This window comes from Streptomyces sp. NPDC054883 (genome assembly GCF_053610645.1).
Window position 1 is genome coordinate 26925 of record NZ_JBSGYT010000027.1, and the last position, 53551, is coordinate 80475.

Annotated in this window: 65 protein-coding genes and 1 pseudogene (1 of these 66 running past the window's edge); 42 read left to right on the plus strand and 24 right to left on the minus strand. The window is 73.9% G+C overall.

Annotation, left to right across the window (positions count from 1 at the left end):
• Positions 1 to 278: 278 nt before the first annotated feature.
• The 6 genes from ACWGH1_RS20590 to ACWGH1_RS20615 all read right to left on the minus strand — a co-directional run bounded on the left by ACWGH1_RS20590 (position 279) and on the right by ACWGH1_RS20615 (position 3218).
• Positions 279 to 545: a GlsB/YeaQ/YmgE family stress response membrane protein gene (locus ACWGH1_RS20590; protein ID WP_190184415.1), complete on the minus strand. Its 267-nt coding sequence runs from the start codon at positions 543 to 545 to the stop codon at positions 279 to 281.
• Positions 546 to 561: 16 nt separating this feature from the next.
• A complete protein-coding gene (locus tag ACWGH1_RS20595) occupies positions 562 to 1095 on the minus strand; it encodes a type 1 glutamine amidotransferase domain-containing protein (RefSeq protein WP_453356055.1) in 534 nt (177 codons plus the stop codon).
• A 426-nt stretch (positions 1096 to 1521) separates the two neighbouring features.
• On the minus strand, positions 1522 to 1683 hold the full coding sequence (locus tag ACWGH1_RS20600; protein ID WP_453356056.1) for a hypothetical protein: 162 nt from the start codon (positions 1681 to 1683) through the stop codon (positions 1522 to 1524).
• Between the two features lie 69 nt (positions 1684 to 1752).
• Positions 1753 to 1971: a hypothetical protein gene (locus ACWGH1_RS20605; protein ID WP_453356057.1), complete on the minus strand. Its 219-nt coding sequence runs from the start codon at positions 1969 to 1971 to the stop codon at positions 1753 to 1755.
• A gap of 194 nt (positions 1972 to 2165) precedes the next feature.
• On the minus strand, positions 2166 to 2669 hold the full coding sequence (locus ACWGH1_RS20610) for a hypothetical protein (protein WP_453356062.1): 504 nt from the start codon (positions 2667 to 2669) through the stop codon (positions 2166 to 2168).
• A gap of 162 nt (positions 2670 to 2831) precedes the next feature.
• Positions 2832 to 3218, minus strand: coding sequence for a VOC family protein (locus tag ACWGH1_RS20615; RefSeq protein WP_453356058.1), 387 nt, complete (start codon positions 3216 to 3218; stop codon positions 2832 to 2834).
• Between the two features lie 106 nt (positions 3219 to 3324).
• On the opposite strand from ACWGH1_RS20615, the gene ACWGH1_RS20620 reads away from it, so the two are divergent.
• Positions 3325 to 4338 carry a DNA topoisomerase IB gene (locus ACWGH1_RS20620; RefSeq protein ID WP_453356059.1) on the plus strand — a complete coding sequence of 338 codons (1014 nt, stop codon included), beginning with the start codon at positions 3325 to 3327 and terminating at the stop codon, positions 4336 to 4338.
• Between the two features lie 48 nt (positions 4339 to 4386).
• Here the strand turns inward: ACWGH1_RS20620 and ACWGH1_RS20625 are convergent, their stop codons facing one another.
• Positions 4387 to 4662, minus strand: coding sequence for an isoamylase early set domain-containing protein (locus ACWGH1_RS20625; RefSeq protein WP_453356060.1), 276 nt, complete (start codon positions 4660 to 4662; stop codon positions 4387 to 4389).
• Between the two features lie 253 nt (positions 4663 to 4915).
• Here ACWGH1_RS20625 and ACWGH1_RS20630 point away from each other — a divergent pair, with 253 nt between their 5' ends.
• From ACWGH1_RS20630 to ACWGH1_RS20640, 3 genes are all read left to right on the plus strand, one after another.
• Positions 4916 to 5239 (plus strand): plasmid stabilization protein, encoded by a 324-nt coding sequence (locus tag ACWGH1_RS20630; protein WP_453356061.1) that lies wholly within the window; start codon positions 4916 to 4918, stop codon positions 5237 to 5239.
• A 198-nt stretch (positions 5240 to 5437) separates the two neighbouring features.
• Complete coding sequence (locus ACWGH1_RS20635; protein WP_453408884.1) at positions 5438 to 5815, plus strand: hypothetical protein; 378 nt, start codon at positions 5438 to 5440, stop codon at positions 5813 to 5815.
• Positions 5816 to 5910: 95 nt separating this feature from the next.
• Complete coding sequence (locus ACWGH1_RS20640; protein ID WP_453355936.1) at positions 5911 to 6285, plus strand: hypothetical protein; 375 nt, start codon at positions 5911 to 5913, stop codon at positions 6283 to 6285.
• A 47-nt stretch (positions 6286 to 6332) separates the two neighbouring features.
• On the opposite strand, the gene ACWGH1_RS20645 is transcribed toward ACWGH1_RS20640, so the two are convergent.
• A complete protein-coding gene (locus ACWGH1_RS20645) occupies positions 6333 to 6536 on the minus strand; it encodes a hypothetical protein (protein WP_453355935.1) in 204 nt (67 codons plus the stop codon).
• A 177-nt stretch (positions 6537 to 6713) separates the two neighbouring features.
• Here ACWGH1_RS20645 and ACWGH1_RS20650 point away from each other — a divergent pair, with 177 nt between their 5' ends.
• The 4 genes from ACWGH1_RS20650 to ACWGH1_RS20665 all read left to right on the plus strand — a co-directional run bounded on the left by ACWGH1_RS20650 (position 6714) and on the right by ACWGH1_RS20665 (position 8995).
• The gene (locus ACWGH1_RS20650; RefSeq protein WP_453355934.1) at positions 6714 to 7232 is read left to right on the plus strand and encodes a DUF5709 domain-containing protein; all 519 of its coding nucleotides are present in this window, start codon (positions 6714 to 6716) and stop codon (positions 7230 to 7232) included.
• Positions 7233 to 7260: 28 nt separating this feature from the next.
• Positions 7261 to 8181 carry a Rieske 2Fe-2S domain-containing protein gene (locus tag ACWGH1_RS20655; RefSeq protein WP_453355933.1) on the plus strand — a complete coding sequence of 307 codons (921 nt, stop codon included), beginning with the start codon at positions 7261 to 7263 and terminating at the stop codon, positions 8179 to 8181.
• A gap of 130 nt (positions 8182 to 8311) precedes the next feature.
• Positions 8312 to 8620, plus strand: coding sequence for a hypothetical protein (locus ACWGH1_RS20660; RefSeq protein WP_453355932.1), 309 nt, complete (start codon positions 8312 to 8314; stop codon positions 8618 to 8620).
• 33 nt (positions 8621 to 8653) lie between these two features.
• Complete coding sequence (locus ACWGH1_RS20665) at positions 8654 to 8995, plus strand: STAS domain-containing protein (protein ID WP_453355931.1); 342 nt, start codon at positions 8654 to 8656, stop codon at positions 8993 to 8995.
• A 20-nt stretch (positions 8996 to 9015) separates the two neighbouring features.
• Here ACWGH1_RS20665 and ACWGH1_RS20670 read toward each other — a convergent pair whose 3' ends face one another.
• Complete coding sequence (locus ACWGH1_RS20670) at positions 9016 to 9708, minus strand: UdgX family uracil-DNA binding protein (protein ID WP_453355930.1); 693 nt, start codon at positions 9706 to 9708, stop codon at positions 9016 to 9018.
• Between the two features lie 121 nt (positions 9709 to 9829).
• Positions 9830 to 10036: a hypothetical protein gene (locus ACWGH1_RS20675; protein ID WP_453355929.1), complete on the minus strand. Its 207-nt coding sequence runs from the start codon at positions 10034 to 10036 to the stop codon at positions 9830 to 9832.
• A gap of 172 nt (positions 10037 to 10208) precedes the next feature.
• Here ACWGH1_RS20675 and ACWGH1_RS20680 point away from each other — a divergent pair, with 172 nt between their 5' ends.
• Positions 10209 to 10502 (plus strand): hypothetical protein, encoded by a 294-nt coding sequence (locus ACWGH1_RS20680; protein WP_453355928.1) that lies wholly within the window; start codon positions 10209 to 10211, stop codon positions 10500 to 10502.
• 388 nt (positions 10503 to 10890) lie between these two features.
• Here ACWGH1_RS20680 and ACWGH1_RS20685 read toward each other — a convergent pair whose 3' ends face one another.
• The 4 genes from ACWGH1_RS20685 to ACWGH1_RS20700 all read right to left on the minus strand — a co-directional run bounded on the left by ACWGH1_RS20685 (position 10891) and on the right by ACWGH1_RS20700 (position 13542).
• Positions 10891 to 11250, minus strand: coding sequence for a hypothetical protein (locus tag ACWGH1_RS20685; RefSeq protein ID WP_453357771.1), 360 nt, complete (start codon positions 11248 to 11250; stop codon positions 10891 to 10893).
• Between the two features lie 16 nt (positions 11251 to 11266).
• Complete coding sequence (locus ACWGH1_RS20690) at positions 11267 to 11653, minus strand: DUF5133 domain-containing protein (RefSeq protein WP_453357772.1); 387 nt, start codon at positions 11651 to 11653, stop codon at positions 11267 to 11269.
• A gap of 572 nt (positions 11654 to 12225) precedes the next feature.
• Complete coding sequence (locus tag ACWGH1_RS20695) at positions 12226 to 12429, minus strand: cold-shock protein (protein WP_453355084.1); 204 nt, start codon at positions 12427 to 12429, stop codon at positions 12226 to 12228.
• Between the two features lie 165 nt (positions 12430 to 12594).
• Entirely contained in the window at positions 12595 to 13542 is a 948-nt protein-coding gene (locus ACWGH1_RS20700) for an NmrA/HSCARG family protein (protein WP_453355085.1), read from the minus strand.
• A gap of 55 nt (positions 13543 to 13597) precedes the next feature.
• On the opposite strand from ACWGH1_RS20700, the gene ACWGH1_RS20705 reads away from it, so the two are divergent.
• The 16 genes from ACWGH1_RS20705 to hypE all read left to right on the plus strand — a co-directional run bounded on the left by ACWGH1_RS20705 (position 13598) and on the right by hypE (position 29007).
• Positions 13598 to 13723 carry a hypothetical protein gene (locus tag ACWGH1_RS20705; protein WP_453355086.1) on the plus strand — a complete coding sequence of 42 codons (126 nt, stop codon included), beginning with the start codon at positions 13598 to 13600 and terminating at the stop codon, positions 13721 to 13723.
• Positions 13724 to 13831: 108 nt separating this feature from the next.
• Positions 13832 to 15601, plus strand: coding sequence for an enoyl-CoA hydratase-related protein (locus tag ACWGH1_RS20710; RefSeq protein ID WP_453355087.1), 1770 nt, complete (start codon positions 13832 to 13834; stop codon positions 15599 to 15601).
• A gap of 67 nt (positions 15602 to 15668) precedes the next feature.
• Positions 15669 to 16724 carry an NADH-quinone oxidoreductase subunit B family protein gene (locus tag ACWGH1_RS20715; RefSeq protein WP_453355088.1) on the plus strand — a complete coding sequence of 352 codons (1056 nt, stop codon included), beginning with the start codon at positions 15669 to 15671 and terminating at the stop codon, positions 16722 to 16724.
• 78 nt (positions 16725 to 16802) lie between these two features.
• The gene (locus ACWGH1_RS20720; protein WP_453355089.1) at positions 16803 to 18581 is read left to right on the plus strand and encodes a nickel-dependent hydrogenase large subunit; all 1779 of its coding nucleotides are present in this window, start codon (positions 16803 to 16805) and stop codon (positions 18579 to 18581) included.
• Entirely contained in the window at positions 18578 to 19099 is a 522-nt protein-coding gene (locus tag ACWGH1_RS20725) for a hypothetical protein (protein ID WP_453355090.1), read from the plus strand. The genes ACWGH1_RS20720 and ACWGH1_RS20725 overlap by 4 nt, the downstream gene beginning before the upstream one ends.
• A complete protein-coding gene (locus ACWGH1_RS20730) occupies positions 19096 to 19764 on the plus strand; it encodes a DUF5947 family protein (RefSeq protein WP_453408885.1) in 669 nt (222 codons plus the stop codon). The genes ACWGH1_RS20725 and ACWGH1_RS20730 overlap by 4 nt, the downstream gene beginning before the upstream one ends.
• On the plus strand, positions 19761 to 20510 hold the full coding sequence (locus ACWGH1_RS20735; protein ID WP_453355210.1) for a DUF6084 family protein: 750 nt from the start codon (positions 19761 to 19763) through the stop codon (positions 20508 to 20510). Before ACWGH1_RS20730 ends, ACWGH1_RS20735 begins: the two co-directional genes overlap by 4 nt.
• On the plus strand, positions 20507 to 21928 hold the full coding sequence (locus tag ACWGH1_RS20740) for a hypothetical protein (RefSeq protein WP_453355209.1): 1422 nt from the start codon (positions 20507 to 20509) through the stop codon (positions 21926 to 21928). Before ACWGH1_RS20735 ends, ACWGH1_RS20740 begins: the two co-directional genes overlap by 4 nt.
• Complete coding sequence (locus tag ACWGH1_RS20745; protein WP_453355208.1) at positions 21925 to 22443, plus strand: hydrogenase maturation protease; 519 nt, start codon at positions 21925 to 21927, stop codon at positions 22441 to 22443. The genes ACWGH1_RS20740 and ACWGH1_RS20745 overlap by 4 nt, the downstream gene beginning before the upstream one ends.
• Positions 22440 to 22544, plus strand: a complete 105-nt coding sequence (locus ACWGH1_RS20750; RefSeq protein ID WP_453355207.1) for a DUF6893 family small protein — start codon at positions 22440 to 22442, stop codon at positions 22542 to 22544. Before ACWGH1_RS20745 ends, ACWGH1_RS20750 begins: the two co-directional genes overlap by 4 nt.
• A gap of 139 nt (positions 22545 to 22683) precedes the next feature.
• Positions 22684 to 23097: a hydrogenase maturation nickel metallochaperone HypA/HybF gene (locus ACWGH1_RS20755; protein WP_453355206.1), complete on the plus strand. Its 414-nt coding sequence runs from the start codon at positions 22684 to 22686 to the stop codon at positions 23095 to 23097.
• Positions 23098 to 23100: 3 nt separating this feature from the next.
• Positions 23101 to 23943, plus strand: a complete 843-nt coding sequence (hypB, locus tag ACWGH1_RS20760; protein ID WP_453355205.1) for a hydrogenase nickel incorporation protein HypB — start codon at positions 23101 to 23103, stop codon at positions 23941 to 23943.
• Complete coding sequence (hypF, locus tag ACWGH1_RS20765; RefSeq protein WP_453408886.1) at positions 23943 to 26375, plus strand: carbamoyltransferase HypF; 2433 nt, start codon at positions 23943 to 23945, stop codon at positions 26373 to 26375. Before hypB ends, hypF begins: the two co-directional genes overlap by 1 nt.
• Complete coding sequence (locus tag ACWGH1_RS20770; protein ID WP_453352905.1) at positions 26344 to 26730, plus strand: HypC/HybG/HupF family hydrogenase formation chaperone; 387 nt, start codon at positions 26344 to 26346, stop codon at positions 26728 to 26730. Before hypF ends, ACWGH1_RS20770 begins: the two co-directional genes overlap by 32 nt.
• Positions 26727 to 27899, plus strand: coding sequence for a hydrogenase formation protein HypD (gene hypD, locus ACWGH1_RS20775; protein ID WP_453352906.1), 1173 nt, complete (start codon positions 26727 to 26729; stop codon positions 27897 to 27899). Before ACWGH1_RS20770 ends, hypD begins: the two co-directional genes overlap by 4 nt.
• Positions 27892 to 29007 (plus strand): hydrogenase expression/formation protein HypE, encoded by a 1116-nt coding sequence (hypE, locus tag ACWGH1_RS20780; protein ID WP_453352907.1) that lies wholly within the window; start codon positions 27892 to 27894, stop codon positions 29005 to 29007. Before hypD ends, hypE begins: the two co-directional genes overlap by 8 nt.
• Positions 29008 to 29072: 65 nt before the next feature.
• On the opposite strand, the gene ACWGH1_RS20785 is transcribed toward hypE, so the two are convergent.
• Positions 29073 to 29846 (minus strand): 3-hydroxybutyrate dehydrogenase, encoded by a 774-nt coding sequence (locus ACWGH1_RS20785; protein WP_453352908.1) that lies wholly within the window; start codon positions 29844 to 29846, stop codon positions 29073 to 29075.
• A gap of 293 nt (positions 29847 to 30139) precedes the next feature.
• On the opposite strand from ACWGH1_RS20785, the gene ACWGH1_RS20790 reads away from it, so the two are divergent.
• The 9 genes from ACWGH1_RS20790 (at position 30140) to ACWGH1_RS20830 (ending at position 37460) form a co-directional block, all read left to right on the plus strand.
• Positions 30140 to 30352, plus strand: coding sequence for a chaplin (locus ACWGH1_RS20790; protein ID WP_453352919.1), 213 nt, complete (start codon positions 30140 to 30142; stop codon positions 30350 to 30352).
• Between the two features lie 156 nt (positions 30353 to 30508).
• The gene (locus ACWGH1_RS20795; RefSeq protein ID WP_453352909.1) at positions 30509 to 31447 is read left to right on the plus strand and encodes an ABC transporter ATP-binding protein; all 939 of its coding nucleotides are present in this window, start codon (positions 30509 to 30511) and stop codon (positions 31445 to 31447) included.
• The gene (locus ACWGH1_RS20800) at positions 31444 to 32436 is read left to right on the plus strand and encodes an ABC transporter permease (protein ID WP_453352910.1); all 993 of its coding nucleotides are present in this window, start codon (positions 31444 to 31446) and stop codon (positions 32434 to 32436) included. The genes ACWGH1_RS20795 and ACWGH1_RS20800 overlap by 4 nt, the downstream gene beginning before the upstream one ends.
• 39 nt (positions 32437 to 32475) lie before the next feature.
• The gene (locus ACWGH1_RS20805) at positions 32476 to 32901 is read left to right on the plus strand and encodes a GntR family transcriptional regulator (RefSeq protein WP_453352911.1); all 426 of its coding nucleotides are present in this window, start codon (positions 32476 to 32478) and stop codon (positions 32899 to 32901) included.
• Positions 32898 to 33830, plus strand: coding sequence for an endonuclease/exonuclease/phosphatase family protein (locus tag ACWGH1_RS20810; RefSeq protein ID WP_453352912.1), 933 nt, complete (start codon positions 32898 to 32900; stop codon positions 33828 to 33830). The genes ACWGH1_RS20805 and ACWGH1_RS20810 overlap by 4 nt, the downstream gene beginning before the upstream one ends.
• A 73-nt stretch (positions 33831 to 33903) precedes the next feature.
• Positions 33904 to 35178, plus strand: a complete 1275-nt coding sequence (locus ACWGH1_RS20815; protein WP_453352913.1) for a VWA domain-containing protein — start codon at positions 33904 to 33906, stop codon at positions 35176 to 35178.
• The gene (locus tag ACWGH1_RS20820) at positions 35178 to 35957 is read left to right on the plus strand and encodes a hypothetical protein (protein ID WP_453352914.1); all 780 of its coding nucleotides are present in this window, start codon (positions 35178 to 35180) and stop codon (positions 35955 to 35957) included. Before ACWGH1_RS20815 ends, ACWGH1_RS20820 begins: the two co-directional genes overlap by 1 nt.
• Positions 35958 to 36093: 136 nt before the next feature.
• Positions 36094 to 36357 (plus strand): hypothetical protein, encoded by a 264-nt coding sequence (locus ACWGH1_RS20825; protein WP_453352915.1) that lies wholly within the window; start codon positions 36094 to 36096, stop codon positions 36355 to 36357.
• Positions 36358 to 36737: 380 nt separating this feature from the next.
• The gene (locus tag ACWGH1_RS20830; RefSeq protein ID WP_453352916.1) at positions 36738 to 37460 is read left to right on the plus strand and encodes a transcriptional regulator; all 723 of its coding nucleotides are present in this window, start codon (positions 36738 to 36740) and stop codon (positions 37458 to 37460) included.
• An 87-nt stretch (positions 37461 to 37547) separates the two neighbouring features.
• Here the strand turns inward: ACWGH1_RS20830 and ACWGH1_RS20835 are convergent, their stop codons facing one another.
• Positions 37548 to 38969 carry a nucleobase:cation symporter-2 family protein gene (locus ACWGH1_RS20835; RefSeq protein ID WP_453352917.1) on the minus strand — a complete coding sequence of 474 codons (1422 nt, stop codon included), beginning with the start codon at positions 38967 to 38969 and terminating at the stop codon, positions 37548 to 37550.
• Positions 38970 to 39292: 323 nt separating this feature from the next.
• On the minus strand, positions 39293 to 39859 hold the full coding sequence (locus ACWGH1_RS20840) for a helix-turn-helix domain-containing protein (protein WP_453408887.1): 567 nt from the start codon (positions 39857 to 39859) through the stop codon (positions 39293 to 39295).
• A gap of 145 nt (positions 39860 to 40004) precedes the next feature.
• Between ACWGH1_RS20840 and ACWGH1_RS20845 the strand changes: the two genes are divergently transcribed.
• The 6 genes and pseudogenes from ACWGH1_RS20845 to ACWGH1_RS20870 all read left to right on the plus strand — a co-directional run bounded on the left by ACWGH1_RS20845 (position 40005) and on the right by ACWGH1_RS20870 (position 46197).
• Entirely contained in the window at positions 40005 to 41132 is a 1128-nt protein-coding gene (locus tag ACWGH1_RS20845; RefSeq protein WP_453356077.1) for an aryl-sulfate sulfotransferase, read from the plus strand.
• Positions 41129 to 42499, plus strand: a complete 1371-nt coding sequence (locus ACWGH1_RS20850) for a solute carrier family 23 protein (RefSeq protein ID WP_453408888.1) — start codon at positions 41129 to 41131, stop codon at positions 42497 to 42499. The genes ACWGH1_RS20845 and ACWGH1_RS20850 overlap by 4 nt, the downstream gene beginning before the upstream one ends.
• A gap of 90 nt (positions 42500 to 42589) precedes the next feature.
• Entirely contained in the window at positions 42590 to 43795 is a 1206-nt protein-coding gene (locus ACWGH1_RS20855) for a serine hydrolase domain-containing protein (RefSeq protein WP_453356075.1), read from the plus strand.
• A 95-nt stretch (positions 43796 to 43890) separates the two neighbouring features.
• A pseudogene (locus ACWGH1_RS20860) lies at positions 43891 to 45110 on the plus strand (sensor histidine kinase).
• On the plus strand, positions 45107 to 45781 hold the full coding sequence (locus ACWGH1_RS20865) for a response regulator (RefSeq protein ID WP_453408889.1): 675 nt from the start codon (positions 45107 to 45109) through the stop codon (positions 45779 to 45781). The pseudogene ACWGH1_RS20860 and the gene ACWGH1_RS20865 overlap by 4 nt, the downstream one beginning before the upstream one ends.
• A 113-nt stretch (positions 45782 to 45894) precedes the next feature.
• Positions 45895 to 46197, plus strand: a complete 303-nt coding sequence (locus ACWGH1_RS20870; RefSeq protein ID WP_453357541.1) for an SHOCT domain-containing protein — start codon at positions 45895 to 45897, stop codon at positions 46195 to 46197.
• 2 nt (positions 46198 to 46199) lie between these two features.
• On the opposite strand, the gene ACWGH1_RS20875 is transcribed toward ACWGH1_RS20870, so the two are convergent.
• The 7 genes from ACWGH1_RS20875 to ACWGH1_RS20905 all read right to left on the minus strand — a co-directional run bounded on the left by ACWGH1_RS20875 (position 46200) and on the right by ACWGH1_RS20905 (position 51888).
• Complete coding sequence (locus ACWGH1_RS20875) at positions 46200 to 47231, minus strand: AI-2E family transporter (protein ID WP_453408890.1); 1032 nt, start codon at positions 47229 to 47231, stop codon at positions 46200 to 46202.
• A gap of 116 nt (positions 47232 to 47347) precedes the next feature.
• Complete coding sequence (locus ACWGH1_RS20880) at positions 47348 to 47887, minus strand: DoxX family protein (RefSeq protein ID WP_453408891.1); 540 nt, start codon at positions 47885 to 47887, stop codon at positions 47348 to 47350.
• Positions 47888 to 47989: 102 nt separating this feature from the next.
• Positions 47990 to 48196 (minus strand): hypothetical protein, encoded by a 207-nt coding sequence (locus tag ACWGH1_RS20885; protein WP_453353944.1) that lies wholly within the window; start codon positions 48194 to 48196, stop codon positions 47990 to 47992.
• Positions 48193 to 48600: a hypothetical protein gene (locus tag ACWGH1_RS20890; protein ID WP_453353943.1), complete on the minus strand. Its 408-nt coding sequence runs from the start codon at positions 48598 to 48600 to the stop codon at positions 48193 to 48195. Before ACWGH1_RS20890 ends, ACWGH1_RS20885 begins: the two co-directional genes overlap by 4 nt.
• Positions 48601 to 48731: 131 nt before the next feature.
• The gene (locus ACWGH1_RS20895; RefSeq protein ID WP_453353942.1) at positions 48732 to 50177 is read right to left on the minus strand and encodes a sensor histidine kinase; all 1446 of its coding nucleotides are present in this window, start codon (positions 50175 to 50177) and stop codon (positions 48732 to 48734) included.
• A complete protein-coding gene (locus ACWGH1_RS20900; protein ID WP_453353941.1) occupies positions 50174 to 50887 on the minus strand; it encodes a response regulator transcription factor in 714 nt (237 codons plus the stop codon). The genes ACWGH1_RS20895 and ACWGH1_RS20900 overlap by 4 nt, the downstream gene beginning before the upstream one ends.
• An 86-nt stretch (positions 50888 to 50973) precedes the next feature.
• On the minus strand, positions 50974 to 51888 hold the full coding sequence (locus tag ACWGH1_RS20905) for an NADP-dependent oxidoreductase (protein WP_453353940.1): 915 nt from the start codon (positions 51886 to 51888) through the stop codon (positions 50974 to 50976).
• A 141-nt stretch (positions 51889 to 52029) separates the two neighbouring features.
• Between ACWGH1_RS20905 and ACWGH1_RS20910 the strand changes: the two genes are divergently transcribed.
• Entirely contained in the window at positions 52030 to 53352 is a 1323-nt protein-coding gene (locus ACWGH1_RS20910) for a LuxR C-terminal-related transcriptional regulator (RefSeq protein ID WP_453353939.1), read from the plus strand.
• 20 nt (positions 53353 to 53372) lie between these two features.
• Positions 53373 to 53551, plus strand: partial view of a putative glycolipid-binding domain-containing protein gene (locus ACWGH1_RS20915; protein WP_453353938.1) — the 5' end (the start) only. Its footprint extends 406 nt past the window's final position; the window shows 179 of its 585 coding nt (coding positions 1–179); it begins with the start codon at positions 53373 to 53375; the stop codon falls past the right edge of the window.

Sequence of the window (53551 nt, forward strand, 5' to 3'; positions counted from 1 at the left end):
CCCGGGCCTGGTGTGGGCGTGCCCGCAGGGCCTGCCGCCGGGTCCACGGGGCGCACCCGCACCGGCGCGGGCGGATGAATGCCCGGCCTGCGCCGGGCCGTCCGCGCCGGCGACCGTAGCCGTGGGCACGGGGCCGGATTAAGTTCTGCCGTCCCCGGCGGGGCGTGGGCGTGCCCGCAGGGCCTGCCGCCGCGCCCACGGGGCGCACCCGCACCGGGGCGGGCAGACGGAAGCCGGCCTCCGCCGGGGTGGCGGGGCCGGCTCGGGAGGGGCGCCGGTCAGGCGCCCCGGCGCCCGGCGATCAGCCGGTAGACCAGGAGGACGATGACGGACCCGACGACGGCCGCGATCCACGTCGAAAGGTGGAAGAAGCCGTTGATCGAGTCCACCCCGAAGATCACCTTGCCGAGCCAGCCGCCGAGGAGACCGCCGACGATGCCGATCACCATCGTGATCAGGCAGCCTCCGGGGTCCCTCCCCGGGGTGATGGCCTTGGCGATGAGCCCGGCCAGCAGGCCGATCAGGATCCAGGCGATGATGCCCATGCGGAAGCGTGTCCTTTCAGCGGTTGAACTCGGTCAGGAAGGTCTTGCAGAACACCGGAAGGTCATCCGGTTTGCGGCTCGTGACGAGCGTGTTGGGGCCGGCCGTGCACACCTTCACCGTCTCGTCGACCCAGGTCCCGCCCGCGTTCTCGATGTCCGTGCGCAGGCTCGGCCACGAGGTCAGCGTCCGCCCGCGCACGCGGTCCGCCTCCACCAGCGTCCACGGCGCGTGGCAGATCGCCGCCACCGGCTTGCCGGCGTCGAAGAAGCTCCGTACGAAGCCCACCGCCTCGGTGTTCGTCCGCAGCGCGTCGGGGTTGGCCACGCCACCGGGAAGGACCAGTCCGTCGAAGTCCTCGGCGGTCGCCTGGGAGACCACGAGGTCGACGGGGAAGGTGTCCGCCTTGTCGAGGTGGTTGAACGCCTGGACGGTGCCCGGTTCGGTGGAGATGAGCTGCGGATTGCCGCCGGCGTCGATCACTGCTTGCCACGGCTCCGTGAGCTCCACTTGTTCGACGCCCTCCGTAGCCGTCAGAAACGCCACTCGCATCGGTCGGTCCTTCCTGTGCGAATCGGGATGAGTTCCGTGTTTCGGCTGTTCTCTCGTCTATCAGCCCCTTGCCGGGGACGGGCGTCTCAAACCAGCTCATTTCGTGCCGGAAACCGCGTGACCCTGCCCCCGGCCCGGTGGCGGGCGTGCGCGCCGGGCGGCCGGTGGGCCCGCGCGGGAGGGGGAGGGGGCACCGAGGGCCGGCGCGGAGCGGCCGCGGGCGCGGCCGGCGGGGCGCCCAGGAGGCGTTCTTCGTAGCGCCCGAGGGCCAGTACGGCGGCCAGCAGGGCGGGGGGAGTGAGCAGCGCGACGGCGAGCATGGTGGTCCTTTGCGTCGGGCGAACGTGTCCCTGTCGCGCGTGCCCCGTCACCGCGGCCGGAACCGGCCGGGGGCGGTGCCGCCCGGGACGGCTTCGACGGCGCGGTTCAGCTACGGCAGAGCCGCCGGTGGGCCAGGTAGGCCGCCGCGGCGGCGACGGTGCAGGCCGCCACCAGGACCGCGCGGCGGCTGTCCTGGAGGGAGAGGGCGAGCTGGGTCGCCTTCTCGCGGGCCGGCTGGGGCGGTACGTCTTCGGTCAGCTGTGCCACGGCGCGGGCTTCCTCTCGTACGTCGGCCGGAGCGCCGGCCGCAATGTCGGCGGGTCTCTCCAGCCGGGCTCACGGGGGCGACTCCGCCCAGGACTCCGGCCCGGGGCCGCGCCACTCGACGAGCTCGGGATCGCCGAGGTCCAGTTCGTCCGGGTCCTCCATCCCGGCCGCGCTGAGGAAGACGAGGATGTCGGACGGCTTGTGGGCCACGCCGATGGCGGTGCCGTCGTAGCGCACCCGGCGCCAGCCGTTCTCGTCGGGAGGGTAAATGACCAGTCGGGCGGACATGCCCCCATCCTCGGTCCGGTCGCCGCGTGCGGCGCCCGCTGTCGCGCGTACGGGTGGACGGGCCGGGCGCGGCCGGCCCCGGTGGTCCGGGCGGAGTGCGGCCTCCGTCGCGGCCGGGTCGGCCAAGACCGCACCCCGCACCGCGGCCCCTACCCCTTGCGGTTCCCGGGAAACGAGTCCGGGACGCGCCCCGCTCAGCCCGCCAGAGCGGTGTCCGCGCCGAGGCGGTCCAGCAGCCCCGGACGGTGCAGCTCCGCTATCGGCGCCAGCAGGTCCGGGTGGCGCAGCAGCGCAGCCGCGTCCCGGTCGTTCGCCGCGGGCTGGGTCAGGCGGCCGAAGGCCATCGGGACGGCGTCGGCGTGGTCCGTCCCGGCCAGGGCCGCCACCGCCGTCAGGGCGAGCGGGGGCGTGGTCAGCAGACACGCCGCCCAGCTGGCCACGACCTCGTCGACCCAGCTGCGCCACCCGTGCTCCGGCTCCTCCTCCGCGGAGGGGGCGTCCGCCCCGGTGATCCAGTCCAGTCGGGCCGAGCCGCCCGGCCCCGTGAGCGCGACCAGTTGCGCGTCGAGGTCCGTCGGGTACCGCAGCCACGCGGCGACCGTGACGGCCTGCCGGGCCTGGGCCTGTGCCAGACCGCGCTGGAGCGCGCCGGTGCCGGCCGGATAGGCGCGGGTCAGCCAGTGCGCCGTCGCCGCCATGAGCGGGGACAAGGAGGAGTCTGCGGGCACTGGTGACCGTCCGGGCGGAGAGGGAAGAGGGGGAATCGTCACGATAACGGCCGCATCGGCCCCATTGGAATGGCCCGGCCCGGATCGTGGCGTACGCCACGGACGCCGCGGCGGGCGGCTGCCGCCGGCCGTTCAGACGCGCAGCCGCAGCGGATGGTCCGCCGGGACCTCCACGACGGCGATCCGCACGCCGTCCGGGTCCTCGATCCACATCTCGATCAGCCCCCACGGCTCCCGCAGCGGCTCCCGCAGCACCGTGACCCCCTGTCCCGCCAGTTCCTCGTACGCCGCCCGCACGTCGGCGACCTGGAGCCACAGCCGCAGCCCCGGGGCGGGCGGGCCATCGGAACGGCCCGAAACCTCGAGGAACCCGCCGCCGAGGAAGTAGACCGTCCCGCGCTCCGGCCCCGTACCGAACTCGCGGTACACGGCGAGACCCAGCGCCCCGCCGTAGAACGCCCGTGACCGCCCGGGATCCGTGGGGCGCAGCAGGATCCTGCTGCCCAGTACGTGCACCATGCGGACGAACCTAGCCGCCGCCCGGGCCCCGCGGGGCGACGGCACGCGTACCAGGGAGTATCCGTGGCGGAACCGGGCAGACGCCCGGCAAACGCCGAGGAGGACCATGCGGCTGCGCACGAGTCACCCCGACCGGCCCGGCTACACCCGGGTACGCTACGGCCGGGGCTTTCGCTATCTGGACCTGACGGGGGCGCCGGTCACCGACCCGGCGGAGCGCGAGCGGCTGCGCTCCCTGGTGATCCCGCCCGCCTGGACCGACGTGTGGATCTGCCCGTGGCCCGGCGGTCACATCCAGGCCATGGGGACCGACGAGGCGGGCCGCAGGCAGTACCTGTACCACCCGGCGTTCCGTGAGCGGCAGGAAGCCGCCAAACACGCACACGTGCTGGACGTCGCGACGCGACTGCCGCTGCTGCGCAAGGGCATCGAACAGGACCTCGGGGCGCGCGGACTGGGCCGGGACCGCGTCCTGGCCTGCTCGGCGCGCCTCCTCGACCTGGGGTTCTTCCGCGTCGGCGGAGCCGCGTACCGGCGCGACCACCAGGCGTACGGGCTGACCACGCTGCTGCGGGAGCACGCCGTCTGCAGCCGGGGCGAGGTCTGTTTCTGCTACCCCGGCAAATCCGGGCAGGAGCAGACCCGTGCCCTGGTGGACCCCGCCGCCTACGCCGTCGTCAGGTCCCTGCTGCGCCGGCGCGACGGCCGGTCCCAGCTGTTCGTGTACCGCGAGGGGCGGGTCTGGCGCGACGTGCGCGCCGAAGACGTCAACGACTACCTGCGCGACAGGTCCGGTGCGGACATCACCGCGAAGGACTTCCGGACCTGGCACGCCACGGTCCTGGCCGCGGTCGCGCTCGCCGTCTCCGTCGACGTCGCGGGCGAGTCCCGGGCCCGGCGCGCGAAGGCGGTGGCGCGGGCGGTGCGCGAGGTGAGCGGCTACCTCGGCAACACGCCGGCGGTCTGCCGCTCCTCGTACATCAACCCGAGGCTCTTCGAGCTCTACGAGAACGGCGTCACGATCAAACCGGCACTGGACCTGCTCGGCGCCGACGTGACGTACGGGCACCCGGCCACCCACGGCGAGGTGGAGGCGGCGGTACTGGAGCTGCTCGGCTGAACCGGCGCTGCCCGCCGGACCTCCGCCGCGGGGCCGGGTGCCGCGTCCTCAGGTGCGCAGGTGGCTGTTCGTGCCGTCGTGGCCGTCGGCCTGGTCCTCGTTGAACCAGTAGTCCCCCGCGGCCAGGTACCGGAAGGTGTGCGTCTTCTTCCCGCTGAATTCGACGGTCACGGCGCGCAGCCCGTCCTCGCGGGGCGCCAGTACGTGGGTGCCGGGCTGCCAGCCGTTGAAGTCGCCCACCACGCTGACCGGCCCGGGCGGATTGTCGGCCGGAAGGACGAAGGTGACCTCGGTGCCGTTCTTGCGCCGCTTGCGTTCGAGCACGTGAAACTCCTTTGGCCGGAGGTGGGTGCGGCCACTGTGCCAGCGGGGTGACCGGCGACGGCCCTGGGCGCGTGGAACGGCGGAAGGTTTCACCCGTACGCCAACGCGTTGAAGAGGCCCTGGTCTTGCGGGCAGGGCCGGACGGGGCGCACCGGTGGCGCGGCGTACCTCCGGGTGGCCGATCCGGGGTGCGGGAGCCGGCGCCGGCCCGCAGCATGGCCCTGTCCACCCCCGATCGTTGAGGAGAACTGCGATGCCCCGAGGTTCCACCGGCAAGCGCGAGCGCCAGTACGAGCACATCAAGGAGTCCGGCGAGAAGCGCGGCATGTCCGAGGGCCGGGCCAAGGAGATGGCCGGCCGTACGGTGAACAAGGAAAGGACCAGGTCCGGCGAGACGAAATCCACGAGCCGCGGCTCCTCCCAGGGCTCGTCCGGTTCGTCCGGCGGCAGCCGCAGCTCAGGGAGCGGCTCGTCGGGACCCACCCGCGACGCGCTGTACGAAGAGGCGAAGAAGCGGGGCATCGAGGGCCGCTCCTCGATGAACAAGGACCAGCTGAAGAAAGCCCTCGGGCGCTGAGCGGTGGAGCGCCGCCGCCGTGGGGGCGCCGCCCGCGGCCCGGCCGCCCCCCCCCCGGGGGCCGCCCCCACCCCCCCCCCCGCGGGCGGGGGCCGCGCCCCCCGCGGGGGGGGGGCCCCCCCCCCGCGCGCGCCCCCCCACGCCGCGTGTGACCGGCCCCCGCGAGGGCCCCGGAGGACCCGAAGGAAAGGCGACGTGATGAACAGCGAAGCACGGCACGCGGACGACGCGGTGCTGGTGACGGCCACCGACTGCTCGCCGGAGTGCGCCCATGCCCTCATCGGGTTCCTGGAACGGGCCTTCCCCGATGACGAGGCGCGGGAGACGGCGCCGCAGGCCCGCCGGGAGCACGCGGGGGCGCCCACCGTCTGGAGCACGACCATCGACGCCGGCCGGCCGCCCGCGCCGACCGGACCCGTCGCGCTGGACGGGACGGTCCGGGTCGGGGTGCAGGGCGGCCCGCGCGCGGTGGACCGGGTCCTCTTCGCACTGACGGAAGCCTTCACCGTCGAGGCGAAGGGCACCGTCGCCGGGGACCAGGAGCGGGAGGTCGAGCTGCTGCTGCGCTCCCCGTGACGGCTCCTCGTGACGGGCCAACACCGGCGCGGACCGGGCCGGTTCCGCCACCGTGGGGTGGGGCCGCCGGGCGGGACCTTGTAGACTCCGTACCCATGTCGAAGCCTGACGACCTGCTCGTCGCCATCGCCGCCGCCGTGGAGTCGGAGCCGACCAATCAGATGGCCCTGACCGTCGTGGTGCACGGCGCCGTGATCACGGGCCGCCTCGCGCCGGAGAGCGTGTGGCGCCAGCGCGTGGCCGAGGTGCTCAAGGACTCGGACCAGCTCGGCGCCTTCGCGAACGTCTTCCTCGATTCGGGGACGATGGCCCCTTCCCCGCAGGTCGCCCCGCCCGCCTACCTCCACTTCCACGTGGCCCGGATCCTCCAGGGCACCGTGGGCATTCCGGAGACCGGCGGCATGTACCGGATCGCGGTCAAGGACGTCAGCGCATGGACGATGGGCGATTTCAGCTTCTCCGAGCGCTGAGGCCCGGCGCCCGGCGCGGCGCCGCCGCTCGGTCGGGACCCTCGGCGCTATTCGGGACCCTTGGCCGGGCCCTTCCCCTCGCGGGAGCGGTCCCGGTCCTGGCCGCCCTGCTCGGCACGCCGCCCCTGGGGCTCGCCGCCCTTCCCGCGCCCTTCGTCCTTCACCGGCTGGTCCACGTGGGGCTTGCGGCGCCTGGCCTCGGCCTCGTCGTGGTGCAGTGGCGCGCCGCCCGCGCCGCCCTGGTCGTCCATGACGCTCTCCTTCCGTGCGTTGCGGCGGATACGCGTCGGTCGCGTCCGTCGCCGGTGGGCGGCTACCCGCCCCCGCGCCGGCCATGCCGGAGCGTCGCCGGCTGCCGTGTGAGCCCCGCCGGAGGGGGTAGGCGCCCGGCGAGGGCCATTGCAGGAGAGCCGGGAAGGGCGTCGATCATGGCCGATGACAGCAACCTCCAGGGCGATGAGGTGTACCAGCCGCAGAACGGCGATCAGCGCGCCGAGTACCAGCCCGACATGGAGAACGCCCTGGACGAGCCGGACGCCGACCAGCGCCTCGACGAGGGCTACGACACCCCCGACCGGCCCCGCGCCGTCTCCCGCCACGGCACCACGGCGGCCGAGCAGCGCGAGGGCGAAACGCTGGATGAGCGCCTCGCCCAGGAGACCCCCGACGTCGGCGAAACCGGCCGGGACAGCGGCCCGCACCCCGAACCCTTCCCCGGCGAGAGCGTCGGCCGGCTCGCCCCCGTCGAGGACGAGTACCCCCGGCGCTCCATCGACGTACTGGCCCACGACGTCGGCGCCGACGGGGGAGCGGAGTCCGCGGAGGAGGCGGCGATGCACGTGGTGGGCCGGAACACCGCCCCTGAGCCCCACGAGGCCCCCCTGGGGCGACGGGACGACCCGCGCGAGCGGGAAGAGCGGAAGCCGTCCCACGACCGGACGCAATAGCGCGCCCCGCTCGGGGTAGGCGCCCGCCATGGACCTACGACGCACCGCACTCGGCACCGCCGGCAACGGCCCCGGCCCCGTACTGACCGCCATGGAGCGGCTTGAGCAGACGCCCGTGGCGGACGGTCTGATCGAGGCCGTCCGCCGCGTGGTGCGCGGGCTCCCGCTCGGGGCGGCCCGGGACGTCCTGCACGGCCGCCCGCTGGGCCACCCGGCGCACCCGCCGCTCGTCCAGGTGCCGCTCGGCGCCTGGTTCTCCTCGGCCGTCCTGGACCTGCTGCCCGGCCAGCGGCGGGCGGCCCACGCCCTCATCGGGGTGGGTGTGGTCACGGCGGTGCCCGCCGCCCTGGCCGGCTGGACCGACTGGGCGGAGCTGCCGCCCGAACAGGCCCGCGTGGGACTCGTCCACGCCCTCACGAACACCGTCGGCCTCTGCCTCTACACCGGTTCCTTCCTGGCCCGCGCCCGCGGCCGGACCTGGCGGGGCAGGGCCCTGTCCGCGGCAGGGCTGGCAGCCGTCTCGGCGGGCGGCGCCCTGGGCGGCCACCTGGCCTACCGCCAGGCCGCGGGCGCCAACCACGCCGAACACGTGGCCCACCTCGTCGGGGAGGGCTGGCACCGCGTCGGCCCGGTCGCGGACTTTCCCGTGGACCGGCCGTCCCGCGCCTCCGTCGACGGAGTGGACGTACTCGTCGTCCGCGCGTCGGACGGGGCCGTGCACATCCTCGCGGACCAGTGCGCGCACATGGCCGGACCGCTGTCCGAAGGCGAGATCAGCGACGGCTGCGTACGCTGCCCCTGGCACGGCAGCGTCTTCCGGCTCTCCGACGGCTGGAACGTCGAAGGCCCGGCCACCGCCCCGCAGCCGTCGTTCGAGACGCGCGTCGCCGACGGCCAGGTCGAGGCCCGGCTGCGCCCCTTCCACACCCCACGGTCGTCCTCCCCCTGAGAACGGGGCCCGGCCGCGCAAGACTCAGGAGGTGTAGTGCATGTCCAAGAACAGGAAGTCAGGACACCCGTCTCACGGTGAGGGTCCCAGTCGCCACGAGGGCACCGAACAGCACGGATGGTCTCCCGACGTGGACGCCACCCGTCAGCAGGACAACCCGAGCGCACACCGTTCCTTCCACGCCGACGAGTATGCGAACGAGGGCCCGGACCGGCGCTCCGGGACCAAGGCCTCGCCGACCAAGGCCGACGAGGGCACCCCGGTCAAGTCCGGCGGACGGCGCGGCGAGGACAAGAGCAAGGGCTCCGGCTCCGGTGACAAGGGCCACCACGACATGGGCGAGAAGGGCGCGTCACGACGCCCCAGCGGGACCAAGGACGCCTCCGCCTACACCGGCGTTGACCCCCAGGAGCCGCACGGCAAGCGCCGTGGCGGCTGACGCCTGCCGTCCCGCGGCACGACCGGCCGCGCCATGACGTACGACCACCCGAGGGTCCGGGTCCTCCTGGACGAGGACGGGGTCCGGGTGGTCGTGCTGTCGGGGGAGTTCGACATAGACAGCGTCGGCCCGCTGGCGGAGGTGCTCGCCGACGCCGCCCGGGAGGGCGTCCGGCGGGTGGTGGACATAGCCCGGGTCACCTTCGCCGACTCCTCGCTGCTGAACACCCTGCTCGCCGGGGACCGCGAGGACCACCTGGTCCTGGCCGGCCCCGTGCCGGAGCAGTTCGCGGGGCTCCTGCGGCTGCTCGACGCCGAATCCGCACTCGAGATCGCCCCCACCCTCGCCGAGGCCCGCGCCCGGTCGACGCCCTGACCGGTCCCGCGCCGGACGGTTCAGCCCAGCGCGGACGCGGCCACCGAGAGGTCGCCGACCAGTCCCCGGAACGCCGCTTCGCGGTCGTCCGAGCGCAGGACCGAGGAGGGGTGTACGGTCGCCAGCAGCTGCCCTTCCCACGCGTCGGCGGGATCGTCCGACAGGGCGGGCATCGGTCGCAGGACACCGCGCTGCTCGCCCACCTTGAAGGAGCTTCCGAGCAGGGCGCGGCCGGCTGTGGCGCCGAGCACGACCACGACCTCGGGCGTCACCAGGCGCAGTTCCGCCGCCAGCCACGGGCGGCAGGCGGACATCTCCCGCAGGCTGGGCGCCTTGTGGATCCGGCGCTTGCCCCGGGCGGCGGTCGTGAACTTGAAGTGCTTGACCGCGTTGGTCACGTACGTGTCCTCGTCGCCGAGGCCCGCCTCCTCCAGCGCCCGGTGCAGCAGCCGCCCCGCGGGGCCGACGAACGGCTCCCCCTGGCGGTCCTCCTGGTCCCCGGGCTGCTCACCGACCAGCAGCAGGCGGGCGTGCGCCGATCCGGCGCCGAACACCGTCTGGGTGGCGTTCTCGAACAGCGGGCACCCCTGGCAGTCGGCGGCGGCCCGGCGCAGGGCGGCGAGGCCACCGCGGCTCGGCAGGTAGGGACCGGCGTCGTACTGCCGTCCCGCTGCGGGCACGGTGCCGGTTCCGGCACCCGCGCCGTCGGCCATGGGGGCCACCTCCCTGCCGCGCCCTGAGGCCGGCTGTGGCGATTGGTCCGCCCTGCGTTCTTCACCGCAGGGCGGCACGCGGCTTCTGCCCGCCGACGCCGTCGGCAAACCCGGACACCCGTTAGTCGGCTACGGGTTCGGCCCGTTCCCGGACCGCGTGCATACAGGCGGCGCAGTAGTGGTCGGCGGCGGGTTCCGTTGCCGGGAGCGGGTGGCGGCCCGGGCTGAGGAGGGATCCGCAGAGGGTGCTGAGGGTGGTGTCCTTGGCTATCACGTGCCACAGCAGGTGGCCCCGCTCGGCGCCGGACTCGGCGCGCATCTCGTACATGGGCGTACCTCTTTCATGCTCGACGCGGCAGAGGGAACGGCCTGCTGTCCATGAGAGCGCGCCGTGCGCGAAGGGGCCAATGGGGGTAGACCAGTAGGAGGAAAACGAGGCGGGTGAGGTTTGGCGGGCGCTGGGATCCGCCGCCGGCATCGCCACGGGAGGAGGGTGCCCCATGGCCTGGGCGTCGTGGACGACGACGGGGATCTACCCGGGAGCCGGCGGTGTCCGTACGGAGGAAGCGGGCGTGATCGCGGGCAACCTGACGGTGCACACCACCTGGACGGGCGCCGCGGCCCAGGTGGCCGTCCAGTACAGCGGCTCGTCGGACTGGTTCACGCTGTCCGGGAGCCCCGTCGAGTGCGACTCGGAGCAGGAGAGCCGGGACCTGCACCAAGCGGTGGTCGAGGCGCTCCGCGACGGAGGCGGCGCCGGCGTCCCGGCCGAATGGGCCGGCCGCGTGGCATGAGGCGGGCCGCCTCCGCGCGGGCGGCGGTGCCTCAGGTCACGGGGTCCGGAGCGGGCACCGGGCCGGGCAGCGGGCCGGGCGCGGGCAACGGGTCGGGGCCCGGCGCGGGCGCCGGCTGCGGGTCGGGCTGCGGCTGCGGCGGCGCCGGCGGCACCGGGTCGGGGCCGCCCGGCCCCGGGACCGGACCCGGCAGGGGACCCGGCTGCGGTCCGGGGCCGGGACCGGGCGCGGGGGTCGGATTGGGAGGTACGGGATCGTTCGGAGGGGTGGCCATGGCGCCCTTCTCGGCTCGGGCCGGTCTCGGACGACCGGCTCTGACGGTGGACTCTCGTCAGGCGGTTACCCGGAGCACGCGCACTGACACGGCACTCCGTCGAGCCGGACGCTGTCAGTCGTCGGAGTCGGAGTCGGGGCCGGAATCGGGGCCGGGGCCGGAGTCGTCGGCGGCGGCGAGTTCGAGGGCGAGCGCCTGGAGGATCTCCTGCGCGGACATGTCGGGGTCCGCCTCGTCGTAGGCGTCCGCGACGGCCTCGAAAGCCAGTACGAAACCGGTGACGAGGGCGCTCCACGGGCCGGACAACTGGTCCAGCACGGCGAGCCCGATCTCCGCCGCATCGGCCTCGGCGGGTACCAGGAACTCCGCCGGCGTCACCTCGCTGAGCAGGGCGGAGACGTAGTCCCTGCCGATATCGCCGCGCACCCCGGTGAGCACCGCGATGGCCTTCAGCTTGATCTCGTTCTCGGTCATCCGGCGAGAGTAGGGGTTAACGGGCGCGCCGACCTGCTGGCATGCCGGGCACGGACACGGGCGAAGGAGGCCCGCCCCGGGGCCGGCCCCACCGGTACGGCGCCCGCAGGCGGGAGGGCCGGTCGGGGCGGTCGGCCGCCAGGAGTTCCTCGGCCGCCCGGAGCGCCAGACGGGTGCTGCGCCGGCCCATGAGCACGCAGAGGGTGTACGAGGCGTCGTCCAGCCGGCTGCGAGTCCGGCGTCGTCCGGCGTCGTCCGGCGCCGCGGAGGCGGCCCGGCGCAGCGTACGGAAGCGGTGCAGGTGCCCGCGCAGGAGGGCCGGGTCGGGCAGCGGCCCGGGGAAGACGGGATCCGGCGGCGGAACCGGCGCCGCCAGGGTGTGCTCGACCAGCGACCGCAGCACCTTTTCCACCAGCGGCGACCGGCCGGTCCGGAGGCCCGCTGCTCCCCGCCTGGCGGCACAGTGCGATCGCGGCGCGGGCGGCCACCGGCAGCCCCACCCCCGCCCGGCCGGCCGTGTCGGCCAGGATGCGGCGCGCGGTTTCGGCGCCGCACGGTACGAAGGCCATCAGTGCCCCGGTGGCGGAGCCGATGACGGCGGCGGCGCCCGCCGACGCCGGGTCCGGCCCCGTCCCGTCCGGCGGGGCGACGGTCGCCGGGGGCGGCCGGCCCGCTGGGGTGTCGTTCATCCGCCGACTCCTTCGATGCGTGCGCCCCGCCCGGCCGGTCCGCACCGTGACGCACGTGCGCGGCGGCGGGAGTGGCCGAAGGGGTGAGAATCGCCGCCGGCCGCCCCGCGGTACCGGCCGGGCGAACGCGAATGGCACATGATGACGCAGGGCGGGCCCCCGGACCCCGAGACCCGAGGGTCCGCTCCTGCGGGGAACCGGCCCCCGGCCTCCGGCCGGTGAAGGGGACCCGTCCGGGCGACCTGTACGGAAACCGGGCCCGTGGGCTGCCGGGGGAGGACCACGGTCAGGCGGGCACGATGTTCTCGGCCTGCGGCCCCTTCTGGCCCTGGGTGACCTCGAACGTCACCGCCTGCCCCTCCCACAGCTCCCGAAAACCGGTAGCGTTGATCGCTGAGTAGTGGGCGAAGACATCGGGGCCGCCCCCGTCCTGCGCGATGAAGCCGAAGCCCTTTTCCGCGCTGAACCACTTCACCGTTCCGGTAGCCACACAGGTCCCTCTCCTCGGCGGTCGGCCTTCCACAGCACGCGGAACGCCCGAACGACGGGAAGGTACAACGCGAGCGCACCGGTTCCGAACACAAAACGGCGGCACACGCGACCTCACCCGTACGGCCTACCCCCGCCGGACGCCGCGCCCCGGCCGGGCCGGCCGTCACAGGGACCGGAACGCCTCGCGGTGCGCGGCGAGCCAGGTGGCGAAGTCCTGGAGCGCGGGATTGAGCGCCCGGATGGCGGCCACGTCCCTCGCATGGGTGAACCGGTCCGCGCATTCGGCGTAGTACTGGAACATGTTGCCGACCTCGTCGGCCGCCGGGAAGCCGAGCGCGCGGTAGGCGTCGGGGTCCATCGGGGAGTACCGCACCGGCTCACCGACGGCGTCGGAGAGCGCCGCCGCGATGTCCGCGACCGGCAGGTGCTCACCCGCGATGCTCACCGTCGCGCCGATCAGGTCGGTGCCCCGTTCGAACACGGCCAGCGCGGTCCTGCCGATGTCGTCGGCGGCGATGCCCGACAGCCGGCTGCCGCCCATCGGGAGGACCAGCTCCAAAGTGCCGTCCTGGCCCCGGTGCGGGGCGAACATCGTGTACAGGTTCTCCCAGTAGAACGTCGTGCGCAGGAAGGTGGTCGGCGCACCGGCCTCGGGGAAGTAGCGGTCGGCCTCCGCCTTCGCGTCGAAGTGCGGCACCTTGTACGAGCCCTGGAGCGTGGGCATGCGGTCGTCGTCCAGCGGGATGCACTCCCGGGTGTCCTCCAGTGTCGACCAGACGGCGTGCTGCACCCCGGCGTGTCCGGTCGCCCGGGCGAGGGAGGCGGCCTGCCGCTTCTCCCGCTCCGCCGACATGTGCTCCCAGAAGTTGGTCACCAGGTAGGCCCCGTACGCCCCTTCGAGGACGGGCCCGAGGGTGGCCTCGTCGTCCATGTCGGCCCGGACCACGTCCGCGCCGAGCCGCGCCAGTTCCCGCGCCCGGTCCGAATCCGGGTCGCGGGTGACCGCGCGTGCCGAGAACCCGCTGCCGGGGGCCGCGAGGATCGCCCGTACCAGTCCTCCGCCTTGCGCGCCCGTCGCGCCGAACACCGTGATGACGCGCTTCCCTGCCATCGCCGACCTCCCTCTCGTAACCATCCGTCCGAGCGGACGGATGGTTACGGACTGTATGCGCGCGGGCCCGCCGGTCCGGGAGCGGGCGCGCCCGGCGCACGAGTACGCCACTCCGTCGCGCGGCCCCGCCGAGCACCGCCGCACCGCCGAGTGGCAGCGCCCGCCGACCGCTTTCGAGTGACGCCCGCGCTCGGCCTCGCAGCGCACCGCCCGGCGGTCCCCGAGCATCGCAGGCGGCCGGAGAACCCGGCCTACGGTGCGCGAAGGCGCCTGGCCGCTGGGAGACCGAGTGCACATCCTGCTCGTCGCGAGCGCGTTCAACAGCCTGACGCAGCGCGTCCACGCCGAACTGCGCGACCACGGCCACCGCGTCGCCGTCGAACTCGCGCTGCCCGGTGACTCCTTGACCGACGCCGCGCGCCGCCACCGGCCCGACCTGATCATCGCGCCGATGCTGAAGACGGCCGTGCCCCGCGAGGTCTGGTCCACCCGCACGTGTCTGATCGTCCACCCGGGGCCGGTCGGAGACCGCGGCCCCTCCTCGCTCGACCGGGCCGTCCAGGAGGGCGTCACGCACTGGGGCGTCACCGTCCTGCAAGCGGATGCCGAGATGGACGCCGGCGACGTCTGGGCCTTCGCCGAGTGCCCCGTGCCCGAACTGGCCAAGAGCGACCTCTACCGCGGGGAGATCGCCGACGCGGCGCTGCGGGCCGTCCTGCTCGCCGTCGACCGCTTCGCCTCGGGGACGTACACCCCCACCCCGCAGACCACCCACCGCACCCGGCCCTACCTGCGCCAGGACGAGCGCCGCATCGACTGGGCCGCCGACCCCACCGACCGGGTCCTGCGCGTCCTGCGGGCCGCCGACTCCCAGCCCGGCGTACGGGACGAACTGCTCGGCGGTGTGTGGTTCCTGCACGGGGGCCACCCCGAGGACCGGCTGCGCGGCCGCCCCGGCGAACTGCTGGCCACCCGGGCGGGCGCGATCTGCCGGGCGACCGCCGACGGCGCGGTGTGGATCCCCGAGCTGCGGGCCCGCCGGGAGCCGGGGGAGCCCGTCCCGGTCAAGCTGCCCGCCACGCTGGCACTGGGCGACCGGCTGCCCCCGCTGCCCGAGGACCCCGCACCGCCCTGGGCCGGTCCCCGGCGGCGTACCTGGTCCGACATCGGCTACCGGGAGGAGGGTCCGGCCGGTTTCCTGTCGTTCTCCTTCCCCGGCGGGGCGATGAGCACCGACCGGTGCCGCCGCCTGCTGGACGCCTACCGGGCCGCCTGTGCCCGGCCCACCTCCGTCCTGGTCCTCGGCGGCGGCCGCGACTTCTTCTCCAACGGCATCCACCTCGGCGTCATCGAGGCGGCCGCCGACCCCGCCGCGGAGTCCTGGGCGAACATCACGGCGATGGACGACCTGGTCGAGGCCGTCCTGACCACCACCGACCGGGTCGTCGTCGCGACCCTCGGCGGCAACGCCGCCGCCGGAGGCGCGATGCTCGCGCTGGCGGCCGACGAGGTCTGGTGCCGCTCCGGTGTCGTCCTCAACCCGCACTACCGGCTGATGGGCCTCTACGGCTCCGAGTACTGGACGTACACGCTGCCCCGCCGCGTCGGCCCCGCCGTCGCCGAGCGGCTCACCACCGACGCGCTGCCGCTGAGCGCCGCCGCGGCGGCCGGGCTCGGGCTGGTCGACCGTACGGTGCCGTGCGCGCCGGCGGAGTTCGCCGCCGAAACCGCCCGGCTGGCCGGGCTGCTGGCCGAGTCCCCCGCGGTCCATTCCCGGATCGCGGCGAAGAAGGAGCTGCGCGAGCGGGACGAGGCGAAGAACCCGCTGGCCGCCTACCGGGAGGCGGAGCTGGCCCGGATGCGCGCCACCTTCCTCGACCCGCAGGCCCCCTACCACGCGCTGCGCCGTGCCTTCGTCCGCAAGGAGCCCGCCGCCGCCACCCCGCCGCACCTGGTCCGTACGGTGCCGGCCGGGCGGCGGCCCCCGGCGGACCCGGTCACCGCACTGGCCGTACAAGACAGCACACCGACCGCCGGTCCCTGTTACGAAGAAGGGTGAGCGGAGTGCCCGTCCCCGGCTCCCCCTCACTCCACCTCCCCGAATTCCTGCCCAAGGAGGCATCCTCATGGATGCAGCAACGCCGAGCACGGTAGAGGATCCCCCCATCCACATCCTCTGGATCAACGCGGGGCTGAGCTGCGACGGCGACTCGGTGTCCCTGACCGCGGCGATGCAGCCCAGCATCGAAGAAATCGTGATGGGCGTGCTGCCGGGTCTCCCCAAGATCGCGGTGCACTGGCCCCTGATCGACTTCGAGTGCGGCCCCGTCGGCGGCGCGGACACGTTCATCGAGTGGTTCTTCAAGGGCGAGCGCGGGGAGATCGACCCCTTCGTCCTCGTGATCGAGGGGTCCGTCCCGAACGAGAAGATCAAGGCGGACGGCTACTGGTGCGGCTTCGGGGACGACCCCGAGACGGGCCAGCCCATCACGACCAGCGAGTGGATCGACCGGCTGGCGCCCAAGGCCCTCGCCGTCGTGGCCATCGGCACCTGCGCCACGTACGGCGGCATCCACGCGATGGAGGGCAACCCCACCGGTGCCATGGGCGTACCGGACTACCTGGGCTGGGACTGGACTTCGAAGGCCGGCATCCCGATCGTGTGCGTACCGGGCTGTCCCATCCAGCCGGACAACTTCTCCGAGACGCTCACCTACCTGCTCTACCAGGCGGCCGGCTCCGCGCCGATGATCCCGCTCGACGACAAGCTGCGCCCGACCTGGCTGTTCGGCGCCACCGTCCACGAGGGCTGCGACCGGGCCGGCTACTACGAGCAGGGCCAGTTCGCGCACACCTACGACTCGCCGCAGTGCCTGGTCAAGCTGGGCTGCTGGGGCCCCGTAGTCAAGTGCAACGTGCCCAAGCGCGGCTGGATGAACGGCATCGGCGGCTGTCCGAACGTCGGCGGCATCTGCATCGCCTGCACCATGCCCGGCTTCCCGGACAAGTTCATGCCGTTCATGGACGAGCCGCCCGGCGCCAAGGTGTCCAGCAAGGCCAGCGGCGCGTACGGCGCCGTCGTGCGCAAGCTGCGCTCGATGACGGCGCACACCGTGGACCAGGAACCGAAGTGGCGGCACACCGGGGAGCGGCTCACCACCGGCTACCGGCCGCCCTGGTGACCGGTACGTCCCCGCCCCCACCGCACACCCCCGCAGTTCCCGCAGAGCCCGCTCCGAAGAAGGGTCACGGCAGACACGATGGCACCGAAGACGAAGGCGTCCGGCGACGGCTTGGTGGAGATGGCCTGGGATCCGATCACCCGGATCGTGGGCAGTCTCGGTATCCATACGAAGATCGACTTCAAGCAGAAGCGGGTGGCGGAGTGCTACAGCACCTCGTCGGTCTTCCGCGGCTACAGCGTCTTCATGCGCGGCAAGGACCCCCGCGACGCGCACTTCATCACCAGCCGCATCTGCGGGATCTGCGGCGACAACCACGCCACCTGTTCCGTCTACACGCAGAACATGGCCTACGGGGTGAAGCCGCCCCACCTCGCCGAGTGGATCATCAACCTCGGTGAGTCGGCGGAGTACATGTTCGACCACAACATCTTCCAGGAGAACCTGGTCGGGGTCGACTACTGCGAGAAGATGGTCCGGGAGACCAACCCCGGCGTCCTGGAGCTGGCCGAGCGCACCGAGGCCCCGCACGCCGGTGACCACGGCTACCGCACGATCGCCGACATCATGCGCTCCCTCAACCCCATCGAGGGCGAGTTCTACCGCGAGGCCCTCCAGGTCAGTCGCTACACGCGTGAGATGTTCTGCCTGATGGAGGGCCGCCACGTACACCCCTCCACGCTGTACCCGGGCGGCGTCGGCACCATCGCCTCGGTCCAGCTCTTCACGGACTACATGAGCCGCCTCATGCGGTACGTCGAGTTCATGAAGCGCGTCGTCCCCCTCCACGACGACCTGTTCGACTTCTTCTACGAGGCGCTGCCCGGTTACGAGGAGGTCGGCCGGCGCCGCGTCCTGCTCGGCTGCTGGGGTGCCCTCAACGACCCCGAGTACTGCGACTTCACGTACGCCAACATGTCCGACTGGGGACGGAAGATGTTCGTCACCCCGGGCGTGGTGGTGGACGGCAAACTCGTCACCAACGACCTCACCGAGATCAACCTCGGCATCCGCATCCTGCTGGGCAGCTCGTACTACGACGACTGGGCGGGCCAGGAGAAGTTCGTCACCCACGACCCGCTCGGCAACCCGGTCGACTCCCGCCACCCCTGGAACCAGCACACCATCCCCGCCCCGCAGAAGCGCGACTTCGACGGCAAGTACAGCTGGGTGATGTCACCGCGCTGGTTCGACGGCAAGGACCACCTGGCCCTCGACACCGGCGGCGGCCCGATCGCCCGCCTGTGGTCCACGGCCCTGTCCGGGCTGGTAGACGTCGGCTACGTCAAGGCCACCGGCCACAGCGTCGTCATCAACCTGCCCCGGACGATGACCAAGCCGGAGACCACCTTCGAGTGGAAGATCCCGAAGTGGAGCAACGCGCTGGAGCGCAACCGCGCCCGCACGTACTTCCAGGCCTACGCCGCCGCCATCGCCCTGCACTGCGCCGAGAAGGGCCTGGAGGAGGTCCGTGCCGGCCGTACCCAGACCTGGGAGAAGTTCGAAGTGCCGGACGAGTCCATCGGAGTCGGTTTCACCGAGGCCGTCCGGGGCGTGCTCTCGCACCACATGGTGATCCGCGACGGCAAGATCGCCAACTACCACCCCTATCCGCCCACCCCGTGGAACGCCAGCACCCGCGACACCTTCGGGACGCCCGGCCCCTACGAGGACGCGGTGCAGAACACCCCGATCTTCGAGGAGAACACCCCGGAGAACTTCAAGGGCATCGACATCATGCGCGCCGTGCGCAGCTTCGACCCCTGTCTGCCCTGCGGCGTCCACATGTACGTCGGCAACGGGCAGACCGTGAAGCAGATGCACGTGCCCACCGGCCTGAGCGGACTGGGCGGATGAGCGCCCCGGCCGACTCCCTCCAGACCGGCCGCCGGGTCGAGGAGGTCCTCGACCGGCTGGCCGACACCGGCGACCGGGAGGTCTGCGCCGCCGCCGAGGAACTGGTGCGCGTCCTCATGGACTTCTACGGCTCCGGGCTCGCCCGCATCACCTCGCGGCTCGCCCCCGCCGCCCTCGCCCCGCTGCTGGACGACGAACTCGTCTCCAGCCTGCTGGCCCTGCACGACCTGCACCCCGAGGACGTGCACACCCGGATCGCCCGCGCCCTGGACGCCCTCGGCGACCCGGTCGAACTGCTCGGCTACGACGAGACCTCGGGCACGCTGCGCCTGCGGCCCGCCGCGAGCGGCGGCTGCGGCTGCGGCAGCACCGGCGACGGCGTACGGCAGGCCGCCGAGGCCGCGCTGGCCGCCTTCGCACCCGAGGTGACCACCGTCGAACTGGAGCCGGCCGGCGCACCGCCACAGCCGCTGCTCCAGATCGGCACCCGCCCGCAGGCCCCGGTCCGGGTGCCGTGAGCGCGCCCCGCACTTGGGCCCCGCCGTCCGCGCGGACGGCGGGGCCGCCCGGTCTGCGCCGGTTCACCCGGCCGCGTGAACCCCGGCCCGAGAGCTGCGAACTGTGCGGGGCGGCGATCGCCGAGGACGGCCACCGCCACCTGGTCGAGACCGAGAAGCGGGCGCTCGTCTGCGCCTGTACCGCCTGCGCCCTGCTGTTCGACCGGCCGGGCGCCGCCACCGGCCGCTACCGGGCCGTCCCCGACCGCTACCTCCACGACCCCGGCCACCGGCTCGACGACGGCGCCTGGGAACTCCTGCAGATCCCGGTGGGCGTCGCGTTCTTCTTCCGCAACGCGGCCCTGGACCGGCTCGTCGCGCTCTACCCGAGCCCGGCCGGGGCCACCGAGAGCGAACTGGACCCCGCCACCTGGCAGTCGGCACTCGGCGACAGCGCCCTGGCCGCCCTGCTGCGGCCGGACGTCGAGGCGCTGCTGCTGCGCCGCCGCGAGGGCCGTACCGACTGCTACCTCGTCCCGATCGACGTCTGCTACGAGCTGGTCGGCCGGATGCGGCTGCTCTGGCAGGGTTTCGACGGCGGTGCCGAGGCGCGGGCCGCACTCGACGGCTTCTTCGACGGGGTAGAACGCCGCGCCAAGGTCCCGGCGGGGGAGGTCGCGCCGTGACGGAGTTCGGCTTCACCTGCACCGGAGTGCGCGCGGACCCGTACGCCGCCGGGCCCACGCTCGTCTTCCGCCTCGCCGTCACCGCCTCCGGGGACACCCGGGTGCACGCGCTGGCCCTGCGCTGCCAGATCCGGATCGAACCGGCCCGGCGGAGCTACGGGGACGCGGAGGCGCAGGGCCTGGTCGACCTGTTCGGCGAGCGCTCCCGCTGGGGCAACACCCTCCAGCCCGTGCAGTTCGCGCAGGTCACGCTGATGGTGCCGAGCTTCACCGGGTCCACCGAGGTGGACCTGGCCGTGCCCTGCACCTACGACATGGACATCGCCGCGACCCGGTACTTCACCGCCCTGGACGACGGTGAGGCACCCCTGCTCATGCTGTTCTCCGGCACCGCCTTCACCGGGGCCGGCGGCTTCCACGTCGAGCCGGTCCCCTGGGACCGCGAAGCGGCGTACCGGATGCCGGTGACGGTGTGGCAGGAGATGATCGAGCAGCACTTCCCCGGCTGTGGCTGGCTGCGGCTGCCCCGCGACGCCATGGACGAGCTGCTCGCCTACCGCTCCCGGCACGCGCTCGCCTCCTGGGAGGCGACCGTACGCGCCCTCCTCGCCGGAGCCGGAGCCGGGGCCGGGACCGCGGCCACCGCCACCACAGCCGCGACGGCCGCCACAGCCGCCCGGCCGACCCCGCCCGAGCGGCTGCGCGCGGGACTGCTGCCCCGTGTCGGCGAGCGGACGGCGCCATGACCGCCACCGCGCTCGACGCGCGCTTCGAGACCGCCCGGCAGGTGGCCGACGCCGTCCTCTTCGAGGGGTACGTGCTCTACCCCTACCGGGCCTCGGCCGCCAAGAACCGGCTGCGCTGGCAGTTCGGCGTGCTCGTGCCCCCCGCCTGGGCGCCCGTGCACGGCGAGCACTGCCTCCAGCAGACCGAGCTCCTGATGGAACCCAAGGGGGGCGCCACCCTCGCCGTGGAACTCAGGTTCCTGCACGCGCAGCGACGTACCGTCCAACAGGCGGCGGCCGACGGCACTTTCACCGACGTCGCAGAACTGCACCTCCCCGACCGCGTCCTCGTCCCCTGGGACGAGGGCACCGAGGAACGCGTCGAGCTCACCGTCGACGTGACGGAACTGGCGGGCGACGGCGTCAGCCTGCCCTTCACCCGCCCCGCCGGCGAGGAGACCGAGCCGGTCGTCGGCGCCGACGGCCGGACGGTCGGCCGCCTCGTGCGGCGCACCGAGGAGATCAGCGGCGTCCTGCGGCTGCGCGCGAGCGAACTCGACTGCGCCTACCGGGCGTCCAAACTCACCGCGGTCGTGGAGAACACCAGCGGCTGGCAGCCCGGGACCGAGGGCGCGGGCCGCGACGCGGCGCTGTCCCGCTCCCTGGTCGCCGCCCACCTCCTGCTCGGGCTCGACGCGGGCCGCTTCCTGTCGATGACCGACCCGCCCGAGTGGGCCAAGGGCGTCACCGCGGGCTGCGTCAACCGCCACACCTGGCCGGTCCTGGCCGGGGAAGCAGGCCGCGCCGACGTCGTCCTGTCCTCCCCGATCATCCTGGAGGACCACCCGGGCATCGCCCCCGAGAGCATCGGCGCGATGTACGACGCTACCGAGATCGACGAGATCCTCGCGCTGCGCACCGCGGCCCTGACCGACGAGGAGAAGCGCGAGGCACGCGGGACCGACCCCCGGGCCGCCGCCGTGATCGACCTCGCCGAGTCCATGCCGCCTGAGGTGCTCGAACGGCTGCACGGCGCGGTCCGGGCCCTGCGCGAGATCACCGGCCCCGACGCGGCGCCGGACGCCGCCACGGGACTCGAACCCCCGGGCGCGCAGCCGGTGTTCAGGCCCGAGACCCCCTGGTGGGACCCGGCCCGCGCGGACACCGCCGGGCCGGTCCCCGACCGGGTCCTCGTCGACGGCGTCCCGGTGGGCGTGGGCAGCCGGGTCCTGCTGCGGCCGGGCCTGCGGCGCACCGACGCCCAGGACCTGTTCGTACGGGGGCGGGCCGCCCGGGTGGAGGCCGTCCTGCACGACGTCGACGGCGGCGTGCACCTCGCGGTCACCGTCGAAGGCGACCCCGGCGCCGACATCCGGCGCGAGCAGGGCCGGTTCCTGTACTTCCAGCCCGACGAGGTCGCACCCCTGGAGGAGCGGTGACGGGCGGGACCCTGGTCGCCGGGATCGGCAACGTGTTCCTCGGCGACGACGGGTTCGGCGTCGAGACGGTGCGCCACCTGGCCGCGCGGCCGCTGCCCCGGCACGTCGAGGTGGTGGACTTCGGCGTCCGCGGCGTCCACCTCGCCTACCAGCTCCTCGACGGCTACGACACCCTCGTCCTGGTCGACGCCACCGCGCGCGGCGGCGCCCCCGGCACCCTCTACCTGATCGAGGCCGGGGAACCGGGGGCCGCCCCGGGCGGCGCCGTCCTGGACGGCCACCACATGTCCCCGGACGCCGTGCTGGCCCTGCTCGGCACCCTGTGCGCCGGTACGGGCGGCACCCCGCCCCGCCGCACGCTCGTCGTGGGCTGCGAACCGGAGTCCGTCGAAGAGGGCATCGGCCTGAGCGGACCGGTGGCCGCGGCGGTGCCGGAGGCCGTACGGATGGTCCTGGAACTGGTGCACAACGATCCGGCCGCAGCGCCGGCCCGAACCGAGGAGAGAACCAGATGAAGAAGGCCGTCCTCTGCGGCGCGACGATCGCCGCCCTGCTGGTGGTGGCCGTGCAGATCGCCCCCGACGTCAAACGCTACCTGCGCATCCGCAACATGTGAGCCCCCGCGTCCGCGCCGCACGACGCGTCACCGCCCGCCCCGGCGCCCGAACGGCGTACGGGGCGGGCCGCGTGTCGGCGTGCCCGACCGCTCCGCCGCCGCCGTGCCGCTCTAATGAGGCCCGGCAGAACGGAGCCCGATGCACGAGATGTCGATCGCCATGGCCGTGGTGAGCCAGGTGGAAGAAGCGGCCCGAGCCGCCGGTGCGCACACGGTGAGCGCCGTCCGGCTCCAGGTGGGGGAACTCGCCGGGGTGGTCCCCGACGCCCTCGCCTTCTGCTTCGAACTCGCCTGCGCCGGAACGCCCCTGGAGGGCGCCGCCCTCACCGCCGAGGCCGTCGCCGCCCGCGCCCGCTGCACCTCCTGTACGGGTGACTGGGCCGTCGGCATGCCGCCCGACCTGTGCTGCCCCGCGTGCGGCAGCGCCACCGGCACCGAACTGGTCTCGGGACGCGAGCTGCGGATCCTGGACGTCACCTGGGACGACGAGCCGGAGGACGCCACGGTCCCCGCCCCCGCGCACACCCGCCAACCGATCTCCGAGGAGCGCTGAACCATGTGCCGAGTGGTCGACCTGAAGCAGGCGGTACTGGCCAAGAACGAGGCGGCCGCGCAGACCCTGCGCACCGAACTCACCGCACGCGGCACGACCGTCGTCAACCTGCTCTCCAGCCCCGGCAGCGGGAAGACGGCCCTGCTGGAGCGCGAACTCGACCTCGCCCGCAGGCGCGGTGTGGGCGTCGCCGCCCTCACCGCCGACCTGGCCACCGAGAACGACGCACTGCGCCTGGGCCGTTCCGGCGTCCCGGTCAAGCAGGTGCTCACCGACGGCCTCTGCCATCTGGAGGCCGCGATGCTGGCCCGGCACCTGGACGGGTGGCTGCCCGACGGATCGCGGCTGCTGTTCGTGGAGAACGTCGGCAACCTGGTGTGCCCGGCCTCGTACGACCTCGGGGAATCCCTGCGGGTCGTCCTCGCCTCCGTCACCGAGGGCGAGGACAAGCCGTTGAAGTACCCGACCGCCTTCGGGCTCGCGCAGCTGGTGGTGGTCACCAAGACCGACATCGCCGAGGCCGTCGAGTTCGACGAGGCCGCCTTCCGGGCCAATGTCCAGCAGGTCAACCCCGGTGTGGAGGTGGTGCTCACCTCCGTCCGCACGGGGCAGGGCCTCGGCACCCTGCTGGAGCGGGCGCTCGCCGTCGGCGAGGGCTGCCCGGCGCACGAGCCCGTGATGGCGGGCCGGGACCACGGCCACCACCACGGCGCGGATCACGGTCACGGTGCCGGTCACGAGCACGGCGCGGATCACGGTCACGGTGCCGGTCACGGTCACGGTGCCGGTCACGAGCACGGCGCCGGCCACCACCACGCCCACCCGCCCGTGGTGCGGACCCGCTGATGGAGGCCGTCGAACGCCGCCGGGTCACGGTGCGGGGCGTGGTCCAGGGCGTCGGCTTCCGCCCGTACGTCTACGGCCGCGCCACCGCGCTCGGGCTGGCCGGCCACGTCACGAACACCCCGGACGGGGTGGTCGCGGAGGTGGAAGGCGCCCGGGCGGCGGTCACCGAATTCTGCGAGCGGCTCGCGACGGACGCCCCGCCCCTCGCGCTCATCGACGCCGTCGACCACTGCGCGGTCCCCCTCGCGGGCGGCGCGGGCTTCACCATCATCGCCTCCCGCAGCGGCGGGCCCGCCCGTACGCTGGTCTCCCCGGACGTCGCCACCTGCGCCGACTGCCTCGCCGAGCTGGCCGACCCGGCCGACCGGCGGTACCGCCACCCGTTCATCACCTGCACCCACTGCGGCCCGCGCTTCACCATCGTCACCGGACTGCCGTACGACCGGGCCCACACCACCATGGCGCCCTTCCCGATGTGCCCGGACTGCGCCCGCGAGTACGCCGACCCCGCCGACCGCCGCTTCCACGCCCAGCCCGTCGCCTGTCCCGCCTGCGGACCCCGGCTGCGGCTGCTGGCCGGGACACCGCCGCGGGAGGTGCCCGGCGTGGACCCGGTGGCCGAGGCGCGCCGGCTGCTGGCCGGTGGCGCGGTCCTCGCGGTCAAGGGCCTCGGCGGCTACCACCTGGCCTGCGACGCCGCCGACGAGGCGGCCGTGGCCACCCTGCGCCGCCGCAAGGCCCGCGGGAACAAGCCGTTCGCCCTGATGGCCCGGGACCTCGCAGACCTGGCGGCCCTCGTCTCGACCGGCCCCGAGGAGCACGCCCTGCTCACCGGCGGCCCGCGCCCCATCGTGCTGCTGCGCCGCCACCGCACGGCCGCGGACGGCCCGGTGATCGCCGAAGGCGTCGCCCCGGGCAGCCCCGACCTCGGCGTGATGCTCCCGTACACGCCCGTGCACCACCTGCTGCTCGGCCTGCCCGGCGACCCTCCCGGCCCCCGCCTGCTCGTCATGACCAGCGGCAACCTGGCGGGCGAACCGATCGTCACCGACGACGCCGAAGCCCTGGACCGGCTGGGCCCCTTGGCCGACGCCTGGCTCACCCACGACCGCCCCATCCACGTGCCCTGCGACGACTCGGTGGTGCGCGTCTGCGACGGAGAACCGCTGGTCCTGCGGCGCTCCCGCGGCTACGCGCCGCTGCCCCTCGCGCTCCCCGCGCCGGTACCGGCGACGCTGGCCGTCGGGGGAGACCTCAAGAACAGCTTCTGCCTCGGCGAAGGGCGCCGGGCCTGGCCGTCCGCCCACATCGGGGACATGGACGACCTCGCCACGCAGTACGCCTTCGAGCGCGCGGCCGGTCAGCTGCAGAGCATCACCGGGGTCAGCCCCGCCCTGCTCGCCGCCGACCGGCACCCCGGCTACCGCTCCGGACGGTGGGCCGTGCGCAACGCCGGCTCCCGCCCGCTGATCCGCGTCCAGCACCACCACGCGCACATCGCCTCCGCGATGGCCGAACACGGCCTGACCGGCGACCGGCGGGTCATCGGGGTCGCGTTCGACGGCACCGGCTACGGCGACGACGGCGCGGTGTGGGGCGGGGAGTTCCTCCTCGCGGACTACGCCGGATACACCCGCTTCGCGCACCTGGCCTACGTCCCGCTGCCCGGCGGGGACGCCGCGGTGCGCCGGCCGTACCGCATGGCGCTCTCCCACCTGCGCGCGGCGGGCATCGGCTGGACGGCCGGCCTGCCGTGCGTCGAGGCCTGTCCGGCGGACGAACTGCGGGTGCTACGGATCCAGTTGAGCCGCGACGTGAACTGTGCTCCCACGTCCAGCATGGGCCGGCTCTTCGACGCCGTCTCCTCGCTGGCCGGCATCTGCCACCACGCGGGTTACGAGGCCCAGGCCGCGATCGAGCTGGAGTCCGCGGCGCTGGACGCCCCCGGGGCGGCCCCCGGGTACGCCTTCGCCCTGCGGCCGTCGCGGTCCGCCGCCCCCGACGGCCCGCTCGTCGCCGACCCGGCGCCCGTCCTGCGGGCCGTCGTGGCCGACGTGCGGGCCGGGACCCCGCCGCCGCTGATCGCGGCCCGCTTCCACGCGTCGGTCGCCGCCCTCGTCAGTACCGTCTGCGCCGCGGCGCGTGAACGCCACGGGGCGGACACCGTCGCCCTCACCGGCGGGGTCTTCGGCAACACCCTGCTGGCCTCGGCCTGCGCCGCCGGGCTGCGCGGAACCGGCTTCACGGTCCTGCGCCACCGCCTGGTGCCGCCGAACGACGGGGGGCTGGCGCTCGGCCAGCTCATGGTGGCGGCGGCCCGCGGCCACACCGCGGACACCAGCGGCCACAGCGCCGACGCACGAGACCGCACCACGGAAAACCCACAGCGAGGAGAAGCCCATGTGCCTGGCGGTACCCGGCAGAGTGCTTGAGATCGCGGAGGAGAACGGCACCCGCATGGCCACCGTCGACTTCGGCGGGGTGGTCAAGGAGGTGTGCCTGGAGTACCTGCCGGACCTCCAGGTGGGCGAGTACGCCATCGTCCACGTCGGATTCGCCCTCCAGCGCCTGGACGAGGAATCCGCCCGCCAGACGCTGGCGCTGTTCACCGAGCTCGGCATGCTCCAGGAGGAGTTCGGCGACCCCTGGGAGCAGGCGGCGCAGGCGGGCGGAGCCGCCTGGCCCTTCGAGGAGACCGCCCGGACCGATGAAGGGGGCCGGGACGGGGACGGGGGCCGGACCGAGGGCCCGGCCGCAGGGCACGTACCGCAGGAGGCGCGGCAGTGAAGTACATCGAAGAGTTCCAGGACCCCGGCCTCGCCCGCAGGCTCCTGGACGACATCCACGCCACGGTCACCCGGCCGTGGGCGCTGATGGAGGTCTGCGGCGGGCAGACCCACACCATCATCCGGCACGGCATCGACCAACTGCTCCCCGAACAGGTGGAGCTGATCCACGGTCCGGGCTGTCCGGTGTGCGTCACGCCGCTGGAGGTCATCGACAAGGCGCTGGAGATCGCCTCCCGCCCCGGCGTGATCTTCTGCTCCTTCGGCGACATGCTCCGCGTCCCGGGCACGGGTCGCGACCTGTTCCAGGTGCGCAGCGAGGGCGGTGACGTACGGGTCGTCTACTCCCCGCTCGACGCCCTCAAGATCGCGGGGCAGAACCCGGGCCGCGAGGTCGTCTTCTTCGGCATCGGCTTCGAGACCACCGCCCCGCCGAACGCGATGACGGTGTACCAGGCGAAGAAGCTCGGCATCCCCAACTTCAGCCTGCTGGTCTCCCACGTCCGGGTGCCCCCGGCGATCGAGGCGATCATGAGCTCGCCGAGCTGCCGGGTGCAGGGCTTCCTCGCAGCCGGGCACGTGTGCAGCGTGATGGGCACGGGGGAGTACCCCGAACTGGCCGCCCGCCACCGGGTGCCGATCGTGGTGACCGGCTTCGAACCGCTGGACATCCTGGAAGGCGTGCGCCGCGCCGTGCGGCAGCTGGAGCGGGGCGAGCACACCGTGGACAACGCCTACGCGCGGGCCGTCCGCCCGGAGGGCAACCCCGCCGCGCTCGCCATGCTGGAGGACGTCTTCGAGGTCACCGACCGGGCCTGGCGCGGCATCGGCGTCATCCCGGACAGCGGCTGGCGGCTGTCCGAGCGGTACCGGGAGTTCGACGCCGAGCACCGGTTCGCGGTGACCGGCATCGCCACCCGCGAGCCGGCCGAGTGCCGCAGCGGCGAGGTCCTCCAGGGCCTCATCAAGCCGAACGAGTGCGGGGCGTTCGGCACCACCTGTACGCCGCGCAGCCCGCTCGGGGCCACCATGGTCTCCAGCGAGGGCGCCTGCGCCGCCTACTACCTCTACCGGCGCCTCGAACTCACCCCGGCCGCCCGTACGGCGCCACCCGCGCCGGCGGCCCCGCACGAGACCACCGCACCGCTGGAGGCGAGCCCCGTTGCCTGACACCTCGTTGCCGCAGACCGCGCAGCCCGGGACCGCGCTGCCCGCGCAGTCCGCAACCGCGCTGGACGTCACCGGCTGGACCTGTCCGGCGCCGCTGCGGGACCGCCCCCGCGTGGTGATGGGCCACGGCGGCGGCGGGGCGCTCTCCGCCGAGCTGGTCCAGCACCTCTTCGCGCCCGCCTTCGGGGGCGAGATCCTGGCCCAGCTCGGCGACTCCGCCGCACTCTTGCTGGGCGGGGTCCGGCTCGCCTTCTCCACCGACTCCTACGTGGTGCGGCCGCTGTTCTTCCCCGGCGGCAGCATCGGCGACCTCGCGGTCAACGGCACGGTCAACGACCTGGCGATGAGCGGGGCCCGGGCCGCCTACCTGTCCTGCGGCTTCATCCTCGAAGAGGGCGTCGAGATGGCGGTGGTGGCCGAGGTGGCCCGGGCACTCGGCGGCGCGGCGCGCGCGGCGGGGGTGGAGGTGGCCACCGGCGACACGAAGGTGGTCGAGGCCGGCCACGGCGACGGCGTCTACATCAACACGGCCGGGATCGGGCTCATCCCGGACGGTGTCGACCTGCGCCCCCAGCGCGTGGTCCCCGGGGACGTCGTGATCGTCAGCGGTGAGATCGGACTGCACGGCGTGGCCATCATGAGCGTGCGCGAGGGCCTTGAGTTCGGCGTGGACGTCCAGAGCGACTGCGCCGCCCTCGGCGGCCTGGTGGACGCCATGCTCGCGGTCACCCCGGACCTGCACGTCCTGCGGGACCCCACCCGCGGCGGTCTGGCGGCCGCCCTGAACGAGATCGCCGCCGCCTCGGGAGCGGGCGTCGTCATCCGCGAGGGCGCGGTACCGGTTCCCGACCCGGTCGCCAACGCGTGCGCCATCCTCGGCCTGGACCCCCTGTACGTGGCCAACGAGGGCAAGCTCGTCGCGTTCGTGCCCCGGAACCACGCCGACGCCGTGCTGGAGGCGATGCGCGCCCACCCGCTGGGCCGCCGCGCGGCGGTGATCGGCGAGGCGGTGGAGGCCCACCCCGGGCTGGTCGTCGCCCGTACCGGCCTCGGCGGCACCCGCGTGGTGGACCTGCCGATCGGCGAGCAGCTGCCGCGGATCTGCTGAGCCGGCCGGACCACACGAGCGGTCCCCGCGCGGCGGGGCCGCTCGCCGGCCGCCCAGGGAGCGGGTCAGCGTGCGGTCCAGCCGCCGTCGATGACCAGCGAAGTGCCGCTGATGGAGCCCGAGTGCGGGCCGCACAGCATGAGCGCGGCCGACGCCACCTCCTCCGGCTCGATGAGCCGCTTGACCGGGGAGCGGGCCAGCAGCACCTCGCTCAGTACGTCCTCGGCGCTGACCCCGTGGGCCGCCGCCTGGTCCCGGATCTGGCCTTCCACCATGGGGGTGCGGACGTACCCGGGGCTGACGCAGTTGCTGGTCACGCCGTGTGCGGCGCCCTCCAGGGCGGCGACCTTGCTCAGCCCCTCCAGGGCGTGCTTCGCGGCCACGTAGGCCGACTTGTAGGCGCTGGCGCGCAGTCCGTGCACGCTGGATATGTTGACGACCCGGCCCCAGCCGCCCGCGTACATGTGCGGCAGCACATGGCGCAGGAGCAGGAACGGCGCGGTGACCATGACCTGCTGGATGAGGGCGAAGCGCTCCGGGGCGAAGTCGGTGATGGGGGCGACGTGCTGCAGCCCCGCGCTGTTGACCAGTACGTCGACCTCGCGGGGCAGTACGCCGATGGCCGCCGAATCCGCCAGGTCCACGGCGTGCGCCCGGCCGCCGATCGACGCCGCGACGGTCTTCGCGGCCTCCTCGGCGATGTCCACCACGTGTACGGTCGCGCCGGCCCCGGCCAGGGCGAGGGCGCAGGCCCGCCCGATGCCGCTGCCGCCGCCGGTCACCAGGGCCACCCGCCCGCGCAGGTCGGCGGCGGCGGGGGCGGGAAGTGTGCTCGTCATGCCTGCACACAGTAGGCGCGGCGGCCGGCGGCGCCCATGGCGTACGGCCACACAGCGGTCGGGGCCGCTGTGGCGCGCACCGCCATCCGTGGCCCAGGATCCGGACGCGTGTCCGAGGCTGCGCCGGTCGGGCTCATCCGTTTGCGGGAAAGCCGCTCCAGAGGTAAAGGCGGGACCCGGTCGTGGACGAAGGAAGGAGTGCGGACCCGAACCGGACCGTGTGGCGCGTTCGTCGCGCCGCTGGATGCATCTGAAGGAGACACCTCGTGTCGCGTGTTCTCAAGAGTGTCGCGATGGCCCTGGCGGCCGGTGCCCTGGTCGTCGGCGGAGCCTCGGCGGCTTCGGCCGATGCCCATGCGGAGGGTCTGGCCGTCGGTTCGCCGGGTCTGCTCTCCGGCAACGTGGTCCAGGTTCCGATCCACATCCCGATCAACGCCTGCGGGAACTCGGTCAACGTCATCGGTCTGCTGAACCCGGCGGCCGGCAACGTCTGCGTCAACTCCTGACCTTCGGCAGGACGTGGCTCACGGGCCCGTCACCCTCCGCTCCGGCGGCGGGTGGCGGGCCCCGCGCATGGGGAGCCGGTTGACAGGCCCGGAGCCACACACCATGATTCCACTAGTCATTTAATGGAATCATGGAGAGGGGGAGGCGTGGGGGATATGACCGTTCCCGGTCCCGCCGGCACCCGGTCGGCGCTCGAAGCACGCGGGCTGGGGAAGAGGTACCGCCGGGGGTGGGCGCTGCGCGACTGCACCTTCCGCATCCCCGCCGGCCGCATCTGCGCCCTCGTGGGCCCCAACGGGGCGGGCAAGAGCACGCTGCTGAGTCTGGCGTCCCGGCTCGCCGGACCCTCGGCCGGTGAACTGCGGATCTTCGGCGCACCGGCCGGCGATGCCGCCGCGATGCCGCGCTGGGCCTACCTGGCGCAGGACAAGCCGCTGTTCAAGCGGTTCACGGTGGCGCAGACCCTGCGCACGGGTGAGGAGCTCAACCCCGGCTGGGACCGTGCGGTGGCCGAACGGATCGTGCGGGGCGGCCGGGTCCCGATGGACGCCCGCATCGCCGAGCTGTCGGGAGGACAGCGCACCCGGGTCGCCTTCGCGCTCGCCTTCGGCAAGCGCCCCGAGCTGCTCCTGCTGGACGAGCCGATGGCCGACCTCGACCCGGTCGCCCGGGACGAGATGAGCGCACTGCTGATGTCCGAGGCCGCCGAACACGGTACGACCGTCCTGATGTCCTCCCACCTCCTCGGCGAGCTGGAGCAGATGTGCGACTTCCTGCTCGTACTCGACGGCGGAACCGTCCGCATGGCCGGCGAGACCGATGAACTCGTGCCCATGCACACGCTGGTCACCGGGGTCACCGATGCCGATGGCGCCCTGCCCGAGGCGCTGGCCGCCCACACCGTCATCGAAACCCGGACCGCCGGACGGCAGTTCACCGCCCTCCTGCTGCGCCAAGGCCCGCTGAACGAGGAGTGGCAGCTCACCGAGCCCGGCCTGGAGGACGTACTCCTCGCCTACCTCCGTTCGCCCGGGGCCCCCGCGCTGATCGCCCCGACGGCGGCGCCCGCCCCGCGAGAGGAATTCGCCGCATGACCACGCTCACCCACCCCGAAGCCGACCGGGACACCCCCGGCGCCCGGCGCCGCGGCCCGCGCGGCCTGCTCTGGCTGCTGGTGCGCCAGCACCGGATCGCGCTCCTCGCCTGCCTCGCCGTGACCGTCCTCGGCGCCGCCTGGATCGTGTACCAGCGCGCCGCGATGCTCGACACGCTGCACGGAGCCGGCTGGCCCGCGAAATCCGCCGACACCCTCGACGGCGAAGTGACCAACCGGGTCGTCAACCGCTTCAACTCCTACGCGAGCACACTCGGCTCCCTGCCCGGGGTGCTGGGCGTGGTCCTGGGGGCCTCGCTCATCGCCTCCGACCTGGAGCACGGCACCGCGCGGCTGGTCACCACCCAGTCCGTCCCGCGGGGCCGCTGGCTCCTGGCGAAGGTCGGCTTCGCCCTCGGCGTCGCCACCGTCACGACCCTGCCCCTGAGCCTGCTCTTCGGCCGGTGGCGCGACTCCGTCAGCCCCGTCGCCGGAACCGACTGGCTGCACGACCCCGTCTTCGAGGCCACCGGCCCGGTCCTGGTCGCGACCGCCCTCTTCACCACCTCCCTGGGCCTCGCCATCGGGGCACTGACCCGTCGTGTGGTGAGCGCGATGGTCCTGACCTTCCTGGCCTCCTGGGCCGCCCTGGTCGTGGGTGACGTGTACAAGGACGACCTGGCGACCCCGCGCCGGATCTCGTTCCCGCTCGGCGCCGACCAGCCGGCCGTACTGGACCACGTCGTGCAGGTCGACCAGTGGGTGGGCACCGCGTCCGGAAAGCTCTACGGATGGGGCACCTGCGTCTCCGACGCGTCCCCCGAGGCCTGCCGGGCCCGGCTCGGCATCGTCAACTCGGTCTGGGACTACTTCGGCGCCGACCAGCGCGCCGGCTTGCAGTGGACCGCCGCCGGAGTGCTCGTGGCACTGAGCGCGGTCCTCATCGCGCTCTTCCTCTGGCGCCTCCGCCGGGCCCCGTTCACGTCATAGAGTGACAGGTCACCACACGGCACGAAGGAGGCGGGCACCATGGTCGTATTCCACATCGAACGGCGCGGCGGGCTGCCCGCCTACCTGCAGATCGTCCAGCAGGTGGAACGGGCCCTGCGGATGGGCGCCTTGACCGAAGGCGACAAACTGCCCACGGCCGCGCAGGTCGCCGCGGCCACCAAGGTCAACCCCAACACCACGCTCAAGGCCTACCGCGAGCTGGAACGCGCCGGGCTCGTGGAAGTCCGCCAGGGTGCCGGTACGTTCGTCACGCACGTCCCGCAGCCGTCCGGGGCGCAGGGGCGGACGGAGCCGGGGCTGCGCGGCGGGCTCGCCGTCTGGATGCGGGAAGCACGCGAAGCGGGCCTCGACGCGCCGGGCGTGACGGCCCTGTTCGACACCGTACGCGCCGAGGTGTTCCCGGGGAGCACCGCCGCCCTCGATGCCACGGAGCCGCTCACGTGAGAGGGGCACCGCCCGTCCGGGGGCGCGTGCTCACCGCGCTCGCCGTACTGACCGCCGCCCTGCTGCTCTGCCACGCCGCGGTGCCCAACTCCGCGGGCCGTCCCGGCAGCCTGCTGGAGACCTTCCTGCCCTGGCTGGGCCTGGCGGTCCCGCTGCTGCTGGGCCTCGCGCTGCTGCGCCGCTCCCGGCTCGCCGCCTGCGCGGCACTGCTGCCGGGCCTCGTCTGGACCGGCCTCTTCGGCGCGCTGCTGCTCCCCGCGTCCGGCCGGCCCCACGAGATCCTCGCCGTCCAGCACAACGTCGGCGACGAGAACCGGGATCCGGCCGGCACCGCGAAGGCGCTGGCCGCCACCCGGGCCGACCTCATCGCCGCCGAGGAACTCACCCCGGCCGTCCTCGCGCCCTTCGCCGCGGCCCTCGCGCCGCTCTACCCCTACCACGCGACGCACGGCACGGTCGGCCTCTGGTCCGCCTTCCCGCTCAGCGACGTCCGTCCGGTGGACATCCGGCCCGCCGGGCTCGGCGGCGACTGGAACCGCGCCCTGCGGGCGACCGCGGCGACCCCGCGGGGCCCGGTGGCCGTGTACGTGGCCCACCTGCCCTCGGTGCGCCTCGGACTCGCACACGGCCTCGGCTCCGCCCGGCGCGACGAGAGCGCGGCGCTGCTCGCCGCCGCCGTCGCCGCCGAGCCGCTCGCCGGAGTGATCCTGCTCGGGGACCTCAACAGCACCGTGGACGACCGCGGACTTGCCCCGGTCACCTCGCAGCTGGGCGTGCCCGGCCCCGGGTTCGCGTTCAGCTGGCCCGCCGCGCTCCCCGTGGCCCGCATCGACCAGATCCTGGCCCGGTCGGTGACCGTCACCGCCGTCCGCACCCTGCCCGCCACGGACAGCGACCACCTGCCCGTCGCCGCCCGGATCCGGATCTGAGGAACCGGTTGCGCGCCGTCAACGCGGCCGCCCACGTTTTGGTTTGGCGGACCATCCTCAATACGATCCGGCGATGATCACAAGAAAATGGGTGGCGGCCGGGGCCTGCGGCCTGCTGGCCACACTGGCCGCCGGGCTCTTCCCGGCGACCGCCTCCGCCGGTGAACCCGTATCCAAGGAACCCCCCAAGGTCGAACTGGTCCTGGACGTCAGCGGCTCCATGCGCGCCACCGACATCGACGGCCAGTCCCGGATGTCCGCGGCGAAGCAGGCCTTCAACGAGGTGCTCGACGCCGTGCCCGACGAAGTGCGGCTCGGCATAAGGACCCTGGGCGCCACCTACCCCGGCGACGACCGCAACGTCGGCTGCAAGGACACCAAGGCGCTCTACCCCGTCGGCCCGCTCAACCGGACCGAGGCGAAGACCGCGGTGGCCACCCTCGCCCCCACCGGCTGGACCCCGATCGGGCCGGCCCTGCTCGGGGCCGCCGAGGACCTCAAGGGCGGTGACGCCACCCGGCGGATCGTGCTCATCACGGACGGCGAGGACACCTGCGCCCCGCTCGACCCGTGCGAAGTGGCCCGGGACATCGCCGCCCAGGGCATCCACCTGACCATCGACACGCTCGGTCTCGTCCCCGACGCCAAGACGCGCGACCAGCTCGTCTGCATCGCCGAGGCCACCGGCGGCACGTACACCTCCGTCCAGCACAAGGACGAACTCTCCGGCCGGGTACGGCAACTCGTCGACCGGGCGGCGGCTCCCGTCGTCACCCCGGTCGCCGCCCAGGGCGCCAAGGAGTGCCGGAACGCGCCGAAGCTGGGCGCGGGGCTCTACAGCGACCGCGAGACCTTCGGCGAGCACCGCTGGTACCAAATCGACGTCAAACCCGGCCAGGAGCTGCGCGCGTCGGTGAGCCTCGCCGCGGATCGCGCCGTCAACAACGACTACGGCGTGATGCTGCGCGCCTCGACCGTGCACGGGCGGGAGATCGTCCGCGGTTCCGAGGCGGGCGACGGACGTACCGACCTGATCTCGACGGGCCTGCGCTACCCGAAGGCCGTCCTCGACGACGAGGACGGCAACGCCGAAACGGCGCCCGAGACCGTCTGCCTCCAGGTCAGCAACTCCTTCTCGGCACCCGCGTCGGTGAAGACGGCGCCGGGCATGCCGCTGGAGCTGACCATCGACCTGGTGGCCGGCCCGGACCACGCGTCGGACGCGGCGGCCTTCGGTCTCGGCCGCGGCTGGTGGCTGCTCGGTGTGCTGGTCCTCGCCGGCCTCGTCGCCGGTCTGGTCTGGGGCTGGATCTCCCGCTGGCGTATCTCGGTCTGGAGGACCAACTGATGCGTACCGTACGCGTACTGACCGCCGCCCTGCTGACCGGCGCCGGTCTGCTCGGTCCGGCGGGCACCGCCCTGGCCGCCACCCCCTCGCCGAGGCCGAGCGGGCCGACGGCCGGACCGACCGAGGCCGGTACCGCCTTCCGCACCGCCACCCCGGTCAAGCTCGGCCAGGAGGCGACCGCCGACGCCTCCACGGGTGACTACCTCTACTGGTCCTTCCCGCTCGACGTCGGCCAGCGCACCACGGTGCGGGCCAAGGTGGCGCTGCCGCCGGCCGGCTCCAGGCACGCCGCCTCGACCTGGCGGATCGACGTCTACGACGGACTGCGCCGCCGCCAGCCCTGCATGTACGGGGTACAGGCGGCGCCGGCGCCCAAGGAGAGCGCCACGCTGGAACTCTCCTGCACCCTGCGCCCCGTCCGCAGCGGCGCCGACACGTGGTCCGACGACCCGTTGCCGGGCACGTACTACCTGCGCCTTACGGTCGTGGACCTGGCCCAGGAGGACCTCGGTCAGCCCGTACGGGCGCAGGTGCAGGCCGATGCGAAGGAGCTGGGCGGGGCCCACGCGGTGGACGGCGCCGTCGCCGCACCGCTGGTCCCCGGCAGCACCGCGGCGCGCCGGAGCGCGGCGGGGACGGAACCGGAGGACGGCTGGGCCGGCGGCTGGTGGTCCGACCGGTGGATCTGGACCGCGGCCGGGGGACTGCTCGGCGGCCTCGCCGGCATCGCCGGATACCGACTCACCCGCGGCTCGGGCCGGCCCGCGCGCCGCGCCTGACGGGCGGGGCCACCGACGGGAGGGGCGGTCACGGCACGGCGCCGCGGCCGCCTCCTCTTCCGCGCACGCGGCGCCGTCCGGCGCGGGGTGTACTGGAGGTGTACCGGTACCCGCCGCCTGTGAGGAGGGCCCGCTGATGACCACCGTAGAGACCGCCCGTGACGCCGTCCGCCGCATCCTGGGCGAGGAGGCGCACGCCGACGTGACCGCCTTCCCGGCCGGGAACCTGTCCATCACGGTGACGTGCGGCGAGCACACGGCCACCATCGACGGCGACGACTCCTCCGGGTGGGGATGGACCGTCGACCCCGGGACGGACGACGGGTTCACCGGCCACGAGCTGATCGCCCCGACCCTCGACGAGGCACTCGGCGGCGTTCGCGGGACCATCGGCGCCTGAGCCGTCCGGACGGGGCGTTCCGTCCGCGCGACGCTTTGCGGCCGGTCATCGGCTGGCATGCGGACGAGCTCCCTCCGGTAGGTGCGGACCGATCATGCGCGAGCGGGGCGGGCGGCGGACCTGCCGCCGAGGCGGAAACCGGGTGCCGGGGTGCGCCGCCGTGGACAGTGACACGAGCCGGACGCCCGGCGAGTGAGCGGAGACACGACGTCGCTTTTGATGATCACTTGCGGAGCGCGGGTCACGCCTTCATATCCAAGGGGTATGGGCGATCACACCGAAGGAACGTCTGTTAGTGTGCCCGCTCCTGGATGTTCATCCACCGATCCGTCTCCCCTCGAACACTCATCGCTTCGAGGGCGTTGCGAGGTGTCTTGTACGTGTACAGCACTCCGTTCTCCCCCGCGGAAGCCCGCTCCGCACGCGAACGCGTGGGCCTGACGACCACGCAGGTGGCCCAGTCGATGGCGGCCTGCGGTACCCCCGTCCACCCCGAACTGGTCGCCGCCTGGGAGCTGGGGTCCTACGCGCCGACCGACCAGCAGCTCTTCGCGCTCGCCAACATCCTGTGGTGCGACACCACGACGCTGATGGGGGTCGCGCCGCGCACCCTCGCCGAGTTCCGCCTCGCCCGCCAGCTCACGGTGGAACGGCTGGCCTACCGGATAGGCATGGACCCCGAGGAGTACCGGGCCGCGGAAGCCGGCCGGCACTGGAACGGGGACACCTGGCAGACCCGGGCGCTGGTGGAAGCGCTGGGCCTGTCGCTGCGCGCGCTCACCGGGATCATGGGCCGCGTCGACGAACTGGCCGGCCTCCTGCGCACGGCGGTCGAGGGGCGGTGGAAGGCCTGCGTGGGACCGGTGGCGGAGATCGTCGTGGTCGACGCGACGAGCGTGGGGGACGCGTTGCGCACCATGCAGGCCGAGTTCGCCGACTTCGCCGAGCGGTACATGGGGCACCTCGTGGCCCGCAACGACGACGCCCGGCTCAAGGAGATCGCCGCCGAGCGGTCGGCGTACCTGCGCCGACTCGTGGACCACTTCTGGGAGTTGATCGGCGAGGCGGGCGACGCGTCACCCTTCCCGCTCGGCAACCGCTGAGCCGCTGCCGCCCCGCGGGCGATCGGGCGCGCGGGCGCGGGACGGACCCGATGGTCCGCCCCGGCCCGGCTGCTGCGGCCGTGCGGGTCAGCCGGCGCCCGCCGCGTACCGCGGTTCGGCGACGACGTCGTCCTCGATGTCGTCCCAGTCGATCTCCATCGTGGAGCGGCTGGTGAAGACGTTGAACAGCAGGTTCAGTGAGATCGCCGTCAGCGCGCCCAGCGTGATGCCGCTGTCGAGCACGGCCCGGACGTCGTCCGGCATCCGCTCGAAGAACGGCGCCACCGTCGTGGGCAACAGCGCCGCGCCCAGACTGACCGCCAGGATCAGGGCGTTGCGCTCCTCGCGCAGGTCGACCTTGCCCAGGATCTGGATGCCGACCGCCGCCACCATCCCGAACATCGAGAGCGCGGCCCCGCCGAGCACCGGATTCGGGATCGAGGCGACCAGGCTGCCCGCCTTGGGCAGCAGCCCCAGCAGGACCATGAACACCCCGGCCGCGACGACCACGTACCGGCTCATCACCTTTGACATCCGCACCAGGCCGATGTTCTCGGCGAAGGCCACGTACGGGAACGAGTTGAGGATGCCGCCGAGCACCGTCGCGGCGCCGTCGGCCCGCAGCGCCCGGGCGACCGTGTCGGTGTCGACCCGCCTGCGGGTGATCTCGCCGATGGCGTACACGTCGCCGGTGGTCTCCACCATCGTGATCAGCATGACGACGAGCATGGCGATCATCGGCAGCGGTTCGAACCGGGGCATGCCGTAGTGGAACGGGGTGGTGACCCCGAACCAGTCGGTGTCGCCCACCGCCGAGAAGTCGGCGTCCCCGAGCAGCCAGGCGACGCCGGTGCCGCCGACCAGGCCGAGGAGCACGGCGACGCTGCTGAGGAACGGCTTGCCGACGCGGGCCATGGCCAGGATGAACAGCAGGGTGCCCAGGGCGTACGCGAGGTTCTTCGGCTCCCCGTAGGCGGGGCTGCCGATCAGCCGCGCACCGCCGGCCGCGTCCTGGAGGGCCACCGGGATGAGGGTGATGCCGATGATCGTCAGGATCGTACCGATGACGACGGGCGGGAAGTACGGGACCAGCTTGCTGAACACCGGCGCGAACAGGAAGGTCGCGATGCCCGCGGTGATCACCGCTCCGTACACGACGAGCAGTCCGGCGGTGCCGCCGCCCGCCCCGAGGCCGATGGCGATCATGGGGGAGACCGCGGTGAAGGTGACGCCCTGGACCAGCGGCAGCCGGGCGCCTATCTTCCACACGCCGAGCGCCTGGATGATCGAGGCTATCCCGCAGGTCAGCAGGTCCGCGTTGATGAGGTGGACGAGTTCGGGGCGGGTCAGCCCGAGGGCGCTGCCGAGGAGGACGGGAACGATGACGGCCGCCGCGTAGAACGCGAGGACGTGCTGGAAGCCGTACAGGGCGAGTTGGGGGAACGGCAGCAACTCGTCGACGGGATGCGTCTGCTGGTGCCGGGAGGACTGTCGGGTGACTCGTGCCATCTCTGCCTTGCCTTCGCGAGGTAGGTGAATGAGAAGACCGCCGCCCTCCAGCCCCGGGGATGACGGGGCGAGGGCAGATCGGCTCGTACTGAGCCGACGCCGGGCGGTGTTGCCGACAGCGCGTCGCTCTGCACTGGAATGTGGGCCCTGGATTGGCAGGACGCCCTTCGATCGGCGCGCAAAGGCGCGCTTCTCCTTGGGATCCGAAGGAGTCTTTGACCGAGGGCGCTCACCATAGCCACATGTGGGCTTTCCTCGCGAGTAACCTGCGGCCACCTGCCGGGGCCGTGACAGCGAGCGGGGTTCCGTGGCGGCCCGGCGGGTCAGGCGCGCGGGTCCGGGGCGGCCTCGATGTGGTCGGCCACGGCGACGAGCAGCACCCGCGTGCCCGGCTCCAGCGCGCGCCAGCGATGGCGGATCCCGCCCGTGAGGTAGAGGGTGTCACCCCGGCCCAGGCGGTGCGTGCGTCCGTCGGCCTCGACCTCCACCGTGCCGTCGGCCACGTACATCAGCTCGTCGTTGCGGTGCTCGAACGCCCGGTCGGCGTCGTGGTCCCCGGTGAACTCCAGTGCGTGCATCTGGTGGTGACCGCGCACCAGCGGACGGACCCGGGCCGCCGGATCCAGCCCGGCGTCGGCGTCCGCGCGCACGATGTCCACCCGGCGGGGGGTCTCGGCCGCGGCCATCAGCTGGACCGCGGTGGTCTCCAGGGCGTCCGCGATGAGCTGGAGCGAGCGCATGCTCGGGCGGGCCCGGTCGTTCTCGACCTGGCTGAGGAAGGGGGAGGAGAGGCCGCTCGAGGCGGCCACCTCGGCCAGGGTGAGGTTTAGGCTCCTGCGCCGCCGGCGGATGCCCGCCCCGATCCGTGGGGCGGGCGCTTCGTCTGTCACGTGGCTCCTCGGTTCCGGTCCGCTCTGCGGATCATCTTCTCGCAGTCCGCGGGCGGCTTCGCACGGCCGTCACAGCGCCGCAACATTGCGCCGCTACCTTCTAACCCTGTTGGTGTGATCAAAGAAAGTTTCACAGGAGGACCGGATGTCCGCAGTAGACCAGAACTCCCGCCGCCGCCGGGGCACCGGCCTGATCGCCCTCGACCCCGATGCCGGCGAAGGCGGCTACACCCTCTTCGCCCCGCTCACCGGCGCGGGCGAGGTCTACCTCATCGACCCGCACGGCACGGTCGTCCACCAGTGGAAGCTCCCCTACCGCCCCGGCCGGCACGCCCGGATCCTGGCCAACGGAAACCTCGCCTACAGCGGCGTACTCCCCGGCGAACCGGCCCTGTTCCCGATGTGGCACAAGTACCGGGGAGGCGTGATGCTCGAAGCCGCCCCGGACGGCACCGTCCTGCGCGAGTACCGCGACCCGCTCCAGCACCACGACGCACACCACTTCGGCGACGGCCGCCTCCTGTACACCGCGCTCGAACCGTTGCGCGGCGCCGACGCCGAGGGCGTGCGCGGCGGCGTGCCCGGCTCCGAGACGGGCGCCACCGTGTGGGCCGACACCATCCGGGAGGTCGCCGCGGACGGCTCCGTGACCTGGGAGTGGAGCGCCGCCGAACACCTCGACCGCGAGGAGTACGCCCTCCACCCCGCGTACTCGCGCGAGCACTGGCCCCTGATCAACAGCGTGCTGCCGCTGGCCGACGGCAACATCCTGGCCAGCCTGCGCAGCGTGTCCGCGGTGGTCGTCATCAGCCGGGAGACGGGCGAGATCCTGTGGCGCACCGAGCCGGGCGTCGTCTCCCAGCAGCACGCGCCGACCGAACTCGCCAACGGGAACCTGCTCGTCTTCGACAACGGCGTCTTCCGCCCCCACGCCGACGTACCGTACTCGCGCGTCATCGAGATCGAGCGGTCGTCGGGCAAGGTCGTCTGGGAGTACCACGACCCGGCGCGCGAGGCGTTCTTCGCCCCGTTCATGGGCAGCGCGCAGCGTCTGCCGGGCGGCAACACGCTCGTCACGGACTCGCCCTCCGGCAGGCTCTTCGAGGTGACCCCCGACGGGTACCTGTGCTGGGAGTACGTGGTCCCGTACTTCGGCGGATACCGTGAATCCGAGGTGCGCGGCCTGTTCCCCTCCGAGCCCAACGCCGTCTTCCGCGCCTACCGTTACTCCGCGCGCGAGCTGCCCTGGCTGAACGCGGAGACCACGTCGTGAGCGCCCCCGAAACCCTGGAGTCCCGCCCGAAGGAACCGGTACGACCGGTGGACGAGCGGCTTCCGCTGCGCCGGCTGCTGCCGCTCTCCGCGCAGCACGTCCTGGCGATGATCGCCGCCCCCGTCTCCACCACGTTCCTGACCGGCCAGGCCCTCGGACTCGACGCCGCCCGCACGGCGTCCCTGCTCAGCGCCACCCTCCTGTTGTGCGGGGCGGGCGCGTTGCTCCAATCCCTGGGGGTCTGGCGGATCGGCGCCCGGCTGCCGTTCGTGATGCTGCCCGGCGGGGCGGCGACCGCGCTCTTCCTCCAGATCGCCAAGGACCACGGTCCCGCGACCGCCACCGGCTCCGTCCTCCTCGCCGCGGCGCTGCTCTTCGCCGTGCTGCCCTTCTACGCCAGGATCGTGCGGCTCTTCCCGCCGCTGGTCATGGGCACCACGGTGCTCCTGATCGGCATCGCGATGATCCGCGTGGCGGCCCAGCTGATCACCGGTCAGCGCGGCGCCCCCGGGTACGCCGCCCCCTCGGCGGTGGCCCTGGCGGCCGCCACCATCGGCGCCACCGTGCTGCTGCTCCTGGTGCTGCGCGGGGTCTGGCGCCAGACGGCGGTGCTGCTCGGCATGGGCGCGGGGGCCCTGATCGCGCTGGCCACGGGGCTCGGCGCCTTCACGCCGGCCGGCGGCAGCCTCGGCACGCCGGCGCTCCCGCGGCTCCTGCCCTACGGGGCCCCGCACTTCGACGTGCTCGCCGCCCTCCCGCTGCTCGTGTTCAGCCTCACCACCCTCGCCGAGGTCACCGGACAGACCGTCCTGAACAGCCAGACCGTGGGCCGGGAGTCCGACCCCGGACGCGACGTGCCGCGCGTCGCCAGGGCCGATGCGCTCGTCTCGGTCTTCGGAGCCCTGTTCGGTACCTCCCTGCTGGTCACCAGTGCGGAGAACATCGGCATCGGTCGCCTGACGGGCGTACGCAGCCGCTTCGTCACCGCGGGCGCGGGCGTGCTGCTGGTCCTGGTGGGCCTGCTGGCGCCGCTGTCCCGGCTGCTGGCCGCGATCCCGCCGCCGGTGGTCGGCGGATCCGCCCTCGTCATCTACGGGATCATCGCCGTCATGGGCGTCACCATGCTCGGCCGGGCGCTGCCGGCCGCAGCCGATCCGGGCTCGGGCGACAGCCCGTACGCGACGGTCGCCGCGCTGGCCCTGACGGCCGGTCTGCTGCCCGTGGTCGCGCCCGACCTCTACCAGGGGTTCCCCGGCTGGGCCCGGACGGTCCTCGGCAGCGGGGTGGTGGCGGGCACGCTCGCCGCGGTCCTGCTCCACGCGCTCTTCGGCCGGTTCGGCCCGACCCGGCCGGCCCGGGCCTCGTAGGTTCCGCCTCGTGGCCCTTCCGGTGGACCGGGCGGGAGGCCCCATGGAGTGAGAGGGCGGAGTCGGGGCCTTCCGCCGATACTGAGGAGCGTGAGGCGTACCCGAACGGCGTTGCTCTGCGTTGCCGGAATCGTCGCCGCGATCCTGCCCACCGGCATCCCCTCCACGGCGGCCGCCGCGAGCGCGCCCCAGCCCTGCGTCTCCTCCCCGGAGACCGAGGGCGGCCAAGCGGCCCGGGTCCGGGACGTCGTCCGGCAGGCGTCCCAGGACCTGCACCTGAACTCGGTGATCTACAAGGTGGTCGCGGGCGACCGGGACGTCGTCACCGGCGCCGTGGGGGAGTCCATGACGGGCGTACCCGCCGACCCGGCCATGCACTTCCGCTCCGGTTCCGTCGCCATCGAGTACATGGCCACCGTCCTGCTCCAGCTCGTCGACGAGGGCAAGGTGAACCTGGACGACCCGGTCTCGCGCTGGCTGCCCGCGCTGCCGCACGCGTCCGAGATCACCCTGCGCATGCTCGGCAGCTCCACCTCCGGCCTCCACGACTACGTCACCGACAAGAAGTTCCTCGCCGAACTCGAAGCCGCCCCCTTCCGGCACTGGAGCTTCTCCGACACCGTCGACATCGCCACGGCCCATCCCCTCTGGTACGAGCCGGGCACGAGTTGGAGCTACTCGCACGCCAACTTCCAGATCCTGGGCGTCGCACTGGAGAAGATCACCGGCACCCGCCTGGACCGGCTGCTGGGCGAACGGATCCTGACCCCGCTCGCCCTGCACGGGACGCACAACGCCTACACCCCCGACATCCCGGCCCCCGCGCTGCACGCCTTCACCTCCGAACGCGGCGTCTACGAGGAGTCCAGCTACTGGAACCCGTCCTGGACGACCGCGGCCGGCGCGGTCCTCACCAGCGACATCTGTGACGTCGCGCGCTCCGCCCGGGCCATCGGCAGCGGTGAACTCCTCTCGCCGCAAGGGCTCAGGACACTGCTCGACCCCGGGACGGTCGGCCTCGGCGGCAAGAGCGACACCTGCCCCGCCGACGTCTGCCTGAAGAACACCGCCGCGCAGCACTTCGGCTTCGGCGTCCTCGTCGTGCACGACTGGATCCTCCAGAACCCGTCGTTCAGCGGCTACGCGGCCGTGCAGGCCTATCTCCCCGCGCAGCGGCTCTCCATCGCCGTCAGCACCACGCAGGGCCCCCGGGCCACCGAAGAGAACCCGGGCCAGACGGTCGCCGCCCGGATCGCCCGAGTTCTGGCCCCGGACCATCCGCTGACCACCCGCTGAACGCACCGCCGCACCGGGCGTACTCCCCGGGGAGCACGCCCGGTCGCCCCGTGCGGCGGACGACGGCGACCGGGCCGCCCGTCTAGCGTGGCCGCATGGCGGAGTGGCGGCGGCGCGGCGCGGCGGGGTGGGCGGAGCGGGCGAACCGGCCCGGACCCGGCGGACCGCCGTGGCGGTCCTCGCTGCTGGTGGCCGCGATCGCCGTGGTCGGGAGCGGATGGGCCGCGCGCTTCCAGCCCGGCAGCGAGCCGCTCGGCGCGACCGGACGGCTCCTGCTGCTGCTGGGTCCCGCCCTGCTGGTCTGGCGTCACCGCCACCCGGTGCCCGTGCTGGCGGGGGTCTGTGCGGTCACCCTCGGGTACCGGCGGGCGGCTACCCGTACGGCCCGGTCTTCATCAGCGTGGCGCTGGCCTGCCTGGCCGCCGTCCTCGCCGGCCACCGGTACGCGGCCTGGACCGCCGCCGCCGTGCTGTGGACGGGGCACCTGCTCATCGGGCACTGGCTCTACCGGTGGCTGCCGCCGCCCGGCGACGGACCCGTGGGCTGGGGGACCGAGGCGGGCGTCACCGCCTGGGTGATCGCGGTGCTCGCCGCCTGCGAGCTGATCCGCGTACGCCGCGGGCAGTGGGCCCGCGACCGCGCCGAGCGGGCGGCGGCCGAGCGCCGCCGGGCCGGTGAGGAACGGCTGCGCATCGCCCGCGAACTGCACGACGTGCTGGCCCACAGCCTCTCCGTGATCCACGTCCAGGCGGGCGTGGGCCTGGCCCTGCTCGACTCCGACCGCGAGCAGGCCCGTACCGCGCTGACCACCATCAAAGCGGCGAGCAAGGAGGCACTGGGCGAGGTCCGGCAGGTCCTCGACAGCCTGCGGGCGCCGGGCGAGGCGCCCCGCGCCCCGGTCCCCGGACTCGGCCGGCTCCCCGAACTCGTCGCCCAGGCGGCCTCGGCCGGGCTCGCGGTCACCGTCGAGGGGGAGTCCGGCGTCCTTCCCCCGGCCACCGACCTCGCCGCCTTCCGCATCGTGCAGGAGGCCCTCACCAACGTCGTCCGCCACTCCGCCTCCCGAGCCGCACGGGTCCGCATCAGCCGCCGGTCCGGCCTGCTGGAGCTCGGCGTGGACGACGACGGCCCCGCCGCCGGTGACGGCGCCGGCGGCAGCGGCAACGGACTGATCGGCATGCGCGAGCGGGCCGCGGTCCAGGGCGGCACCCTGGAAGCCGGGCCGCGCCCGGACGGCGGGTTCCGGGTGCTGGCCCGGCTCCCGCTGACCGGGCCGGCGGGCCCCGCCGGCCCCGTATCCGGGGAGGACCGATGATCCGAGTCCTGCTCGCCGACGACCAGCAGCTGGTCCGGGCCGGCTTCCGGGCCCTGCTCGACGCCCAGCCGGACATCGAGGTCACGGGCGAGGCGGCCGACGGCGCCGAGGCCGTGCGGCTGGTGCGCGCACTGGTCCCCGACATCGCCCTGATGGACATCCGGATGCCCGTGCTCGACGGCCTGGCCGCCACCCGTACGATCACCGCCGACCCGGCCCTGGCCCCGGTGAAGGTGGTCATGCTGACCACCTTCGACCTGGACGAGTACGTCTTCGAGGCGATCCGCTCGGGCGCCTCCGGTTTCCTCGTCAAGGACACCGAACCGGAGGAACTCCTGCGCGCGGTGCGGGCGGTCGTGGCCGGTGACGCGCTGCTCTCGCCCAGGGTGACGCGCCGCCTGATCGCGGAGTTCGCGGCGCGCTCCAGGTCGCCCGAGGCGGCCGCCGGGGCCGCCGGGCTGGAACGGCTGACCGAGCGGGAGCGCGAGGTGATGACCCTGGTGGGCATGGGCCTGTCCAACGAGGAGATCGCCCGCCGCCTGGTGGTCAGCCCGCTCACCGCCAAGACGCACGTCAGCCGCACCATGGTCAAACTCGGCGCACGCGACCGGGCCCAACTGGTGGTGCTCGCGTACGAATCCGGTCTGGTCAGACCCGGCTGGCTCGGCTGAGCGCGTACTGCGCCGGGGGTACCCGTACGGCCGCCGCCCGCAGGACGACGCGGTCCGCCGGCCGGGCGAATCTCGGAAGCGACGGATCCACCACTTCCGAGGAGCTGAACGAGATGGACACGCCGGCATTCGACGGGCCCGGCCCGTGGATCCTCTTCTTCCCGCTGATCTGGGCGGCGGTCGTCCTCACGGTCGTCACCGTCCTGCGCCGAACGGTGTGGTGGGGCCGGCCGTGGGCCGCGGCCCGTCCCGGCTCCGGCGGACCGGGAGCCACCGGCGAACCCGGGCCGATCGCGGTCCTGGGGCGGCGCTTCGCCTCCGGGGAGATCGACGAGGAGGAGTACTGGCGACGGCTGTCGGTACTGGACGAACGGTTCGGCCCCGCCGCCGGGGCGGGCGGGGGCCGCCGCCGCTGACGTCAGGGCGGGGCGGTGGAGCGCAGCGCCTGGCCGGCCGACCAGAGGACCGAGACCAGCGGAACCGCCACCACCGCCCCCACCACCCCCGCGGCGATCGCGCCCGCGATCACCGAAAGCGCCACGACCACCGGGTGCAGGCGCACGGCCCAGCTCATGACGAGCGGGTGCAGCAGGTGCCCCTCGATCTGGCCGATCACCACGATCAGTACGATCACCAGCGCGGCGATCAGCGGCCCCCGGGTGGCCAGGGCGATGACGGCGGCGACCGCGAGGGCCACGGGCGAGCCGATGAGCGGAATGAACGCCGCGACGAACTCCAGCAGGGCCAGCGGCACGGCGAGCGGCACGTTCAGGACGAGCAGGGCGACACCGACCAGGATGGCGTTGGTTCCCGCGACGAGCACGATGCCCCGGGTGTAGCCGGTGAAGGTGCGCCACGACGCGCGGCCGACGACCGCGACCCGGTGGCGCGCGCCGGCCGGGAGCTGGTCGCAGAACCACTGCCAGTGCCGGTCGCCCGAGTGGATTAAGAAGACCGAGCAGAACAGGGCCAGCGCGGCGACGGTGAAGACCTCCACGAGCCGGCCCGCCCCGCTGATGGCGGTGTTCAGGATGTCCGAGCGGTGGCTGGAGAGGTACTCGCCGATCCTGGCCTGCACATCACCGAGCGCGTCCGCGCTCACCCGCAGCGGCGGACGCTCCAGCCACGGCTGGATCCGGGCCAGCCCGTCCTTGAACTCGGTCACCAGCTTGTCCCATTGGCCGGCGACGTTCTCCCCGACGAACGCCAGCGTCCCGAGGACCACGAGGATGCTGCCGATCAGGGAGCAGGCGACGGCGAGCGGCCGCGGGACCCACCGGGCCAGCAGATCGGCGATCGGGCGGAGCAGCGCCGTCACCACCAGGCCGAGGAAGACCGCAACGGCGACCTCGTGGAACCGGCCCAGGACGTAGAAGATGCCGTAGGCGAAGCCGGCCACGACCAGGATCCGCCAGGCGTACCCCGCCACCGTGACCAGCTGCGGAGCCACCGCCGCCGGACCCGCCGCCGGGTGCCGGCCGCGGGCCCGGCGGGCAGCCGTACGGATACGGGCGCGCGCGTCGTCCGGACCCCGGCGGACCGGATGCGCTGCGGAACGCCTGCGCATTATGCGCCGTCGTCCGGGCCCCGGTCGGCCGCGGCGGCCACGGCGGCGTTCCGACGGGTGACGACGACGGTCGCCGCGGCGGCACTGACGGTGAAGGCCAGCAGCAGGACGGCCGGCCGGTCCAGCCGATGACGCGTGAAGTGGTCCAGGGAGAGCCTGCCCGGTCCCGCGAGGCCGAGCGTGGCCGCGACGAAACCCAGGAAGGCGGGGTATTCGAACCCGCCGCCCTGGGCGAAGAACCCGGCGGGCGCGTGGACGGAGACGGCCCCCGCCATCGCGCCGGCCGCCGCGGCGCCGGCCGCGGGGGTGGCCAGCCCCAGCGCGAGCAGCGCACCGCCGCCGGCTTCGCCGAGCCCGGCGGCGATGGCACTGGGACGCGCCGGGGCGAAGCCCATGTGCTCCATCGCCATGGCGGTGCCTTCGAGGCCACCCCCGCCGAACCAGCCGAAGAGCTTCTGGGTGCCGTGGGCGATGAGCACACCACCCGTACCGAGGCGCAGGGCCAGCAGTCCGAGGTCCTTGCGATGGCAGAGCGGCATGGGGCCGGACCTTTCCCTAGGCGTGGAACCGGAGGATCTGACCCCAACCCTCACCCCGGCGGCCCGCCCGCGCGCGCCGCCGGAGCCGAATGGCCCAGCCGCTCAGTTGTTCTGGGTGGCGTCCGTGTCCGCCTGGTCGGCCGCGCTGTCGGCGGCGTCCAGCGTGTCCTGCATCTCCTTGGCCCTGGCGTCGTCGGACACCGGCCTGGGTGCCTTCGGCTGGGCCTCGGCGCCCGGCCCGCAGCCGGTCAGCAGCAGGACCGCCGCGGCGGCCAGCGCGGCGAGGCCGGCGGCGGCGCGCCCGGTCACTTGGACTTCTGCGCGGCGCACCAGGTGCTGACCGCCTTGAGGTCCGTCTGCCGCTTCTGCAGCGTGGGCAGCAGGTTCTTACGGGCGGTCAGCCGGTCGTTGAGGTACGTGTAGACCTCGGTGTGGCCCTCGGTCTTGGCGTTCGCGACGCGCTGCTCCAGCCGGGCGATCGATCCGGAGACGGTGGCGTCGCCGTTCAGCCGGGTGACCGCGGCGTTCACCCGGGCCTCGGTCTTCGGCAGTCGCTTGCAGATCGCCTTGGCGCCGTCGCCCTTCGGCGCGGACTTCGACGTGGCGCCGGCGGTCGGCGCGCCGGCGTCGGCCTGTGCGGGAGCGGCGGCGAACAGGGCGCCGGTCAGTGCGGCGGCGCCGATCGCGGCGGCGGTCCTACGGCTGTGGAGCATGGTGGTATCCCCTTCGTACGGACTGGGCCGGTTCCCCTGGCGGGTCCGGCCGTGCAGGACGGTAGGGGGCGTCTTTGTGGTTTTCTTGTGGGTCCCGGCCCGGCCGCGGGACGGCGCCCCCGTACCGGCCCTCAGTCGCCGCGCGAGATCCAGTCCCGGCGGGCGGGAAGCGGCGGCACGGGCGTGTCCGCGGCCGGCAACGGCAGGCGCACCTCGAAGCGCGCCCCCGTCCCGCCGGGCGCCGCCCCGATGGTGACGGTGCCCGCGTGCAGCGCCGCCTGCTGGGCGACCAGTGTCAGCCCGAGCCCCGAACCGGGGCTGCCCGGGCGGTGGTGGAAGCGCCGGAACACGGCCTCCCGCTCACCGGGCGGGACGCCCGGCCCCGCGTCGTCCACGGTCAGTACCGCGTACCCGCCCTCGGCGCGCAGCCGGACCGCGACCACGGGCGGCTCGTCCGGCAGGTGCCCGTGGGTCACGGCATTGCCCAGCAGGTTGTCGAGCAGGATCCGCAGCCCGGCCTCCCAGCCGCGCACCCGCAGCTCGGCCGGGAGATCCGCGCTCAGCCGGGCGCCCGGGCGCCGCCGGCCCGCGTCGCCCACCGCCGTGTCCACCAGCTCCGCCAGGTCGAGCGGGCCGAACGCGGACGCCTCCACCAGGTCGCCCCGGGCCAGCATGCGCAGCGCCGTCAGCAGCTCCAGCAGCCGCGCATGGTCGGCCTGGAGGTCGCGGACCACCTCGGCCCGCTCGGCCGGCGGGAGGTCGGGATGGGCCGCGAGGACGTCCAGGTCGGTCCGCATGCTCATCAGCGGGGTGCGCAACTCGTGCGAAGCGGCGGAGGAGAAGGACCGGGCGGTCTCCAGCGCCTGCGCGGTCCGTCCCGCCTGCTCGTCGTAGCGGGCCAGCAACTGGCCGATGGCGGACGACAGTTCGTCCACCTCGGTGATGTTCACCGGCGCCGTCGGGAAGGCCGCGGCGCCCGCCCGCGGGTCGAGCGCCGCCGCCCGGCGGCCCAACCGACGTACGGAGGCGGTGGCGCGCCCGGCCAGACCGTACGCGATCAGCCCCGACACGGGGGCCGACAGCAGTGCGACCAGCAGGACCCGGCCGCGCACGGCGACGAGCTGCGGGTCCGTGGCGGAGGCTGGGGTGACCAGCCACAGCGTGCCCGGCGCCGCCCCGGCCACCGGGACGGCCAGCACCCGCCAGGCGTGCCCCTTCGACCGGATCGTGACGGGCCCGTCCGGCGTCTGCGCGGGCAGCCGGGCCGGCTCCGCGGGCTGCGGGCCGCCCTGCAGTACGACGGTCCCGTCCGCGCCGCGCACCCTGATCCCGGCGTCGAGCGCGTCACCGAGCACCTTGCGGTGCTGGTTCTGCTCCGCCTTCGGGCGCCCCTTCAGATCGGCCGCGAGCAGCGACCTGACATCGGGGAGGACGGCGGAGGCCCGGTCGCGCAGCCGGGAGTCCTGCTGCTGGTGCAGATCGCGGGTGACCAGCCCGAGCACCAGCAGCCCCGCCGCGAGCACCAGCAGGGGCACCACCACGGTCACCGAGAGCGCGATGCGGGTGGCGAGCTTCACGGCCGGCTCCGGCCGTCCGGCACGCGCAGGACGAAGCCGACCCCCCGCACCGTGTGGATCAGCCGCGGCCGGCCGCCCTCTTCCAGCTTGCGCCGCAGGTAGCTGACGAACGTGTCGACGGCGTCGGTACGCACCTCGAAGTCGTAGCCCCACACCCGGTCCAGCAGCCGGTCCCGGGTGAGGACGATCCCGGCGTTGCGCACGAACTGCACCAGCAGCTCGAACTCACGCCGGGTCAGGTGTACTTCGGCCGCGCCGCAGCGGACCTGGCGGGTCGCCTCGTCCACCACGAGCGGACCGGCCCGCAGCACGTCCGACGGGGCCTGGGCCGGCCGGCGCCGCAGCAGGGCGCGCAGCCGCAGCACCAGTTCCTCCAGCGCGAACGGTTTGACCAGGTAGTCGTCGGCCCCCGCCTGCAGCCCGGCGACCCGGTCCGCCAGCTCGTCGAGCGCCGACAGCATCAGGACGGGCGTCTCGTCGCCCCGCTCGCGCAGGACGCGGCAGACCTCGGTGCCGGTCAGCCCGGGCATCGACACGTCCAGCACCACGACGTCCGGGCTCCGGTCGGCGAGCAGCCGCAGCGCGCCCGGGCCGTCCTCGGCGAGGAGCACCGTGAAGCCGCTCAGCCGCAGCCCGCGCTCCAGCGAGCGACGGATGGCGGCGTCGTCGTCCGCCACCAGGACCAGCCCCTCGGGCGCATCACCGGTCACCGTGCCCTCCTCCTTGTCGGGCCCGACCCTCTCACGCCCCCGCCCGGCCCCGGCACCCGGGCTCCCGCCCGGGCCGTACCGGGACCTCAGGGCCGGATCAGCAGCTTGCCGCGGGCGTGGCCCGACTCGCTCAGCTCCTGCGCCTTCGCGGCGTCCGCCAGGGCGAACACCTCGCCGAGCCGTACTCGCAGGCGGCCCTCGGCGGCCAGGCGGGCATGCTCGGCCAGACCGGCGCGGATCGCCGCCGGATCCGTGCCGCCGCCGGTGAACACGACCCCGTACTCGGCGGCGTTCGGATCGGCAATGGTGACGACGCGCTCGGTGGAGCCGCCCGCCAGTTCGACCGACAGCCGCAGTACGCCCTGCCCCGCCGCGTCGAACACCGCGTCCACCCCGAGCGGCGCTGCCGCCCGTACCCGCTCGGCGAGGCCGTCCCCGTACTCGACGGCGACGGCGCCCAGGGATCGCAGGTAGTCGTGGTTGGGCAGGGAAGCCGTACCGATGACCGTCAGTCCGGCGGCCACCGCGAGCTGGACCGCCACCGAGCCGACCACGCCGGCGGCCCCGTGCACCAGCAGCGTCTCGCCCGCCTTCACCCGCAGCAGGTCCAGCACCCGCTGCGCGGTCTCGCCGGCCACCGGCAACGACGCGGCCCGCTCGAAGGACAGTCCGGCCGGCTTGCGGACGACGTCACCGGCGATGGCGTACTCGGCGTACGCCCCCGTCCGCGTCCACCCCAGCACCTCGTCTCCGACCTCGACGCGGGTGGCGCCCTCGCCGACCGCGTCAACGACACCGGCGAACTCCAGCCCCGGGACCGCCGGGAACACGGTCGGGTAGAACTCCTCGACCCAGCCGTAACGCCGCTTGTAGTCGAGCGGGTTGACGCCGGCCGCCACCACCTTGACCCGCACCTCCCCGGTGCCCGGCTCCGGCTTCCCGATCTCCTCGTGACGCAGGACCTCCGGGCCGCCGAACTCGTCGTAGAGGATCGCTTCCATGTCAGTCTCCCCGCTGTGCAGCTTGTCGGTCGATGGCTCAAGCTTCTGGCCGGACGGCGGGGAATCCGGCCCGCCGCAAGGCCAGTCCGGCCTGGCCGAAAGTCCAGTGGGTCTCGGGGAGGCGCTGACTAAGCTGACCTCATGGAGCTGATCGCGACCGCCGCGCCCCTCACCGCCCGGACGGCCCCCGTGCTCGCGGCGGGTGAGGCGACGCTCGCCGCGCTGGCCGCCGGATACGACGTCATCAGGCAGCCGCTGGGGGAGATCCTGCCGCGGCTCTCGGCGGTCCTCGCCGGCCTGGTGCCGCACCGGGCCGCCGCCGAACTGTCCACGCACTGCGCCCACTCGCCGTTCAAGTCCTTCGGCGACGAGGCGTACCCCGCCCGGATCAGCGCCGCTGACATGGACCCGCTGTTCCTGGCGGGCACCGCCGGACGGCCATGGCAGGGCAGGGCGACGATCGCCGGGGCCGACCGGCCGGTGATCGCGGTCATGACCGACGCGACGCAGCGGGGGGCACTCCTGGTCCTGGTACGGGACGAGGACGCGGCGCCCGCCGACGCGGCGGCGCTCGCCGTGGTCCAGGCCCTGTGGACCCTGGTGACCAGCCACTTCGACCGGCTGTCCGCGGAGGCCGCCCCCGGCGCGCTCGCCCGTTCCCGCGCCGCGGCGGACACCCGTGCCCGGGTCATCGCCGAACTGAGCGCCCGCCACAGCGCGACCCTGACCGCCCTCCTGGGGGTCCTGCGCAGCCGCAACCTCCACGACGCGGCCGCACGTTCCACCGCCACCGAACTCGCCGTGTCGGGACTGGCCGAACTGCGCGCCGAGGCCGAACGGGACCAGGCCATGGCCGAGGAACGGGTCGACGAGGCCTTCGCCCGGCTCGCCGACTCGCTGCGCCCGCTGCTGCGCCACAGCCCGGTACGACTGGAGCTGGGCGCACCGGACTCCACCCGCAGCGTGCCCGCCGACGTCGCCCACACCGCCCGGGCCATCGCCCGCGAGCTGCTGCTCGCCGTCCTGGAACAGGACCCCGTCAGCCGCGTCCACGTGGGGTGGCAGGTCACCGGGCAGGAACTGCGGGTGACCGTAAGGGACGACGGCCCGGGCGGCATGAGCTACTGCGGCCTCGGCCCCACCCGCATCGCGGACCGGCTGGAGGTCCTCGGCGGACGCCTCGACATCGACCCCGTCCCCGGCTGGGGCACCACCGTGACCGCGCTCGTCCCGCTGACCACCCCGGACGCCCCGCCGGCCGGTGCCGCCGACCCGCTGGGCACGCTGGGTGCGAGGGAGCTCGAAGTCCTGACGCGGCTGGCCCGAGGACACCGGAACCGCGCCATCGCCGAGGAGCTGCACATCAGCGAATCGACGGTCAAGTTCCACGTCGCCAAGATCCTCACCAAGCTCGGCGTGGCCTCCCGCGGCCAGGCGGCGGCCCTCTTCCACGCGGCCGCGTGAGCAGCCCTTAGGCTTCCGTCATGAACACCCGAGCCGTGGCGCGGACCTGGGAGGTCCTGCCCTCGCGGGGACGCACCACCGCGTGGGCGGAGCTCGCCGGAGGGCGGTTGCGCGCCCGCGGCCGGGCCGTGGGGCTGGTACCGGCCCCCTACTGGCTGGCGTACGAGATCGAGACCGGGCCCGGCTACGTGACCCGGCG

Bases quoted from the DNA above. Each gene is read 5' to 3' on its own strand.
- ACWGH1_RS20630 (WP_453356061.1), top strand. From the start codon at position 4,916: ATGCCCCGAGGTTCCACCGGCAAGCGCGAGCGCCAGTACGAGCACATC.
- ACWGH1_RS20815 (WP_453352913.1), top strand. From the start codon at position 33,904: ATGATCACAAGAAAATGGGTGGCGGCCGGGGCCTGCGGCCTGCTGGCC.
- ACWGH1_RS20755 (WP_453355206.1), top strand. From the start codon at position 22,684: ATGCACGAGATGTCGATCGCCATGGCCGTGGTGAGCCAGGTGGAAGAA.
- ACWGH1_RS20605 (WP_453356057.1), bottom strand. From the start codon at position 1,971: ATGTCCGCCCGACTGGTCATTTACCCTCCCGACGAGAACGGCTGGCGC.
- ACWGH1_RS20910 (WP_453353939.1), top strand. From the start codon at position 52,030: ATGGAGCTGATCGCGACCGCCGCGCCCCTCACCGCCCGGACGGCCCCC.
- ACWGH1_RS20680 (WP_453355928.1), top strand. From the start codon at position 10,209: ATGGCCTGGGCGTCGTGGACGACGACGGGGATCTACCCGGGAGCCGGC.
- ACWGH1_RS20665 (WP_453355931.1), top strand. From the start codon at position 8,654: ATGACGTACGACCACCCGAGGGTCCGGGTCCTCCTGGACGAGGACGGG.
- ACWGH1_RS20825 (WP_453352915.1), top strand. From the start codon at position 36,094: ATGACCACCGTAGAGACCGCCCGTGACGCCGTCCGCCGCATCCTGGGC.
- ACWGH1_RS20610 (WP_453356062.1), bottom strand. From the start codon at position 2,669: ATGGCGGCGACGGCGCACTGGCTGACCCGCGCCTATCCGGCCGGCACC.
- ACWGH1_RS20865 (WP_453408889.1), top strand. From the start codon at position 45,107: ATGATCCGAGTCCTGCTCGCCGACGACCAGCAGCTGGTCCGGGCCGGC.
- ACWGH1_RS20890 (WP_453353943.1), bottom strand. From the start codon at position 48,600: ATGCTCCACAGCCGTAGGACCGCCGCCGCGATCGGCGCCGCCGCACTG.
- ACWGH1_RS20615 (WP_453356058.1), bottom strand. From the start codon at position 3,218: ATGGTGCACGTACTGGGCAGCAGGATCCTGCTGCGCCCCACGGATCCC.
- ACWGH1_RS20720 (WP_453355089.1), top strand. From the start codon at position 16,803: ATGGCACCGAAGACGAAGGCGTCCGGCGACGGCTTGGTGGAGATGGCC.
- ACWGH1_RS20845 (WP_453356077.1), top strand. From the start codon at position 40,005: ATGTCCGCAGTAGACCAGAACTCCCGCCGCCGCCGGGGCACCGGCCTG.
- ACWGH1_RS20640 (WP_453355936.1), top strand. From the start codon at position 5,911: ATGTCGAAGCCTGACGACCTGCTCGTCGCCATCGCCGCCGCCGTGGAG.
- ACWGH1_RS20725 (WP_453355090.1), top strand. From the start codon at position 18,578: ATGAGCGCCCCGGCCGACTCCCTCCAGACCGGCCGCCGGGTCGAGGAG.
- ACWGH1_RS20800 (WP_453352910.1), top strand. From the start codon at position 31,444: ATGACCACGCTCACCCACCCCGAAGCCGACCGGGACACCCCCGGCGCC.
- ACWGH1_RS20595 (WP_453356055.1), bottom strand. From the start codon at position 1,095: ATGCGAGTGGCGTTTCTGACGGCTACGGAGGGCGTCGAACAAGTGGAG.
- ACWGH1_RS20620 (WP_453356059.1), top strand. From the start codon at position 3,325: ATGCGGCTGCGCACGAGTCACCCCGACCGGCCCGGCTACACCCGGGTA.
- ACWGH1_RS20820 (WP_453352914.1), top strand. From the start codon at position 35,178: ATGCGTACCGTACGCGTACTGACCGCCGCCCTGCTGACCGGCGCCGGT.
- ACWGH1_RS20790 (WP_453352919.1), top strand. From the start codon at position 30,140: ATGGCCCTGGCGGCCGGTGCCCTGGTCGTCGGCGGAGCCTCGGCGGCT.
- ACWGH1_RS20905 (WP_453353940.1), bottom strand. From the start codon at position 51,888: ATGGAAGCGATCCTCTACGACGAGTTCGGCGGCCCGGAGGTCCTGCGT.
- ACWGH1_RS20740 (WP_453355209.1), top strand. From the start codon at position 20,507: ATGACCGCCACCGCGCTCGACGCGCGCTTCGAGACCGCCCGGCAGGTG.
- ACWGH1_RS20700 (WP_453355085.1), bottom strand. From the start codon at position 13,542: ATGGCAGGGAAGCGCGTCATCACGGTGTTCGGCGCGACGGGCGCGCAA.
- ACWGH1_RS20705 (WP_453355086.1), top strand. From the start codon at position 13,598: ATGCGCGCGGGCCCGCCGGTCCGGGAGCGGGCGCGCCCGGCGCACGAG.
- hypB (WP_453355205.1), top strand. From the start codon at position 23,101: ATGTGCCGAGTGGTCGACCTGAAGCAGGCGGTACTGGCCAAGAACGAG.
- ACWGH1_RS20750 (WP_453355207.1), top strand. From the start codon at position 22,440: ATGAAGAAGGCCGTCCTCTGCGGCGCGACGATCGCCGCCCTGCTGGTG.
- ACWGH1_RS20770 (WP_453352905.1), top strand. From the start codon at position 26,344: ATGTGCCTGGCGGTACCCGGCAGAGTGCTTGAGATCGCGGAGGAGAAC.
- ACWGH1_RS20880 (WP_453408891.1), bottom strand. From the start codon at position 47,887: ATGCCGCTCTGCCATCGCAAGGACCTCGGACTGCTGGCCCTGCGCCTC.
- hypF (WP_453408886.1), top strand. From the start codon at position 23,943: ATGGAGGCCGTCGAACGCCGCCGGGTCACGGTGCGGGGCGTGGTCCAG.
- ACWGH1_RS20835 (WP_453352917.1), bottom strand. From the start codon at position 38,969: ATGGCACGAGTCACCCGACAGTCCTCCCGGCACCAGCAGACGCATCCC.
- ACWGH1_RS20715 (WP_453355088.1), top strand. From the start codon at position 15,669: ATGGATGCAGCAACGCCGAGCACGGTAGAGGATCCCCCCATCCACATC.
- ACWGH1_RS20635 (WP_453408884.1), top strand. From the start codon at position 5,438: ATGAACAGCGAAGCACGGCACGCGGACGACGCGGTGCTGGTGACGGCC.
- ACWGH1_RS20785 (WP_453352908.1), bottom strand. From the start codon at position 29,846: ATGACGAGCACACTTCCCGCCCCCGCCGCCGCCGACCTGCGCGGGCGG.
- ACWGH1_RS20650 (WP_453355934.1), top strand. From the start codon at position 6,714: ATGGCCGATGACAGCAACCTCCAGGGCGATGAGGTGTACCAGCCGCAG.
- ACWGH1_RS20645 (WP_453355935.1), bottom strand. From the start codon at position 6,536: ATGGACGACCAGGGCGGCGCGGGCGGCGCGCCACTGCACCACGACGAG.
- ACWGH1_RS20805 (WP_453352911.1), top strand. From the start codon at position 32,476: ATGGTCGTATTCCACATCGAACGGCGCGGCGGGCTGCCCGCCTACCTG.
- ACWGH1_RS20655 (WP_453355933.1), top strand. From the start codon at position 7,261: ATGGACCTACGACGCACCGCACTCGGCACCGCCGGCAACGGCCCCGGC.
- ACWGH1_RS20685 (WP_453357771.1), bottom strand. From the start codon at position 11,250: ATGACCGAGAACGAGATCAAGCTGAAGGCCATCGCGGTGCTCACCGGG.
- ACWGH1_RS20670 (WP_453355930.1), bottom strand. From the start codon at position 9,708: ATGGCCGACGGCGCGGGTGCCGGAACCGGCACCGTGCCCGCAGCGGGA.
- ACWGH1_RS20675 (WP_453355929.1), bottom strand. From the start codon at position 10,036: ATGTACGAGATGCGCGCCGAGTCCGGCGCCGAGCGGGGCCACCTGCTG.
- ACWGH1_RS20590 (WP_190184415.1), bottom strand. From the start codon at position 545: ATGGGCATCATCGCCTGGATCCTGATCGGCCTGCTGGCCGGGCTCATC.
- ACWGH1_RS20870 (WP_453357541.1), top strand. From the start codon at position 45,895: ATGGACACGCCGGCATTCGACGGGCCCGGCCCGTGGATCCTCTTCTTC.
- ACWGH1_RS20795 (WP_453352909.1), top strand. From the start codon at position 30,509: ATGACCGTTCCCGGTCCCGCCGGCACCCGGTCGGCGCTCGAAGCACGC.